This is a genomic window from Streptomyces sp. NPDC046759 (genome assembly GCF_040645475.1).
Lineage (GTDB): Bacteria > Actinomycetota > Actinomycetes > Streptomycetales > Streptomycetaceae > Streptomyces.
In genome coordinates this window covers 1-57283 of sequence record NZ_JBEYYJ010000010.1, presented here as the reverse complement: position 1 = coordinate 57283, position 57283 = coordinate 1, and the positions used below count along the sequence as shown (strand labels likewise).

49 protein-coding genes, 2 tRNA genes and 4 pseudogenes (1 of these 55 cut by a window edge) are annotated in these 57283 nt (G+C 70.6%); 30 read left to right on the top strand and 25 right to left on the bottom strand.

Features of this window, described 5'->3' with window-relative positions; all coding sequences use genetic code 11:
* The 3 genes in view from ABZ919_RS15870 to ABZ919_RS15860 are tightly spaced (at most 7 nt apart) and all read left to right on the top strand, a layout consistent with a single transcriptional unit that may run on beyond the window.
* Position 1 carries a 1-nt sliver of a glycosyltransferase gene (locus ABZ919_RS15870; protein ID WP_361247719.1) on the top strand. The gene continues 1130 nt to the left of window position 1, outside the view, so just 1 of its 1131 coding nucleotides falls inside the window; the start codon falls outside the window, past its left edge; only part of the stop codon is in view: it crosses the left edge, with 1 base visible at position 1.
* Positions 2-8: 7 nt separating this feature from the next.
* Complete coding sequence (locus ABZ919_RS15865; protein WP_361247717.1) at positions 9-677, top strand: lipopolysaccharide biosynthesis protein; 669 nt, start codon at positions 9-11, stop codon at positions 675-677.
* The gene (locus tag ABZ919_RS15860) at positions 674-1783 is read left to right on the top strand and encodes a GNAT family N-acetyltransferase (RefSeq protein WP_361247715.1); all 1110 of its coding nucleotides are present in this window, start codon (positions 674-676) and stop codon (positions 1781-1783) included. The genes ABZ919_RS15865 and ABZ919_RS15860 overlap by 4 nt, the downstream gene beginning before the upstream one ends.
* On the opposite strand, the gene ABZ919_RS15855 is transcribed toward ABZ919_RS15860, so the two are convergent.
* From ABZ919_RS15855 to ABZ919_RS15845, 3 genes are all read right to left on the bottom strand, one after another.
* Positions 1780-3069 carry a glycosyl hydrolase gene (locus tag ABZ919_RS15855; protein WP_361247713.1) on the bottom strand — a complete coding sequence of 430 codons (1290 nt, stop codon included), beginning with the start codon at positions 3067-3069 and terminating at the stop codon, positions 1780-1782. The genes ABZ919_RS15860 and ABZ919_RS15855 overlap by 4 nt on opposite strands.
* Positions 3070-3220: 151 nt before the next feature.
* On the bottom strand, positions 3221-3901 hold the full coding sequence (locus ABZ919_RS15850) for a hypothetical protein (RefSeq protein ID WP_361247711.1): 681 nt from the start codon (positions 3899-3901) through the stop codon (positions 3221-3223).
* Between the two features lie 224 nt (positions 3902-4125).
* The gene (locus ABZ919_RS15845; RefSeq protein ID WP_361247709.1) at positions 4126-6042 is read right to left on the bottom strand and encodes an AMP-dependent synthetase/ligase; all 1917 of its coding nucleotides are present in this window, start codon (positions 6040-6042) and stop codon (positions 4126-4128) included.
* 323 nt (positions 6043-6365) lie between these two features.
* On the opposite strand from ABZ919_RS15845, the gene ABZ919_RS15840 reads away from it, so the two are divergent.
* From ABZ919_RS15840 to ABZ919_RS15805, 8 genes are all read left to right on the top strand, one after another.
* A complete protein-coding gene (locus ABZ919_RS15840) occupies positions 6366-6968 on the top strand; it encodes a vitamin K epoxide reductase family protein (RefSeq protein ID WP_361247707.1) in 603 nt (200 codons plus the stop codon).
* 130 nt (positions 6969-7098) lie between these two features.
* Positions 7099-7596: a tyrosinase family oxidase copper chaperone gene (locus tag ABZ919_RS15835; RefSeq protein ID WP_361247705.1), complete on the top strand. Its 498-nt coding sequence runs from the start codon at positions 7099-7101 to the stop codon at positions 7594-7596.
* On the top strand, positions 7580-8446 hold the full coding sequence (locus ABZ919_RS15830; RefSeq protein ID WP_361247703.1) for a tyrosinase family protein: 867 nt from the start codon (positions 7580-7582) through the stop codon (positions 8444-8446). Before ABZ919_RS15835 ends, ABZ919_RS15830 begins: the two co-directional genes overlap by 17 nt.
* Positions 8447-8674: 228 nt before the next feature.
* A complete protein-coding gene (locus ABZ919_RS15825) occupies positions 8675-10087 on the top strand; it encodes a condensation domain-containing protein (protein ID WP_361247701.1) in 1413 nt (470 codons plus the stop codon).
* 249 nt (positions 10088-10336) lie between these two features.
* The gene (locus ABZ919_RS15820; RefSeq protein WP_361247699.1) at positions 10337-10576 is read left to right on the top strand and encodes a hypothetical protein; all 240 of its coding nucleotides are present in this window, start codon (positions 10337-10339) and stop codon (positions 10574-10576) included.
* A 99-nt stretch (positions 10577-10675) separates the two neighbouring features.
* Positions 10676-11014, top strand: coding sequence for a hypothetical protein (locus ABZ919_RS15815; protein ID WP_361247697.1), 339 nt, complete (start codon positions 10676-10678; stop codon positions 11012-11014).
* A 144-nt stretch (positions 11015-11158) separates the two neighbouring features.
* On the top strand, positions 11159-11398 hold the full coding sequence (locus ABZ919_RS15810; protein WP_361247695.1) for a hypothetical protein: 240 nt from the start codon (positions 11159-11161) through the stop codon (positions 11396-11398).
* Positions 11399-11674: 276 nt separating this feature from the next.
* Positions 11675-12028: a hypothetical protein gene (locus tag ABZ919_RS15805; RefSeq protein ID WP_361247694.1), complete on the top strand. Its 354-nt coding sequence runs from the start codon at positions 11675-11677 to the stop codon at positions 12026-12028.
* A gap of 137 nt (positions 12029-12165) precedes the next feature.
* On the opposite strand, the gene ABZ919_RS15800 is transcribed toward ABZ919_RS15805, so the two are convergent.
* From ABZ919_RS15800 to ABZ919_RS15790, 3 genes are all read right to left on the bottom strand, one after another.
* Positions 12166-12459 carry a hypothetical protein gene (locus ABZ919_RS15800; protein WP_361247692.1) on the bottom strand — a complete coding sequence of 98 codons (294 nt, stop codon included), beginning with the start codon at positions 12457-12459 and terminating at the stop codon, positions 12166-12168.
* 218 nt (positions 12460-12677) lie between these two features.
* A complete protein-coding gene (locus ABZ919_RS15795) occupies positions 12678-12971 on the bottom strand; it encodes a hypothetical protein (protein ID WP_361247690.1) in 294 nt (97 codons plus the stop codon).
* A 214-nt stretch (positions 12972-13185) separates the two neighbouring features.
* A complete protein-coding gene (locus ABZ919_RS15790) occupies positions 13186-13662 on the bottom strand; it encodes a hypothetical protein (protein ID WP_361247688.1) in 477 nt (158 codons plus the stop codon).
* Between the two features lie 502 nt (positions 13663-14164).
* Between ABZ919_RS15790 and ABZ919_RS15785 the strand changes: the two genes are divergently transcribed.
* Positions 14165-14935 carry a hypothetical protein gene (locus ABZ919_RS15785; protein ID WP_361247686.1) on the top strand — a complete coding sequence of 257 codons (771 nt, stop codon included), beginning with the start codon at positions 14165-14167 and terminating at the stop codon, positions 14933-14935.
* 72 nt (positions 14936-15007) lie between these two features.
* Complete coding sequence (locus tag ABZ919_RS15780; protein ID WP_361247684.1) at positions 15008-15289, top strand: hypothetical protein; 282 nt, start codon at positions 15008-15010, stop codon at positions 15287-15289.
* Positions 15290-15417: 128 nt separating this feature from the next.
* Here the strand turns inward: ABZ919_RS15780 and ABZ919_RS15775 are convergent, their stop codons facing one another.
* From ABZ919_RS15775 to ABZ919_RS15745, 7 genes are all read right to left on the bottom strand, one after another.
* Positions 15418-16521, bottom strand: a complete 1104-nt coding sequence (locus ABZ919_RS15775; protein ID WP_361247682.1) for a glycosyltransferase family 4 protein — start codon at positions 16519-16521, stop codon at positions 15418-15420.
* Entirely contained in the window at positions 16511-17206 is a 696-nt protein-coding gene (locus ABZ919_RS15770) for a sugar transferase (RefSeq protein WP_361247680.1), read from the bottom strand. The genes ABZ919_RS15775 and ABZ919_RS15770 overlap by 11 nt, the downstream gene beginning before the upstream one ends.
* A gap of 538 nt (positions 17207-17744) precedes the next feature.
* On the bottom strand, positions 17745-18413 hold the full coding sequence (locus tag ABZ919_RS15765) for a lipopolysaccharide biosynthesis protein (RefSeq protein WP_361247678.1): 669 nt from the start codon (positions 18411-18413) through the stop codon (positions 17745-17747).
* Positions 18414-18467: 54 nt separating this feature from the next.
* Positions 18468-20135, bottom strand: coding sequence for a lipid II flippase MurJ (locus ABZ919_RS15760; RefSeq protein ID WP_361247676.1), 1668 nt, complete (start codon positions 20133-20135; stop codon positions 18468-18470).
* Entirely contained in the window at positions 20132-21472 is a 1341-nt protein-coding gene (locus tag ABZ919_RS15755; protein ID WP_361247675.1) for an O-antigen ligase family protein, read from the bottom strand. Before ABZ919_RS15755 ends, ABZ919_RS15760 begins: the two co-directional genes overlap by 4 nt.
* Before the next feature lie 757 nt (positions 21473-22229).
* The gene (locus tag ABZ919_RS15750; protein ID WP_361247673.1) at positions 22230-23189 is read right to left on the bottom strand and encodes a D-2-hydroxyacid dehydrogenase family protein; all 960 of its coding nucleotides are present in this window, start codon (positions 23187-23189) and stop codon (positions 22230-22232) included.
* Between the two features lie 184 nt (positions 23190-23373).
* Complete coding sequence (locus tag ABZ919_RS15745) at positions 23374-25584, bottom strand: putative Ig domain-containing protein (protein ID WP_361247671.1); 2211 nt, start codon at positions 25582-25584, stop codon at positions 23374-23376.
* Between the two features lie 681 nt (positions 25585-26265).
* Here ABZ919_RS15745 and ABZ919_RS15740 point away from each other — a divergent pair.
* Positions 26266-26925 (top strand): NAD(P)H-dependent oxidoreductase, encoded by a 660-nt coding sequence (locus ABZ919_RS15740; RefSeq protein ID WP_361247669.1) that lies wholly within the window; start codon positions 26266-26268, stop codon positions 26923-26925.
* A gap of 74 nt (positions 26926-26999) precedes the next feature.
* Here the strand turns inward: ABZ919_RS15740 and ABZ919_RS15735 are convergent, their stop codons facing one another.
* Positions 27000-27377, bottom strand: a complete 378-nt coding sequence (locus ABZ919_RS15735; RefSeq protein WP_361247667.1) for an STAS domain-containing protein — start codon at positions 27375-27377, stop codon at positions 27000-27002.
* Between the two features lie 181 nt (positions 27378-27558).
* Positions 27559-27793, bottom strand: a pseudogene (locus tag ABZ919_RS15730) (methyltransferase domain-containing protein); the annotation flags it as partial.
* Positions 27794-28201: 408 nt separating this feature from the next.
* Here ABZ919_RS15730 and ABZ919_RS15725 point away from each other — a divergent pair.
* The gene (locus tag ABZ919_RS15725) at positions 28202-29296 is read left to right on the top strand and encodes a MerR family transcriptional regulator (RefSeq protein ID WP_361247665.1); all 1095 of its coding nucleotides are present in this window, start codon (positions 28202-28204) and stop codon (positions 29294-29296) included.
* Positions 29297-29466: 170 nt separating this feature from the next.
* Here ABZ919_RS15725 and ABZ919_RS15720 read toward each other — a convergent pair whose 3' ends face one another.
* Entirely contained in the window at positions 29467-30885 is a 1419-nt protein-coding gene (locus ABZ919_RS15720; protein ID WP_361247664.1) for a hypothetical protein, read from the bottom strand.
* Positions 30886-31193: 308 nt separating this feature from the next.
* Here ABZ919_RS15720 and ABZ919_RS15715 point away from each other — a divergent pair.
* Positions 31194-31366 (top strand): annotated as a pseudogene (locus ABZ919_RS15715) (IS256 family transposase); the annotation flags it as partial.
* A gap of 325 nt (positions 31367-31691) precedes the next feature.
* Here ABZ919_RS15715 and ABZ919_RS15710 read toward each other — a convergent pair.
* From ABZ919_RS15710 to ABZ919_RS15700, 3 genes are all read right to left on the bottom strand, one after another.
* Complete coding sequence (locus ABZ919_RS15710) at positions 31692-31859, bottom strand: zinc-binding dehydrogenase (RefSeq protein WP_361247662.1); 168 nt, start codon at positions 31857-31859, stop codon at positions 31692-31694.
* A gap of 40 nt (positions 31860-31899) precedes the next feature.
* The gene (locus tag ABZ919_RS15705) at positions 31900-32166 is read right to left on the bottom strand and encodes a hypothetical protein (RefSeq protein ID WP_361247660.1); all 267 of its coding nucleotides are present in this window, start codon (positions 32164-32166) and stop codon (positions 31900-31902) included.
* A gap of 258 nt (positions 32167-32424) precedes the next feature.
* Complete coding sequence (locus tag ABZ919_RS15700; RefSeq protein WP_361247658.1) at positions 32425-33000, bottom strand: CGNR zinc finger domain-containing protein; 576 nt, start codon at positions 32998-33000, stop codon at positions 32425-32427.
* An 81-nt stretch (positions 33001-33081) separates the two neighbouring features.
* Between ABZ919_RS15700 and ABZ919_RS15695 the strand changes: the two genes are divergently transcribed.
* Both ABZ919_RS15695 and ABZ919_RS15690 read left to right on the top strand, forming a co-directional pair.
* A complete protein-coding gene (locus ABZ919_RS15695) occupies positions 33082-34254 on the top strand; it encodes an epoxide hydrolase family protein (RefSeq protein WP_361247656.1) in 1173 nt (390 codons plus the stop codon).
* 514 nt (positions 34255-34768) lie between these two features.
* Positions 34769-36421 (top strand): hypothetical protein, encoded by a 1653-nt coding sequence (locus tag ABZ919_RS15690; protein ID WP_361247654.1) that lies wholly within the window; start codon positions 34769-34771, stop codon positions 36419-36421.
* A gap of 798 nt (positions 36422-37219) precedes the next feature.
* On the opposite strand, the gene ABZ919_RS15685 is transcribed toward ABZ919_RS15690, so the two are convergent.
* Complete coding sequence (locus tag ABZ919_RS15685; protein ID WP_361247652.1) at positions 37220-37942, bottom strand: hypothetical protein; 723 nt, start codon at positions 37940-37942, stop codon at positions 37220-37222.
* Positions 37943-38087: 145 nt separating this feature from the next.
* Positions 38088-38162, bottom strand: a tRNA-Trp gene (locus ABZ919_RS15680).
* 469 nt (positions 38163-38631) lie between these two features.
* On the opposite strand from ABZ919_RS15680, the gene ABZ919_RS15675 reads away from it, so the two are divergent.
* The 7 genes and pseudogenes from ABZ919_RS15675 to ABZ919_RS15645 form a co-directional block, all read left to right on the top strand.
* Entirely contained in the window at positions 38632-39240 is a 609-nt protein-coding gene (locus tag ABZ919_RS15675; protein WP_361247650.1) for a hypothetical protein, read from the top strand.
* Positions 39241-39907: 667 nt separating this feature from the next.
* Positions 39908-41473 carry a protein kinase gene (locus ABZ919_RS15670; protein WP_361247649.1) on the top strand — a complete coding sequence of 522 codons (1566 nt, stop codon included), beginning with the start codon at positions 39908-39910 and terminating at the stop codon, positions 41471-41473.
* A 726-nt stretch (positions 41474-42199) separates the two neighbouring features.
* Positions 42200-43147: a phosphotransferase gene (locus ABZ919_RS15665; protein WP_361247647.1), complete on the top strand. Its 948-nt coding sequence runs from the start codon at positions 42200-42202 to the stop codon at positions 43145-43147.
* Between the two features lie 726 nt (positions 43148-43873).
* A complete protein-coding gene (locus tag ABZ919_RS15660) occupies positions 43874-44419 on the top strand; it encodes a hypothetical protein (RefSeq protein WP_361247646.1) in 546 nt (181 codons plus the stop codon).
* 237 nt (positions 44420-44656) lie between these two features.
* Complete coding sequence (locus tag ABZ919_RS15655; RefSeq protein WP_361247644.1) at positions 44657-44863, top strand: hypothetical protein; 207 nt, start codon at positions 44657-44659, stop codon at positions 44861-44863.
* A gap of 212 nt (positions 44864-45075) precedes the next feature.
* A complete protein-coding gene (locus tag ABZ919_RS15650) occupies positions 45076-45597 on the top strand; it encodes a trypsin-like serine protease (protein WP_361248023.1) in 522 nt (173 codons plus the stop codon).
* A 15-nt stretch (positions 45598-45612) separates the two neighbouring features.
* Positions 45613-45732, top strand: a pseudogene (locus tag ABZ919_RS15645) (IS481 family transposase); the annotation flags it as partial.
* Positions 45733-45856: 124 nt separating this feature from the next.
* Here the strand turns inward: ABZ919_RS15645 and ABZ919_RS15640 are convergent.
* A complete protein-coding gene (locus tag ABZ919_RS15640) occupies positions 45857-46138 on the bottom strand; it encodes an STAS domain-containing protein (RefSeq protein WP_361248021.1) in 282 nt (93 codons plus the stop codon).
* A gap of 202 nt (positions 46139-46340) precedes the next feature.
* Here ABZ919_RS15640 and ABZ919_RS15635 point away from each other — a divergent pair, with 202 nt between their 5' ends.
* On the top strand, positions 46341-46820 hold the full coding sequence (locus tag ABZ919_RS15635) for an ATP-binding protein (protein WP_361247642.1): 480 nt from the start codon (positions 46341-46343) through the stop codon (positions 46818-46820).
* A gap of 143 nt (positions 46821-46963) precedes the next feature.
* Here ABZ919_RS15635 and ABZ919_RS15630 read toward each other — a convergent pair whose 3' ends face one another.
* From ABZ919_RS15630 to ABZ919_RS15620, 3 genes and pseudogenes are all read right to left on the bottom strand, one after another.
* The gene (locus ABZ919_RS15630; protein ID WP_361247640.1) at positions 46964-48052 is read right to left on the bottom strand and encodes a PP2C family protein-serine/threonine phosphatase; all 1089 of its coding nucleotides are present in this window, start codon (positions 48050-48052) and stop codon (positions 46964-46966) included.
* 240 nt (positions 48053-48292) lie between these two features.
* A pseudogene (locus tag ABZ919_RS15625) lies at positions 48293-48661 on the bottom strand (transposase); the annotation flags it as partial.
* Positions 48662-49147: 486 nt separating this feature from the next.
* Positions 49148-49223 (bottom strand) — tRNA-Arg (locus ABZ919_RS15620).
* A gap of 320 nt (positions 49224-49543) precedes the next feature.
* Here ABZ919_RS15620 and ABZ919_RS15615 point away from each other — a divergent pair.
* The 4 genes from ABZ919_RS15615 to ABZ919_RS15600 all read left to right on the top strand — a co-directional run bounded on the left by ABZ919_RS15615 (position 49544) and on the right by ABZ919_RS15600 (position 57148).
* Entirely contained in the window at positions 49544-51154 is a 1611-nt protein-coding gene (locus ABZ919_RS15615; protein WP_361247639.1) for a dynamin family protein, read from the top strand.
* 1119 nt (positions 51155-52273) lie between these two features.
* A complete protein-coding gene (locus ABZ919_RS15610) occupies positions 52274-54520 on the top strand; it encodes a YfjP family GTPase (RefSeq protein WP_361248019.1) in 2247 nt (748 codons plus the stop codon).
* Positions 54521-54998: 478 nt separating this feature from the next.
* Positions 54999-55463: a single-stranded DNA-binding protein gene (locus ABZ919_RS15605; RefSeq protein ID WP_361247637.1), complete on the top strand. Its 465-nt coding sequence runs from the start codon at positions 54999-55001 to the stop codon at positions 55461-55463.
* Between the two features lie 359 nt (positions 55464-55822).
* Positions 55823-57148 (top strand): Cys-Gln thioester bond-forming surface protein, encoded by a 1326-nt coding sequence (locus ABZ919_RS15600; RefSeq protein WP_361248017.1) that lies wholly within the window; start codon positions 55823-55825, stop codon positions 57146-57148.
* Positions 57149-57283 lie beyond the last annotated feature (135 nt).

Here is a 57283-nt window from a genome sequence, read left to right as displayed (position 1 = left end):
AGGTTCTCATGTCCGACAGCCCCCCGTCGCCCGTTCGACCGCCCCGCCGGGCTCCCGCGCGTGCATCCCGACTGGCGCTGTGGTGCGCGGTCCCGGCCGGTGTGCTCCTGGGTGCCGCTGCCGGTGTCGCGTACGCAGTGGTGACACCGGCCCAGTACACGGCCACGAGCTATGTCATCGCCGTACCGGCCGACAGGACGCAGTCCGACTCCGCGGCGACCATCGGCTTCGCCCAGGGCTACGGCCGTGCGCTGGTGCAGCTCGCCGAGCTGGGGCAGGCACAGGTGCGGGCGGGGGTACCGGTGCGGAAGCTGCACGACAGCGTCCGCGCCGCCACCTCGCCCGACGCGCCGATGATCGCGATCACGGCGACCTCCGGGCGCCCCGGCCAGGCCGCCGACCTCGCCAACGCCGTGTCGGACGCATTGACCGAGCAGGCCGACCGGACGAAGCGGGCCACCGGCATCGCGCTCGTGCACCTGTCCCGTGCCCTCAGGCCCGACGAGCCGTCGTCCGAGCCGCCGGCGCTGACCGCGCTCGTGGGTGCCGCGGCCGGAGGGCTGTTGGGCGGCCTGGTGCTGCTCGCCCGGCCGCGGGGAGCGGTGGCGGACGGCGCCGCGCGGCGGGCGCAGTTGCCCGGTCCGGCTCCCGCCGCCGACAGCCAGGAGGTCCGGTGACCGCCGGCCTCGGCCCCGCCGTGTCGGTGGAAGTGCGCACCGACGAGCAGGCCTTCGCCGACCTGGCGGGGGAGTGGGACAACCTGCACCGCGCCTGCCGGTCCGCGACGACCTTCCAGAGCCACGCCTGGCTGCACTCGTGGTGGCTGTCGTACGGAACGCCGGGCAGGCTCCGGCTGGTTCTGGTGCGTGCGGGCGGGGAACTGGTGGCTGCGGCACCGCTGATGCGCCTCCCCGGCCCGTTGCCGGCGCTCGCGCCGATCGGCGGCGACATCTCCGACTTCTGCGACGTGCTCCTGGACGAGACGGCGGCGGCGCAGGGCACGGCGGCACTGGCGGACGCCCTGGCCGACCTGGCTCGTACCGCCCTGATCGACTTTCGCGAGGTGCGGCCCGGCAGTGCGCTGGAACGGGTCTACCAGGCCTGGCGCGGCCCGCGCCGGCGCCTGACCGGCTCGGTCTGCCTGGAGATCCCCGCCCTGCCCATGGAGGAACTGGTCAAGCGGCTGCCCCGGGCACGCGCCCAGCGGGTGCGCAACAAGCAGAACAGGCTGAAGAAGCTCGGGATCGAGTGGCGCAGCGTGGATCACCGCGAGGCCGAGACCGCGCTGCGGCGGCTGCTGGAACTGCACCGGTTGCAGTGGGAGGGCAGGAAGGTGAATCCGGAGCATCTGCGGCCACGCTTCCTCGACCACCTGATCCGGTCCGTGGTTCCCCTGGTCCGGCGCGGTGAGGCCGTGGTGAAGGAGTTCGTGCTGGAGGACGAGGTCGTGGCCGTCGATCTGACCCTGGTGTCAGGGAAGCTGGCGGGGAAATACCTGTACGGAGTCCACCCGGTGCTGCGTGAGCGCAAGGTGGACGCGGTGACGATGATGCTGGGCGCGGCCGCCGACGACGCCGCCGCCGACGGGCTCGCGGTGCTGAGCCTGCTGCGCGGCAACGAACCGTACAAGTACCGCTGGCTTCCCGAGACGGTCGTCAACCAGCGCTTCCTGCTGGCCCGCCGGCGCACCGCGCCCCTGCTGGCCGCCGCCGTCTGCGGCGCCGCGGCCCGGCACTGCGGGAGGAGGGTCCTGCGCCGCACCGCCCCGGCCGGATCCGACTAGCGTGGGTTTCCCCTCGGCTTCTCCGCCGGTTTCTCCGCCCGTTTCTCCGCCGGTTTCTCTGTCGGTCCTGCCGCCGGTGTTTCCGCCGGGCCGCACGGGCAGGGGCGCGGTGGGGTCGGCGGTGCCGCCGGAACCGACGGCTGCGGTGTGGGACTCGACGGCTGCGGTGTGGGAGCCGGCGTGGACCCGCCGGACAGGTACGCCCGGTAGATGGCGGACGACCGCGGATTGGTGGAGCACAGCCACACGCCGTGCGGGCAGTAGTCGGTGACCGTCTGGTACAGCGGCTTGTGCTCGTCCAGCCACGCGAGCATGCGCAGCGTGTACGTCGCGTTGTCACCGTTGCGGAACAGGCCCCACTCGGGGTACGAGATCGGCTTGCCGTGCTTCTTCGCGAAGTCGACCTGGTACTGCAGGCCGAAGGGCTCGGACACCTGCTGGTCGAACGTGACTCCCGCCGGCTGGTCGTACGAGTCCATGCCGATGATGTCGACGACGTCGTCACCGGGGTAGCACTTCGGCCACGGAACCGCGTCCGCGCCCCGGTTCGGGGCGAAGTCGAACCTGAATTTCTGCCCGGGCACGGAGCGCATGACTTTGACGATGCGCCGCCAGTACGTCTTCCAGTCCTCCGGAGCGGGGCCGCAGCGGTGGGTGTAGGTGATGCCGTTCATCTCCCAGCCGAGCACGAGGATCGTGTCCGGCACCCCCAGGCCGACGAGATGCTGGGCCAGCACCCGGAAGTGCTGGTCGAACTCGCCCGCCGCGGCGCGCCGCAGCAGCTGTCTGACCTCCGTGTCGGGAAGGCGCGCTTCGTTGCGTTCCATCAGGGGCACGTTGAGCACGAAAAGCCGGTCGGCCTTGGCTCGCCGCCATGCCGCCCAGCTGTCGAGGAAGCCCGGCAGGCCCTCGATGTTGCTCCACAGGTCCCCCGGCAGGTACGTGCGCCCCACACGCACCTCGGAGCCGTCGAGCCATGCGCTGAACTGCTTCATCAGCTCCACACCGGGGGGCCCGTAGTCGAGGTAGGCGCCGAACGCGGGCCGGTCGGCCGCCCCCAGGGAGCCCGTCCCGTTCGGGGGGCAGCCGGAAGGCGTCGTGCCGGCGGGCGGCGCCTGCACGGACACGGCCGGCGTGGACTGCGCCGTCGATGCGCAGGGCCGCGCGGCCAGACCCGTCGGGGCGTCACCCCTGAGGACGGGGCTGGGAATGAAGGCCGCCGCCACGCACACCCCGGCGGCGATGAAGGCCACTCGCCTCAGGGACCGGCGGCACTCGGACGTCATTCCTACTCCTTTGGTGCGGCTATGTCCCAGTCACTGGGTCATAGCCATATATACGCTCATTGCACCAACTGAGTCGGGTGGCTCGGCGCCGATCGGCCACAAGGATGACCGGCGGGTGCCGGGCGTGAGCCGCCGTCCGGCACCCGGAGTCCTACCGACGGGCCGAGGTCCGGCCTCGCCGGTACAGGACGGCTCCGGCGGCCAGCAGTACCCCGCTGGCGGCCGTGGCGGCGAGGGTGCCCTCGGCGCCCGTCTTCGCCATCGCGGGCGGCGCGGGCGGCGCGGGCGGCTGCGACGGCTTCGCGGGCGGCGTCTTGGACGGGGCGGGCGTCACCGGCGGGGCGGACTTGTGGGGCGGCGGCGTCGGGGTGGGCGTGGGCGTGTCCTCGCCGTGGCAGCTGCAGGAGGAGTGCTCGTCGCCGCCGTAGCTCTGGTCGCTCGACTCGTCGTCGTAGCCGTAGCCCTGTTCACCGCCCTTCGTCCAGTCGGCCTTCGCCTCACGGGCCTTCGTCTCACGGGCCTTCGTCTCACCGGCCTTCGCCTTACCGGCCTTCGCCTCACCGGCCTTCGTCGTGCGGCTGCCGGAGGCCGGGGCCGTGAGCCCCGTCAATGTGCGCGCCTGGTGCACGGCGGCATCCGCGCCGGGGATCACCTTCAGGGCACTCGTCTCGGCCGGGGAGTCCTTTTGCGCCGTGTCGTCCGACAGCGCGGTGTGGGAGTCGGCCCCTGTCGCCTGCGGACCGGAGTCCGCGAACGCCCATGTGCCGGACAGAGTCAGGGCACTGGTCGCGGCGGCTGCCACGACCAGTCCCTTGGTCAAGGTCTGTCGCACTCTCGTTGTCTTTCTCTCAGGCGGGAAGGGGTAACCGGCGGCGGTCGTCGGTGCGACCTTCTCGATGCCGGTTTCCGCAGGGCCGTCGCAGGGACCGTGCTGCCGCACGTCCACACCCGCCACGGCCCGCGGACTGTGAACGAACGATGGAGGCCCGAGGAAACCGAGAGTGCTGGATCGCCCGGGAATTCACCCGAATGCCAGCCCGCGGGCCTGCGGGCTCATCAGCCGTACAGCGCCTCGATCTGCTGCGCGTACGCGGTCGCCACCGCCTGCCGCTTGACCTTCAGGGACGGCGTCAGCAGCCCGTTCTCCTCGCTGAACTCGCCCTCGACCAGCGCGAAGGCGCGGATCGACTCGGCGCGTGAGACGGCCTCGTTGGCGTAGTCCACGGCTAGCTGCACGTCGGCGCGCATCCGCGGGTCCCGGACCACCTGCGCCATCGGGGTGTCCGGGGCCATCCCACGCACCGCCAGCCAGTGGGCGACCGCCTCGGGGTCCAGCGTGACGAGGGCGGCGACGAAGGGACGCCTGTCGCCGACGACGAGGCACTGGCCGACGGGCGGGCGGCTGCGCAGCCGGTCCTCCAGGAGGGCCGGGGAGACGTTCTTGCCGCCGGAGGTGATGAGGAGGTCCTTCTTGCGGCCGGTGATGGTGAGGTAGCCGTCGGCGTCGAAGGAGCCGAGGTCGCCGGTGGCCAACCAGCCGTCGGCCAGCACCGCGTCCGTCGCCGCCGGGTTGTCCCAGTACGCCCCGAACACCACCCCGCCCTTGACGAGGACCTCACCGTCGTCGGCGATGCGCACCGCGGTGCCGGGCACCGGCAGGCCGACCGTGCCCGGGCGCGGCTCCAGCGGCGGGACGATGGTGGCGGCGGCCGTGGTCTCGGTCAGGCCGTACCCCTCGTAGACGACGATGCCGGCCGCGAGGAAGAACAGGCTGAGGTTGCGGTCGAGCGGGGAGCCGCCGCTGATGGCGTAGCGCATCCGGCCGCCGAGCTCCTTGCGGACGCGCCGGTAGACCAGCAGGTCGTACAGTGCCCAGGCGGCGTACAGACCGATCCCCGGGCCCTTGCCCGTGCCGAGGAACTTCTTCAGGTACGCCTCGGCGAAGCGCACCCCCACCCGGTCGGCGCGGTCGAAGGACGCACCCCGGCCGATCCGCTCGGCGGTGGCGCGCCCGGTGTCGTGGATCTTCTCGAAGAGGTACGGCACACCGACCAGGAAGGTGGGGCGGAACTCCTTCAGCATCGGCCGCAGTTCGTCCGGCTTGACGCTCGCGCAGTGACCCAGCTCGATCCGGGCCAGCAGACAGGCGATCTGCAGGGTGCGGCCGAGGACGTGCGCGAGCGGCAGGAAGAGGAGGGTGGAGGCGGTCTGCCCGGTGACCGCCTCGAAGACCGGGTGGAGCAGCTCGACCGTGTTGGCGGCCTCGGCGTGGAGGTTGGCGTGGGTGAGAACGCAGCCCTTGGGACGTCCGGTGGTGCCGGAGGTGTAGCAGATCGTGGCCACCGAGTCGGGCGTCAGGGCCGTGCGGCGCCGGGTGACCTCCTCGTCGGGGACGTCCCGTCCGAGGGCGACGAGTTCGGGCAGCGCCCGGGCGTCGAGCTGCCACAGGCGCGGGGGCCGGGGGTGGCCGGCCGTGCCGGTGGTGACCGTTGCGGCGTTCTCGGCCGTCTCGGTGACGACGAAACGGGCACCGGAGTCGCGGACGATCCACTCGACCTGCTCGGCGGAGGAGGTGGCGTAGACGGGGACGCTCTGGCCGCCCGCGGCCCAGATCGCGAAGTCCAGGACCGTCCACTCGTAGCGGGTGCGGGACATCACGGCGACGCGGCCTCCGGGTTCCAGACCGGCCGCGATCAGCCCCTTGGCGACGTCGGCGACCTCGCGGGCGAAGGCGGCGGCGGTCACCGGGCACCAGTGGCCGCCCTCCCGGCGGCGCATGACCACGGCGCCGGGCGCCTCCTCCGCGTTGGTGAACGGGATGCCGGCGATGGCGCCGCCGGCGCCACGGGGCGCCAGCGGGGCGGTGCGGACCTCGCGCACCGTGCCGGTCTCGTCCCTGACCAGCTCGGTCCGCGCACGAGCCGCAAGGTCGGCGCGCTGCCGAGCCCGTTTCAGATCCCTGCGTACGCCCATGACGGCTCCCGGTCGCGGCGCGGCTGACGTGCTGAGGTACGGACCCACGTGGACTTACTGGAGGGTCAACTTACTCACCCGTAGGCGCTGGTCAATAGGCAATGGTCAACAGGCGGTGGGCAATGGGCAATGAGCGACGGTCAATAGGCAACGGTCAATAGGCAACGGTCAACGGGTGTCGGTCCGTGGGACCGAGCGCGGATCGAGGGGCGGATCGAGGGCCGTGGCGGAGCGTCCCCCGATCGTGTGGCGCGCCGGCCGCGCTCCACCGGTCGGGTGAGCGGGCGCCGGGCCCTCCCGCACGGTGCCGATAGGGTCACGCGGTGACCTCAACCCCCCAGGTGCCCCGGGCGGCGGGCGGCAGCCGTGGTTTCGCGCTCCTCCTGGTCCTCACGGGCGCGGGCGGGCTGCTGGCCTCCTGGGTCATCACCCTCGACGAGTTCAAGCTGCTGAAGAACCCGAACTTCACGCCCGGGTGCAGCCTGAACCCGGTGGTGTCCTGCGGCAGCGTCATGAAGAGCGCACAGGCCTCGGTCTTCGGCTTCCCCAATCCGATGCTCGGCCTGGTGGCCTACGGCGTCGTGATCTGCGTGGGCATGAGCCTGCTGGCCGGCGCCGCCTTTCCCCGCTGGTACTGGCTGACCTTCGACGCGGGCTGTCTGTTCGGGGTCGGGTTCGTGTCCTGGCTGCAGTTCGAGTCGCTGTACCGGATCGACGCGCTGTGCCTGTGGTGCTGTCTGGCCTGGGCCGCCACCATCCTGATGTTCTGGTACGTGACCTCGTTCGCCGTGCGGCACCGGTTCCTGCCCGCGCCGGCTGCGCTGCAGGCCTTCTTCGCGGAGTTCACCTGGGTGCTGCCACTCGTGCACATCGGCGTCGTCGGCATGCTGATCCTGACCCGCTGGTGGGACTTCTGGACCGGCTGAGCACTCCCGCGCCCGTCCGCTCCGGAGCCGGCGCACCGCGCCGCTGTCACCGATCCGGCCGCACGGCGGTGACCGGGAGGGCCGCTCGACGGTTACCGCTTCGGACACCTGACCGGACGAGGAGGCAACGATGGTTCCAGATGTCGGCGGAGCGCCGGTGGGCGGGCAGCGCGGAACACCGGCCGCGAGCACGGAGCCGCCCGGGGAGAGCACACGCAGAAACGTGACGCGCAGGCTGCTCGCCTCGGCCGTCGCCGTCGCGCTCGCCCCTGCGGCCGCGGCCTGCGAGCGGCCCCCGAGCACCCCTGACGACGGGCGGCGGGCCGGCGCCTTCGACGAGACCTACCGCGGACGCCACATCCGCGGCGTTCCGGTCCGCACCGGCCTCCGGGCCGCCGGCGACCAGTGGGAGATCACGATCGACGGCCGCCGACTGCACCTGATGCGCCGCGCCGACGGCACCTGGCTGAGCATGGTCGACCACTACAGCTCCTACGCGACCCCACTCGCCGCGGCCCGCGCAGCGGTCGACGAGCTGAGTCCCGGAGAGCAACTGCGTGATGTGGCACCGGGACCGATGGGCGGGGCGCCGATGCACGGGGAGGGCGGGCATGACGTACACGCGTAAGAACGTCGGCAAGCTGACCCGCAACGAGCGGCGGCGGCTGGTGAACGCCCTGCTGGAGGTCAAACGGCGCGGCGAGTACGACGAGTTCGTGCGGATGCACATGAAGTACAACGCCCCCGACGGCGAAAGCGGGCTGCGCACCGCCCACATGGCACCCTCCTTCCTGCCCTGGCACCGCAAGCTCCTGCTGGAGCTGGAGCGGGCTCTGCGCCGGGTGGACGCGTCGGTGACGGTGCCGTACTGGGACTGGACCCGCGACCGCACGGCCACCTCCCTGCCGTGGACCGACGACCTGTTGGGCGGCAACGGGCGGCGCTCGGACCGGCAGGTGATGACCGGCCCGTTCGCCTACCGGGCGGGCCACTGGAAGATCACCGAGAACGTGACCGACGTGCACTACCTCACCCGCGATCTGGGCCACCACAGCAGCCCCATCGAGCTGCCGACCGCCCGTGATCTGGAGGCGGCGCTGGCCGACCCCGTCTATGACGCGGCGCCCTGGAACTCGACGGTCACCAAGGGGTTCCGCAACAAACTGGAGGGGTGGGGGACGGGCCGGGGCAGCGTCTCCTGGCACAACCACAACCGGGTGCACCGCTGGATCGGCGGGGTGATGGTGGGAGGAGCCTCCCCCAACGACCCCGTCTTCTGGCTGCACCACGCCTTCGTCGACCTGCAGTGGACCCGCTGGCAGAAGCGGCACCCCGACCACCGCTATCTCCCGGCCGAGCCGCCCGGCCCGCGCGACTCCCAGCACGGCAGGATCGTGGCCCGGCACGAGCTACTGCCGCCGTGGGACGTGACGCCGGACGAACTGGAGGACGTGAGCAGCATCTACCGGTACGAGTGAGGCAGTTCCGGAACCGGAGCGCCAAGGCGTCGTCGTCGTCCTGCCGTTGACCGGACGACGGAGCCGGGAGGAGGCGACGGCGGACGGAGCGGGACCGATCACCGTCGCCTCTCGCTCCGCCGTTCGATGCCTCACACGTCCCGCTGAAAAACCGGCGACACGGCAACCGCCGCTCGCGCACGGCTTCCCCGTGATCAAGTCTGAGTCTTCTGCGAAGGAGACGCCCCCGTGCGAATTTCTGACATTCAGCGCTGCGAAGTCCGGCCCGGACGCCTCGTGGAGTGGACGTACAGTCCGGCGACGATCGCGGCCGCGGCAGCGCTGCCCCCGGACCCCCGGCCGCCGGCGTACATCCAGGAGTCGCACATCAGAACCGCGCGCTCGGTGCGCGAGGACGGACTGTTCGTGCCGACCTGGATCGGCACGGCGTTCGATCTGCCGGGCCGAGCCGATCTCGACGCGCTGGAAGAGGCGTTGCGCGGCTGGACGCTGCGGCACGAGACGCTGCGCAGCGGCTTCCGGTGGGCCGGCGACGACATGCACCGGTTCACGCTCGGCGAGGCCGACGTGTCCCTGCACCGCGAGGTGGTCGGTGACTTCGCCGACGCGGACACGCTGGTCCGCTACCTGCAGGACCGATTCGACGTCGCGGCGGACGCGCTCGGCTGGCCCAACTTCATCTACGCGGCCGTCGTCCGGGACGATTCCACCAGCGTGTACCTGGCGTTCGACCACACCAACGTCGACGCCTACTCCGTGCACCGCATCCCGGACGAGATCCATGAGTTGTACCAGGTGGGGGTCACGGGGCGGCCCCCGTCCGGTACGTCCGTGGGCAGTTACGTCGACTTCTGCGAGCAGGAACGCACGAACGCGGACGACATCGACGGCACCCATGCGATCGTCGCCCGCTGGCGGGAGTTCATCGCCCGGTGCGGCGGCAAGCTGCCGGACTTCCCCCTCGATCTCGGTCTGCGGCCCGATGACGCACTGCCCACCCAGAAGCTGCTGCGCGAACGGCTCGTCGGCGCGGACGCCGCCGCCGCGTTCGAGGCCTACTGTCGGCCGTACGGCGGCAGCATGGTGGGTGTGCTGGCCGCGACCAGTCTGATCGTGCACCAGCTCGGCGGGCAGCCGGTCTACCGTACGGTGGTGCCGTTCCACACCCGGGTGAAATCCGCGTGGTCGGACTCCGTGGGCTGGTACGTCGGCGGCGCACCCATCGAGGTGCCCGCGGGACGGGACTTCGACGGTGCGCTCGCCGCGGTCCGCGCCGAGTTGCAGGCCAACCGGTCGCTGGCGCGCATTCCGCTGGCCCGGGTGTTGCGCCTGCTCGGCACGGACTTCCGCCCGACCTCGCCCGACCTGTACTCGATCGTGTCGTACGTGGACACCCGTGCCATCCGCGGCTCGGCCCGCTGGAGCGAGCAGAAGGCGTACGGTCTGATCCGGGTCTCGTACGGCGACCAGGTGTGCGTCTGGGTCAACCGGCTGCACGAGGGACTGTGGTTGGCCTGCCGCTACCCGGACACCGACGTCGCGTACAAGAACATGCGGCGGTACATCGAGGGATTGCGGGACCTCGTGGTGTCCGTGCCGGCGGACCATCGTCACCGGGCCGTTGAGCCGACCTTCTCGTAATACCGGGGCACCGTGCGCGTCCGGTCCGCCGACAACTTTCCTGTGTGCCATTCGCGTTGACGCCTTCTATGGCAACCCGCACAACAGGCACGCCAGTTGTCGGCGTCCGGCAATTCCCGTACGCCCATGTCCCCTTTTGGGACACGGATATCCGCCAAAGTGGAATAGCGCACATCGCTACTGCTAGTGTTCATCTAGTCACGGTAGGCAATCAGCCTCGACGTCGAGCAATGAAGAACCGAGGGTTCCATGCGCAAGCTTCAGCAGGTCGTGATCGCAGCAGTGGCGGCAGCCGGCGGCCTCTCCGCCATCGGCGCCGGTGCCGGTACCGCCTACGCTCATGGCGTGGAGGTCAACGACCTCTACCGCCCATACCAGGAGTGCAGCCCGCAGACGGTGGCCGAGAACGACATCCCGGTCGGCGTGCTCGGATTCGCCCAGACCCTGGACACCACCTGCGGCCAGTTCAACAACGCTTTCAACGGCTGAGGTCGACGGCGTTCACGCGCGACGCCGTCCGCGGAACCCTTCGGGTCCTTCCTGGAGGGTTCCTCCAGGGGCGCCTTTCACATAAGGAAATCGCAGCACATGTTCTGTAAGAAGAAGATCGCGGCTGTCTCGGGGCTCATCGGCGGCCTGGTCGTGACCTGCGCCGGCGTCGCCCAGGCGCACCCCGCGGGGGTTCAGGGCGGCTGCACGCGCGACCTCCTGGGCAATGTCACCTGTGTTCAGCGGATCGAAGGTGAGATCCCCGAGGGGGGCTCCCTCCCCCACCAGGAGAACTGCATGCCCACACAGCCGCTCTCGGTGCCCGCCGCCCTGGGGAACGGGGCGATGCGGATCGGGCCCCAGGTGACGTGTTCCCCCACGACCTCCGGTGTGCCCGACAAGGCCGACGGAAAGATGGAATTGCCCGGTCTGCTCTGAAGTCCCGGGTTGAACAAACGGCTATCTCATGCGGTGTGCCGACACGACGCGTGCAGAAGATCCCAAATCGCTGCGGATTGTGTGTATATGCTCACGGTACGTAGTCAAGCCAGGGCTTTCCGCCCGGGTAAGAAAGGGTCAAACATGCGTAAGTTTCAGCGTGCCGCTGTCGTAGCGGCGGCGGTTGCGGGGCTGTCCGTTCTCGGTGTCGGCGTCAGCTTCGCCGGTGGTGAGCACGAGGAGCAGCCTTCGCAGCAGCTCACCGCTGTGGCCAACTCGTCCGCCAACGCCGTGGCCACGTGGGGCGATTACAACGCGCACCCGGGTCACAAGGACAAGGACAAGGGTGAGGAGGGTTACGGTCAGTCTGGCGACGACCAGTAACCAACGCGATATGCGCATCGTATGACCGGGGCGTCCCTGTTCGGACTCAACTCGACTCGTTCGACGGTGCGCTGAGCCATAGCCATGCCACGACAGCCCGGATGCGCGGCAGAACCCCTCGGGGTGCGCGTCCGGGCTGCGGCAGTGCCGTCGCCCACCGACGATCCGTCCAGGCGCCGGCCCTCGCTTCCGGATTCTTCAAGGCCCGGGCGCACGCCGGTCGACGGCGCAGGCGCCCGGGCCTTGATGCACCCCCATGCAAAAGGAAGGCAGCACATGTTCACTCGACAGAGGATCGCGACGATTTCCGGGCTCGTCGGAAGTCTCGCCGTGATCTGCACCGGCGCCGCGCACGCCGAGGGCCCCAAGGGCGAATGCCGGAGCACCGACACGGGCGACATCGTCTGTATCCGCAAGACCGACATCCGCACCGACGACCACGGCAAGCAGGTCATCAAACAGGCACAGGACTGCTTGACGGCGGACCGGTCGCGCATGGTGTTTCCGGACGACGAGCTGCTGGACGGCGGTTCCGCGAAGACCGGGACGGTGGTGGACTGCTCCAACGACCTGAAGCTGCCCAAGGGCTTCAAGAGGCCTGAGTTCAAGAAGCCGCACATCGACTTCTGAGGCACGAACGGAGAATGCCGGACCGGGGATGGATCCCGGTCCGGCATTCGGCTTGCCGGGGGCAGACGTGAATTCCGGTGACATGGCTGTCCCCGGTGTCCGGCCTGCGGCCGGGACACCGGGGACAGCGCGCCGGCCTACTTGCCGACGCTGTTGTTGCAGCCCATGGTCGAGCCGAGGGTGGACTGCTGGGCGCCGGGGTTGCCTTCACCGTTCAGCAGGTTGCCACCCAGGCCGTTCAGGATGCCGACCTCGCCGAGGACGTCGGCGTTGAGGTCGTGGGACCTGCAGGTGCTGCTCTGCAGGATGCTGACGCGGTCGTCGTTGCCGCCCTTGCCCCAGCCCTGTCCCGCGTGGGCAGCGCCGGCGCTCATGACTCCGACGCTCCCGAGGGCGGCGACCAGGACGGCGGCCTTGCGGAGCTTGTGCATATCTTCTCCGGTGGAGTGAAGTGGATGCGATCCGTGAGAGATCGACTTCGTACGGTTATGGAGGCTAATACGAAATATGCGGATGCAACCAGCGACGCGCCGAATTCAGAATTCTTGTCACTCCGAATGCCCACCGGCCTCAAAAAGGGTCCCGGCACCGGGCCTGAGGCTCGGTGCCGGGATCATTTCCTGCCCTGGCCGCCTACGCGGCCGTGTGACTAGAAGGCGCTGTTGTTGCAGCCCATGGTCGAACCGATGTGGGTGGCCTGGGCACCCGGGTCGCCCTCGCCGTTGAGCCCGTTGCCCAGCAGGCCGTTGAGCAGGCCGACCTCACCGAGGACGTCCAGGTTCAGGTCGTGCGACCGGCAGTTGGAGCTCTGCAGGACGCTGAAGCGGTCCTTCTTGCCTTCATCCTTGCCGCCGTCCTGGCCGCCGGCGTGGGCGGTGCCGCCCACGAGCCCGATGCTGCCGAGGGCGGCGATGACGACGGCGGCCTTGCGAAGCTTGCGCATGTCTTCTCCGGTGGAGTGAAGAGGTGTGTGCGGTCCGTGACGGATCGCGTTCTTACAGTTACGGGAGATTAATAGGAAATAACCCAAAGTGGACATCGACGCGCCGAGTTCATGATCCGGCGGCAAAAGCACCCAAAAGCCGTACCGCATAGGAACGGGCCCTTCGGGAGTGCTCCCCGAAGGGCCCGATCCGGGCGCCGGTGTCCGGTGGTGCCTAGTGCGCCCTGGCCTGCGCGAGGGCGTTCGACTGGGTGTTGGCCTGGCCGCACTCGATGCCGTGGGTCTCGGACGCGGCGAGCAGCGCGACCGGGACGGCCGCGTTGAGCAGGGACTGCGGGCTGCACTCCTGCGACGGACGGAAGAGGTTGTTCTGGCCCGCCACGGTGTCGTGTCCCGCCTGCGGGGCGGCCTGAGGAGAGATCTGCGGGTTGATCTGCGGGCTCAACTGCGGGTTCAGCTGCGGGGTGACCTCGGCACCCCGCTGCGGGGCCTGCTGCGCGGCCGGCGAGCCGTAGGTCTGCGCGTTGGCCTGAGCGGAGGTCGCCGAGGCCGCCTGGGCGTCCGGCTGCGAAACAGGAAGCGGAGCACCGCTGTTGTATGCGGGAGCGGCGGCCGAGCTCGGGCCCGCGCCGACGGCGGACAGACCGCCGGCTGCTGCGACGACGAGCGCGACCCTGTGAAGCTTGCGCATGAAACCCTCGGCCCTTCATTGACCTGTGCACGGAACGTTGTGGAAATGCTGCTGCTGGAGCAGGTGTTGCTGTTCTTGCCGCCCTGTACGGCTGCGACGGGGCCATCGCCCTGGCCCAGTGGGGAACGAGGAATCGGTGAAACGGATACGGGATGCCCGGTCGCGGTCACCCGTTTGACCCAGGCCCGGTGTGCCTCGACAGCACGTTCTCAGCCCCTCTGCAATCCTCGTACGGCGCGCCCGGCGGTCCCCGGCAAATGGGTGACGCGCTTTCGGCGGCCGTGACCGGGGCGGGGGAAAGTTCGTTGCCAGCTGAGAGAGGGCAGCGATCATGGATCACGGGAGGGGCAAGGGAATTCGCTGCCGGCTCCGGCGTAAGTCCGCGTGCCGCCCATTGAGTCAGCCCTGAAACGGCGCAGTACGAACATCGCACCGGGCGCACGCGAGACCGCACCGAATACAACGGATTTCCCTGTTCAGGTATTGAAGGGCCGAGGGTTCCATGCGCAAGCTTCACAAGGCCGCTCTCGTCGCAGCAGCGGCCGGCGGTCTGTCCGCCATCGGCGGCGGCGTCAGCCAGGCCGCCGACTATCCCGCGGGGTACAGCGGTGCCGCTCCAGCGTCGGCTCCCGATTACCCCGCACCGCAGTACGCGGCGCCGCAGTACCCGCCGCCGCAGTACTCGGCTCCCCAGTACCCGCCGCCGCAGTACGCCGCGCCCCAGTACGCCGCGCCGCAGTACCCGGCTCCCCAGTACGCCGCGCCGCAGTACGCGCCGTCCCAGCCGAGCGGGCCGCAGGCCACGGCGGCAGCCCATTCGACGGGCGTCGCGCAGGTTTCCGCCCCGCAGCCGTACGCCCAGCCGGTGATGCAGGCTCCGCCGTCGCCGCCGCAGCAGCCGACCGGCTACGCCACCGCCTCGGCCACGTCGAACGGCCTCGCGCAGGCTTCCAACTCGCCGTACGCGTCCCAGCAGGCCGCCCCGCAGCAGGCCGCGCCCCAGCAGTCGGCGCCGCAGGTCATGCCGCAGGTCAGCCCGCAGTCGGCGCCGCAGGTGATGCCGCAGGTCGCCCCGCAGGTCGCCGTACCCCAGACCTTCGCCCCGGAGGCTCCGCCGCGGGTCGCCCCGCAGGTCAACCCCCAGGTGAACCCCCAGGTGAACCCCCTCGTCAACCCGCTGGTCGCGCCGGGCGAACCGCAGGTGGCCCCGCTCGGCCTCGGGCAGGTCGCGGCGCCTCCCGTCGGTCAGCTCGGCCTGCCCCGCATCGGCTGATCGCGCGCCGCGATTCCCGCCGTCCCCCCCGATCTGCTGCAGATCGCATCCAGCTCGACCAACGGAGAAGTAATGCGCACGTTCCACAAGGCCGTTCTCGTCGGCGCCGCCGTCCTCGGCGGCGTCGGCTCCCTCGGCATCAACACCGCCTTCGCACACGGCGACCGGGGCCACGACGACTTCGACGTCACGCAGGGCATCGAGTGCCGCTCACACGACATGAACATCGATGTGCTCGGCAGCGTCGGCGCCGTCAACGGCCTGGCAGGCAACCTGCTGAACGGCGAAGGCGCCCCGGGTGCGCAGCAGAGCCACCTCGGTTCGGACATGGGGTGCAACAGCCGGGCACTCTGACCGCCCGCGGCGCACGCAGGTGAAGCCGGGCCCTCCCCACGTGGTCATGGGGAGGGCCCGGCTTTTTGCTGCCTGTCGTCGTGGCGTCGTCCGGTGCGCCGTCCGTCCGGTGGCGCCGTCGGCATCCGTCATTGGCCGTACGCGTACCGCAGTATCACGCGCTGCCGCTCCGGGGTGTTCTCGGCGAACAGCCGGGCCAGCCTCCGGCCGGACTTCTCGCCCGGACCGTGCGTCAGCACGGCGACGGCCGCCGCCGCCAGATCCCGCGGTGTGCCGACCAGACCGGGCAGGCCCAGGGACTCCAGGGCCGGGATGCGCCGCGCCACCACCGGCCGGCCCAGCCCCACCGCCTCCAGGAGCGTCATCGGCGCTCCCTCCCACAGCGCGGTGTGCGCGTAGACGTCCACCTGGCCGAGCAGCCGCTGCAGGGAGCTGTGGTCCAGCCATCCGGTGACCGTCACACCGGCCCGCTCCAGCCGGTCACGGTGCACGGAATCCCCACCGCCGAGCCAGAACCAGTTGCTCGACGGCATCAGCCGCCGCCCTTCGGCCGCCGCCTCCGCGAAGAAGGCGGGGTCCTTCTGCGCGCACAGCCTGCCGACGGCGGCGACGGTCCGCGGCGGCAGGCCGGTGCCTTCGCCGGTGCGTGCCTGGGACTGTGGCCCCGGCCGCGGCGTGTCGGCCGCCGCCTCCTGACGGGGCACGAGGTTGGGCACGTGGACGGCCCGCTGGCGCTTGCGCAGCGAGCGGGCGAGTTCGACCTCACGGGGGCTGACACCCGCCACGGTGCCCGTACGCCGGGACAGCACACGCTCGACCGCCTGCACCGCTGCCGCCGCGTACCGCGCGAGGTCGCCGCGCTCCATCGCGTAGCAGTGCGGGGTGTAGACGATGCGGTCCGTCGGTACGGCGGGGGCGAGGCGCACATAGCCTCCCGCCAGCGAGGAGTGGGCGTGGACCACGTCCGGTCGCACCTCTCGGAACAGCCGTCCCACGGCGCGGACGCGTGCGAGGTGGCCGGGCGGCAGGCGCCACACGCCCTCGAAGAGCGCATCCGTGTCGGCGACCTGGCAGCCGACGCGCTCGGACATCAGCAGCAGGTGACGCACCTCCGGAACGGATCGCACATAGTCGCGGACCGCCGTCTGCACCCCGCCGCCCCAGGCTTCCGCGACATGGAGAACGGCGGGCCGCCCGTCGTCCCGCGCCGCGCCGCCCGGATCACCGCGCATTGCTGGTTCTGAGGACGGCGGGCAGGGTGCGCAGGAGGATCAGCAGGTCCAGCTGCAGGCTCCAGTGGTCGACGTACCGCAGGTCGAGCCGGATCGCCTCCTCCGCCGTGGTGCTCGAGCGGCCCGAAACCTGCCAGAGCCCCGTCATGCCCGGCTTGACGGACAGGCGTCTGGCCCGGTGCTCCGGATGCAGCAGCTGGTTCTCGGGGCGCACGTTGGGGCGCGGTCCCACCAGCGACATGTCGCCCCGCAGCACGTTGATCAGCTGGGGGAGTTCGTCCAGAGAGGACTTGCGCAGGAATCGGCCGACCGGCGTGATGCGCGGATCGTGCCGTGGTTTGGTGCAGATCGACATCACGCTGCCGTCGGCCAGCAGCAGGTCCGCCAGATCGACGGTCGCATTGTGGTACATGGTGCGGAACTTCAGCACGGTGAACGATCGTTGCCCCACGCCGTCCCGGGCCTGCCGGTAGATGACGGGCCCCGCACTGCTGACGGCCACCGTGAGAGCGATGAGGGCCATCAAAGGCAGAAAGACGATCAGCAGAAGCGCGGAGAGCACGACGTCGAGCGTGCGCTTGGCGCGGGCGCCGGCACGGCCGGCGCGTGTGTCGCCGATGAGCGGAGGCGGTGACGTCACCGCCGAGGCCTCGGCCCCGCCCAGCGCCTGAGCTACTCCTACCAAAGGACTACTCCTCCCGAATTAGAAGCAAATAATGTGACAGGTGCATCAGAAATGTAGGAGCGGCCGACGCCGCGGATCGGCTGCGACATACCGTGGCCCGTTCCGTCGCCGGGGCAAGAACACCCGTACGACGCATCGCGGGCCACCCTCGGCCCTGATGTCCTTGCGAACGCCGGGAGTTCGGGCCGCTCGGACCCGGCAGGCTCCTGCCGGTGCCCTGGACTCAGCCGACGGGCCGTCCCGGCTCACGCCCGACGGGCCCGTCACGTCGGCGCCGGTCCCCGCAGCGGCGGCCGACCAGCCCGTCACGTCCGGGCAGGTCCCTTCCCGGAGCTGCCGCCCGGTGACGGCGCCCGCTCGTGCGCGGTACGGCGGCAGCGCAGCATGCTCAGGACCCGGTGCTCACCGGACGCCAGGCGTGACCCTGGAACGGGCCGCCGACGGGTACGCCCGGTGCAGCAGCGCCCACTCCTCGCTCAGCCGGCGAACACGCGCTCGCCGGTGCGGACATCCAGCGACAGCCTGCCGCCGGACACGCTCATCCCAACTGTTCCTGTACCTCGTCGGCGTGGGCCGGAGCCGGCACCGACGCCCCGGCCGTACCGTCGTACGCCGTGCGCCGCGGCCGGACCAGCAGCGCCAGGCCGCCCAGCAGGCCGCCGGCGGCGGCACCCACGAGCGTGGTCAGGCTGCGGGACGCGGACGACGGCCGGGTGGGCTTCAGGGCGGGGGAGAGACGGACGAGCCTGACGCCGGTGTCCCGGACGGCGCGGTCGGCGTACGCGGTCAGCGAACCCGTCACCGTGTTGGCGATGTCGGCGGCGAGTCCGGCGTGCGGGGAGGTCGCCGAGATGGAGACCATCGGCGCGTCGGGGGAGGTCGCGGACCGCACGCTCTTGCGCAGTGACGCGACGGGAACACCCGCCCGCAGCTCCGCGTCCCCGAGCACGGCGGGCTGCGTGACCAGGCGGCCGTACGCCTGCGCGAAGCCCAGTGCCGCCCGGGAGTCGACGAGCTGCTGCCTGTCCGGTACGGCCATGACGTAGCTGGTGGCGGTGTACTGCGGTGTCTGCACGGTGCCGTAGGCACCTCCGGCCACGGCGCCGAGCAGCGCGCCGGCCGGCAGCAGCAGCTGCGCGGGCAGCCGCTTGACGCGGGCGGGTGCCTTGCCGGGCAGTCCAGCGGATCGTGGGACGGTGTCGGTCATCAGGGGCTCACTTCCGGGTCGGATCGCAGAGGACTTCCGTGTGGTTCTGGCCGGTCAGGGGCGGGACTCCGGTCCCGGGCGGCGGGCGCGGAACGCCGCGGAACGGATCAGGGACCGTGCTCCCGCGGTGTCGAGGACCCAGCACAGCAGCAGGAAGACGGCGGCCGTGCCCGCACCGCCCACGGCGACGGACGCCAGGGGCGCGGTGAACGGCCGTGCGCAGACGAACCCGGCTCCCGTCGCGCACCCGGCCGCCGCCAGCGGCCCGGCGAGTTGGGTGACGACGTGGCGGACGGACACGGGCACGCTGTGCGAGCCCAGACCGCGCAGCAGGATCAGCGCGGCGAGGGTGATTCCGGCCGCGTTGCCCGCGGCGATGCCGCAGGCGCCCCAGTGCGGCGCGCTCCAGGCGTCGATGCCGGCGGTGGCGGCCATGCCCACGGCCATCGCACCGACCGGGTACCAGGTGGCGCGCCCCGCCGAGAAGTACGACCGCAGGAGCGCGCCCACCAGCGTGTGGCCGAGCAGCCCGACCGTGTACACACGCAGGATGGCGGCGGTCGCCCCGGTGTCCTTGGCGGTGAACGCGCCGCGCTGGAAGAGGAGATGGACGATCTGCGGCGCACAGGCCACGATCGCGGCGGCGCCCAGCAGCGCGATGCAGGACACCAGCACCAGGTCCCGCTCGATGCGTTCCCGGGCCCGCCGCATGTCGCCCTGGGCGATGGCCTGGGCCACCAGCGGGTAGGTCACGACGGCCAGGGTCAGCGCCAGCACCATCGGGTACTGCCCGACCTTCTGGGCGTAGGTGAGGTGCGAGATGGCGCCGCTGGGCAGCGCGGACGCGAAGTAGCGCTCGACGAGCACCTGTGAGTGGCGGCACAGCGAGAACAGCAGCACCGCGGCCACCAGGGAGAACGTCAGCGGCCGGCCGCCCTCGGCGGCGTTCCCGGAGGCGGGCCGGCGGGGCCCGACGGCGAGTGTGCGCCGCAGGGCGAGAGCCTGCACGGTGGCCATGGCGCATCCGCCGAGCGCGACCCCGAGTGCGGCCGACCGCACTCCCCAGCGCCCCCCGAGGACGGCCATCGTGGCGATGACGGCGCTGTTGGAGGCGAGGGAGATCGTCGCGGGGGCGAGGTAGGAACGGTGTGCGCGCAGTGCCGCGCTGCAGTACCCGGCCAGCCCGAAGGTCAGCACACAGGTCGCGGTCATGCGGGTGCAGTCGACGGCGAGGGAGGGATCGGGCAGGCCGGGTGCGAGGACGGAGACCAGCAGCGGCGCCCCGGCGACGAACACCGCGGCCAGCGCGGCGAGGCCGAGGCCGAGCCGGGGCAGCGAGGAGGCGATCAGTGTCCGCACCGGGTCCGGTGACAGGACGCCGCGCGCCCGCCGGGCCAGCGCCACGGTGAAAACGGGGACCAGCACGATCACCGTCCCGTCCTCGTTCAGCAGCGTTCCGGCCAGCTCGGGCAGCGTCCAGGCCACCAGCAGCGCGTCGGTCTTCCCGCTCGCCCCGAAGAAGTGGGCCAGGAACTGGTCCCTGACGAGTCCGAGCACCGCCCCGGCGATGGACAGCGCGGTGGTGAGCAGCGTCGCCCTGGCCAGGAAGCGGCCCGAGGGCGCCGACATGGGCTCCGTTTCCGCGCCGGGCGGCGTGACCTCGGTCGGCGTCGAGGTCGGGTCCCGTACGTCACCGGGAAGCGGCGTCGGCGCGGGCTTCATCGCGGGCCCGCTTCCGACGGCGTGGCCGTCCCGGCGTGAGCGCCGAAGCCCACTGCGCACCAGGCCGCCAGCCCGAACTCAACGGCGACGAGCACCGTGATGGCGCCGCCGGTGTCCGCGTACAGGAAGTCCACGAGGTGCCACAGCAGCAGGCCGCACGCGATGAGCGCGCAGTCCCGGCCGTGCCGTGCCCCGCGTGTGCGCAGCAGTCCGCCCAGCGCGCACACCAGCAGGGCCAGCCAGCTGCCCACCACCGTCACCATGCCGAGCAGGCCCTGTTCGCTGAGGACCTCCAGGTACATGTCGTGCGGCGACAGGAAGGGTTCGCGGTAGTAGCCGTGGCCCGCACCACCGGTGTCGGAGGCCGAGTTCACCGAGAGCGGGGCATGGCCGTCCCGGTATTCCGGGAACCCCCGCAGCCCCACGCCCGTCACCGGCCTGTCCCGCCACATGTCGACCGCGGCCGCCCACAGCGAGTAACGGTCGAGGACCGACTGGTCGGGAGCGTCGGCGACCTGCGTGATGCTGTCCAGGCGCTGCTGCAGCATGGTCGTGCCCACGCCGAACCCGCCCACCAGCACCACGGCCGCCGCGACCGCCGCCGCGAACGCCTTGACCGCTCGCCGCACCCCGGCCAGCAACAGCTGTGCTCCGCAGGTCGCGGCCGTGGCGATCCAGGAACCCCGGCTGAAGGACACCGTGAGGGGGAGGAGCAGCGCGAGCGCGACCACCGTCGCCGCGATCCGCTGCCGCCGTGTAGGTGCCCCGAGCGCGAGACCGGTGGCGGCCACGACACCGGACGCGACGACGGTGGCCATCCCCATCACCTCGGTCGGCCCGAACGTGCCCACGGCCCGGACGAACGTACCGGCGTACAGGGCGCCCGTGCCGGTCAGGTACTGGTGCACCCCGATCGCGCCCTCCCACACCGCGAGGGCGATCAGCGACCAGGCCACCAGCCGCACGTCGCGCCGGTCGCGCAGCAGCACCAGAATCGCCACCGGCACCAGTACGAAGATCTGCAGGTAGCGGATGAGTCCCACGAGGCCGTCGCCCGCATGGGGCGCGCCCGTCGCCGCGACGGCGACGCCGATCACGGGCAGCCCGAACACGACGGCGGCCGTCCGCGTCAGCGGACGCCGGGCCTGGCGCACGGTGCGTACGACGGCCCAGAGGACCACCAGCCCGGAGGCCGCGTCGGCGGGCGTGACACGGCCGTCCGACAGAGGCGGCAGCCCGATCAGGGCGATCAGCACCAGGACGGGCAGCACGGGAGCGGCCCGGCGCAGAGCCGGCTGGAACGCCCACGAAGACGCGGTGGCGAACGTCGTGCCCATCGGCACTCAGCCCCGCGCCGGCCGTGCGGAGAGCAAGCGGTGCGTTTCCGTCGTCATGTGGTGTTCTCCCTGCACTCCGTCGGGCGTGCGGATACGTACGGATGCCGATAGGAATGTTCGCCGCTGAAATCCCGGCTCATCGAAGGACGCGCATGTACGTGCCCGCGCGGAAGGTGCGGGACTGGGTGGTGGAGGTCCTTTTGGCCCTGACGCACTCGGACGCGCGCAGCTTCAGCGTGGTGACCACCGCGGTTTCCGGCTGTGCGCCGGACGGAGTGAGGCTTTCTTGAGCGGTCCCGTCGCCGGCACCGCTCTCGCCGGCCGCCTCGGACGGCCGGCTTCCGCCACCGGGAACCCCTTTTCGGGTGCGGGAGGGAAGGGGTCCTTCATGAGGACGTCCGCGGGGAAAGGAGGCATTTCCGCGGCACGCCGACAGCCCTGTTCCGGCCACCATCGGCGCCACGATGCGGCTCGTCGTCCTCATGCACCGGACCTCCTCCGCCTTGCCGCCGCCCCGGCCGAATGGCCGCACGTTCTTGGGCGGCGATCAGGGGCAGTAGATCACGTCAGGTGGGAAAGCAGCCGTTACATCCGATTTTGAACGCAAAGTGTCGAATCAATGGGAATTTCATACTTTACGACGGCGGTTCACGCGGTCTTCCGACGGCACCCGGACAGCGCCGTACCCACCCCACGGACACCGGGGGAGGGTACGGCGCTCCGCTGCCTGCGCCCGCAGGGCGGGCCTCGCCTGGGCTCAGCCCAGCAGCCGCACCGGGGATCCGGCCAGATAGGCCTGGATGTCCTCCACCGCCTGGCGGTAGTACGTCGTGTAGTTGGCGTGGGAGACGTAACCGAGGTGGGGTGTGGCCAGGAGGCGCGGGGCGGTGCGCATCGGGTGGCCGGCGGGCAGCGGCTCGACGTCGAAGACGTCCACGCCCGCACCCGCGATCCGGCCCTCGTGCAGCGCGGCCAGCAGGGCGTCCTGGTCGACGACGGTCGCGCGGGAGGTGTTGATCAGGTAGGCGGTCGGCTTCATCAGGGCGAGCTCGGCGGCGCCGACGAGTCCCCGGGTGCTCTCGCGGCCGGGGACGTGAACGGAGACGAAGTCGCTGGTCGCGAGCAACTCCTCCTTCGGGGCGGCCAGTTCCGCTCCCGCCTCCCCGGCCCGCTCCTTGGTGAGGTTCGGTGTCCAGGCGCTGACCCGCATGCCGAAGGCGAGCCCGACCCGGGCCACCCGGCCGCCGATCCGGCCGAACCCGAGCAGGCCCAGCCGACGGCCGTGCAGATCGGCGCCCACGGTGGACTGCCAGGGGCCGTCGGTGCGCAGCGCGGTGCTCTCCTCGACGATCCCACGGGCCAGACCGAGCAGCAGCGCCCACGTCAGCTCGACCGGCGGAGTGCCCGAGCTCTCCGTACCGCACACGGTGACGCCCCGGGCCTCGGCCGCGGCGTAGTCGATGACGGAGTTGCGCATGCCGGAGGCGATGAGCAGCCTCAGCCGGGGCAGGCGGGCGATCAAGGAACCGGGGAAGGCGACGCGTTCGCGCAGCGTGACCACGATGTCGAAGCCGGCGAGCGCCGAGGCGAGGGCGTCCTCGCCGTCCAGGTGCTCCCGCAGCGTGACGACCTCCACCTCGTCCCCGATCACCGACCAGTCGGCCAACTCGGTGGCCACGCCCTGGAAGTCGTCCAGCACCGCACAGCGAAGTCGCACGTCGTCTCTCCTCACGAGCACCTGTCACCTCTCATGGACAGGGACAAGTGTCATCGCTCGCTCGGAGGACCGACGACCCGGCTCCTGCTGCCCGTGGCTGTGGGCAGCAGGAGCCGGGCGGCCCAGTGAGCTGGGCAGACCGCGATGGCGAGGCGTACGCCGCGGTGACGGCCGGCCGGCGGGGTCAGCTGAGTGTCAGAGCGGTGTCGTCGACGACGAACGAGGTCTGGAGGGAACGGTCCTCGCTGCCGGTGAAGCTGAGGGTGACGGTCTGTCCGGCGAAGGACGAGAGGTCGAAGGCCTTCTGGCTGTAGCCGGTGGCGGCGTTGAGGTTGGAGTAGGTGGCCACAGTGGTGCCGCTCGCCTTGACGGAGAGTGTGTCGTAGGCGGTGGAGCTCGTGGTCTCGGCGGTGTCGATGTGCAGGTAGAGGCTGAGCGTGGCCTTGCAGCCGGCGGGGATGGTGACGGACTGCGAGAGGGTGTCGGTGTGGGTGGTGCCGTAGCCGTCGAGCCATGCGTTCCACGTGCCGCTGTGCGGGGGCTCGCCCTGTGAGCCGTACTGTCCGATGACGCCCGAGCCGGCGGACCACACGGTGTTGCCGGACTCGAAGCCCGGGTTGCCGAGCTTCTGGCCGGTGCCGGTGCAGGTTCCGCCGCCGGCTGGGTTGACCGTCCAGGTGAAGGCGGTGGCGCCGGAGGCGCTCGTGTCGTCGGTGGCGGTGACGGTCACGTGGTACGTGCCGGCGGTGGTGGGCGTGCCAGTGACCAGGCCGGTGCCGGAGGCGAGGGTCAGGCCGGGCGGCAGCCCGGTCGCGCCGTAGGTGAGCTTGGCGGACGAGGAGGAGTCGGCCGCCGTGATCTGCAGGCTCGCCGCGGTGCCGACGGTCCCGGTCTGGTCGCCGGGGTTGGTGACCGTGACGGTGTTGCCACCGGGCTGTCCGCTGCCGATCGGCAGGCCGCCGGCCGGTGCGTACATCGCCACGTCGAAGGTGCTGCCGCTGGGGGCGTGGGCGACGGGGATCACGGTGACGGCGTTGCCGCCGGACAGGACCGACGTCGATATGTAGTCGCCGAACATGCGGCCCTGCGTGGTGTTCGGCAGCCAGGCCAGCGTCATGGGACCGGCGAGCTGGGCCGGCGTCGTCCACGTGGCACCGCCGTCGGTGGAGGAGACGTAGCCCGCGTCGAGCCGGCAGGTGGTGTCCGTGCAGGAGGCGTTCGGGTAGTAGTAGTACGTCAGCGCGATGCGGGCGGTGCCGCCGGAGCTTCCGGGGTCCACGCCGATGCCGGGTACGAAGTGGTCGGCGGTGCCGGTGGCCGCGTCGATCGGCACGCGGGCCGGTGAGCTCCACGAGGTGCCGTTCGTCGAGGTCGACATGATGATGTCGTTGCTGGAGCAGTTGGTGCGGAAGCGGCAGTCGGACCAGACCACGTAGACCCGGCCGGAGGCGTCGATCTCCGCGGACGGCAGGGGGCCTTCGCGCAGGGTGTCCAGCCGTGACATGTCGGCGGCGTCGTCCTCCAGACCCGCGACCGGGTGGTGCGAGACCGTGGCGATCTGAACGCTGGCGCCCCAACTGGTCCCGCCGTCGGCGGAGATGAACGCCCGTTCGCTGTCCTCGCTGGCCGAGGAGAACGGGACGACGACGGTGCCGTTGGGCTGGACGACCGGCTGGCCGCCGAGCCCGCTGGGGCGGTCGGCGGGGCTCTGCTGCGCACCCCAGGTCGCGCCGCCGTCGGTCGAGGTCTTCATGTGCTCGGCGTCGCCTGCGTTGGCGTCGTCGTATTCGGTGTAGCAGCGGCCGTAGTAGGGGCTCAACGGGTGGTTGTCGCAGGCCGTCCAGTTCTTGTCGTCGAAGGTTCCGGTGGCGAGGGTGACCGGGGCGCCCCAGGTGTGGCCGCCGTCCGTGGAGCGGCTCAGGTCGACATCCACGCTGTTTCCGGAGCGGATGCCCAGCCAGGAGACCATCCACACACCGTCCTTGGCGTCGTAGGCCACGGAGGCGTCGCTTGCGGCGGTGTACGGTCCGCCGGTGTTCGTGGTGGAACCGGGCAGGAAGCCGTGCGTCCAGGTCTGGCCGTTGTCGGTGGAGGTCGCCCAGCCGATGTTGGACGCTCCGCCGCCGGAGACCCGGCCGACCTGGAATGCGGCGACGACGGTGCTGCCGAAGCTGTAGGTGTCCGGCTCGACTTCGGTGGCGTGCTGGGCCTGCGAGTCGGCGTAGGGGTCGCTGCTGACCTGGGTGAACGTGGGAGCGATGGCGTGCGGTGCCGCCGAGGCGGCGGGGGAGGGCGAGGGGGCGGCGAGGGCCGGGGTGGCGAACGCCGTCGCGGCGGTCAGTGCGCCGATGAGCAGGGAGATTCTTCCCCTTGACGGTCTTGCCGGTCTGGACATGCTTCTCCTGGCGGTATGGGTGCTGCTGACGACCGGACGGCGGGACTGGCACCGCCACCGCCGCCGGGTGAGGGCAGCAGGACCGGGGGATCGGGCACGGCGCCCCTGCGTCAGGCGGCGCCGGACATCTCGTGGGGGTCTTGCGACGGACTGGCGAATGCGGCAGCGTTGCCGGTCTGCACGTGACGCCGACGCCGCAACCTTGATCAGGTCGCGGGCGCACTCCGACTGGCGCGGCATACCCGTCGGTTGATCGCCCTGTCCTCACCGCCGGCCGGCGTCGCCGGCTTCGCTCTCGCCTCCGCGCCGCTCCGAGCCGTCGAGCTGATCCGGCACGCGCTGCGGGGACATGTGGTGACTGTGCGTATTCGGCCGGGTGTGAAGCGTGGCACTGAACATCCCTTCAGGCAGCCGGGGGGTGTCCGGCGGTGGGGGTGAAGGACGTTCGCGCGAGGTGCACGCGTGATTGCACACGGGAGTGTGGACCTGTACATGACACCATGCAAGGGGGCGGCGCCAAGTCGTTCGGCGGCCGCGCGGCGCCGGAGCGGGCCGAGTCACCGTCCTGACCGGCTCCGGCCTGTCGGTTCCCGCCCTGTCGCACGGTGTCCGCCGAGGAACCACACTGGTCGGTGGGGCGCCCTCTTCGGAGGGGCTTGCCTGCGACGGAAGGACGGACCCATGCCCACGGACACGCTTCCCGGCCCGCTGCGATTCCTGGTCTTCGGCGCAGCCCTGCGGGCCGATTCGACCAATGCGCGCCTCGCGTCCCTCGTGGCCCGGCTCCTCTCCGACACCGGTGCCACTGTCGACCTCGCCCACGTCCGCGAGTTCGACATGCCCTTGTACGACGGTGACGTGGAGGCCGGCGAAGGGCTGCCGCGCGGTGCACTCGCCCTGCGCGACCGGCTTGAGCGGAGCGACGCCTTCGTCATTTCCTCGCCGGAGTACAACGCCTCCGTGCCGGGAGTGCTGAAGAACGCGATCGACTGGGTCTCGCGTGTCCGGCCGCAGCCGTTCAAGACCAAGCACGCGCTGCTCGTCTCCGCCTCGCCGTCGCTGATCGGCGGGAACCGCGGGTTGTGGGCTCTGCGGATTCCCCTGGAACATCTGGGGACCCGCGTCTACCCGGACATGTTCAGCTTGGCCAACAGCTACCAGGCCTTCGCCGAAGACGGAACACTGGCCGACCCAGGACTGCAGCAACGTCTCACCGAGACTGTGGCGGGGTTCGTCAGCCTCGTCGAAGCGGACGTGCGCTACGTCTGCCTCGAACGCCGTTGGTACGAGTTCCTGGGCGACCGTACCGAGGCGGCCATCACCCAGCGGGCCGAGAAGTGACGCCGCAACGCCGCCAGTTCACATGGAGCGGACGGGCGGTGCCTCACGCGCGGGGTCCCCGCAACCGAGGTTCGCTACGACGCGGTCGCGTCCTCGACCGAGTCCCGGACAGCGAGCACGGAGTCGGCCCCGGTCAGTTCGAGCAGTCTCAGAAGCTGAGGCGCCGACTCGGCCACACGCAGCGCGGTCATGGTGTGGACGCGAATCAGCAGGTTCAAGAAGGTTGAATCCGCAAAGGTGAGCTGGGAGGCGTCCAGGACGACCTTGGAGTACTTCTCCGACGCGTCTTCCAGTGCCTCAACCAAGGGCGCGATGTTCTGCATGTCGTAGGCGCCGTGCGGGACGATCACCCACGCACCGTCCCACTCGTACTGGAGAACCCCAGCCGGCTGTGGAACCGGCCTTCTGACCTGCTCGTTCCGCTGTTCGCTGTCCCCGTCCGCTGGGCTCACGCTCCCAGTATGGCGGCCTGGCGGGACGACCTGAAGCCTCAGAAGGGCGGAGGCCGAGCTCTGCCGCGTCGAGGGCGACCGGGTCGCGGGCGCTCCGCCCACCGGCCTGAGGAAAGGCCGTCGCGGAGCCTGCCCACCGCGCTGCCCGGCCTCCGGCCCGACTCCGGAGTGGAAGCCGGCCGGCGAGAAGGCAGGCGAATTCAGGCAGGTAGTACGGGTGAGCCAGAACCGCTCACGCCGGCCTGTGGCACTGGCGTCGTACGTAACACCACCACACGACGGGCCACACGCCGCATCTCGCGCAGCCCGGCGACCGGGTCCGGCCAGTGATGAACGGTGCTGACCGCCATCGCGGCGTCGAAGGACTGGTCCTCGACCGGGAGGCTCTCCGCACTGGCGGCCACGCACGGCGCCGCGCGGCGCCAGGCTTGTGGTGCGGTGGTGGACGGAGGACCCGTCTCCTTGCCGCTCCCGCCCGGCGCCGTCGTTCCCGGTCCGTCCCGGCCCGCGGACCGGCTCGCAACGGGATCGATCCCGCAGTGATCGCGTCTGGTCACTACACCGGTGGGCCGAGCCGGGATTCGCCGGATGGGTTGAGCACTGGGCAGCCGGCAAGCCCTGGTTTGACGCTGCGTGACAGAGGCGCGAGCGGCCGGGCCGGACCCGGTGCTCCCCGGGCCGCGTGCTCGCAGTGGCGCACCCGCTCCACGGGGGCTCTGCCACGATGCGTTCGTGTCCGCCATCGTTGATGTCAGTCATGGTCGGGTTCCGGTTCCGGAACCGAGGTTGACCCTCGACCTTGTGCAGGGCTCAGAGTTCCAGGTGTGGAGAGCGAGATGCGCAGCATCGGTGAGATGGCCCGGGACAGCGGACTGGGCGTGAGCGCCCTGCGGTTCTACGACCGTACGGGTGTGCTGGTCCCAGCCTGGGTGGACCCGGTCAGTGGCTATCGCTGGTACAGCCCGGCCCAGCTCGAGGAGGCACGACTGCTGGCCCGGTTGCGCCGGGCCGGCATGCCGCTGGCGGACATCCGACTCGTCCTGGCCGGCTGGTCGAGTGCAGACAAAGACCTGGTGATGGAACTGCTGCGGGCGCACTTGCGCCGTCTCGAGCTGGAACTGTCCGATGCGCGCACTGAGTTCTCCACGCTCCAGGAACTGCTCGCACACAGGGAGAACACCTTGACTTCCCATGGAACCACCACCGTCCGGCTGACCGCCTCGGCTCCTGAGCTGGCGGCCGCATTGGACGCGGTCCGTTTCGCGACCAGCACCGATCCGGAGCTGCCGATGCTGGGCGGCGTCCTGTTCGACATCGAAGGGGCGGCGCTTCACGTCGTAGCCACCGACCGGTACCGGATGGCTGTCGCGCAAGCCGGTGCCACCGGGGGCGGCGGACCCGCTGTGCAGGTCATCGTGCCTGCCCCACTCGTCGACGCGATGCGGGCGTTGCTGAACGGCGGAGGACCTGTACGGCTCGCTGTGGAGGGTGACCGAGTGACACTGGAAGCGGAGGACGGTCAGGCGTCGGGCCGGCGCCTTGACCATGACTTCCCCGATTACCGTCGCCTCGTCCGCTTGCCGGCCGGGAACCGCGCCCTCGTCGATGCGACGGTTTTCCGGAAGGCGGTGGCAAGCGGTCCCGTCCGCACGGGCGAGGTGCGCCGTCAGGACGGTGCGTCCTGCGAGCTCAGCGTGTTGAAGGTGGCACACGACGGCACCGTGGTCGTCTGCGACGACGGTGACGACGACCCCGGTCAGGTAGCCGTCAACCGCGCGTTCCTGCTGGACGCGCTCGCTGCCGGAGACCGAGATCAACTGGTCCTCGAATTCGGCGACCCCACGGCGCCCATCGCGATTCGCCGGCCCGATGACGAGGAGACGTTCTCGATACTGATGCCGGTGCGTCTGGAACACTGACGGTCCTGACCGTCACCGGCTGCGGGGGCCGGCACGACGAAGTTGCCCCCGTGGGGCACACCCTCTGAAACGAATACTCCGCTGCTGTACCCCCCATCGCTGGGCGCCGGCCCGCCCGAGGGGAATCCCCGGGCGGGCCGCCGATGTGGTAGCGGGAGGTCTGGTGACCCTCAGCTCACGGTGTACGCGTTGTACACCGTGGTCGTCGAACTGTCGCCGTGGGTGTCGGTGACCGTCGAGCGCAGCCCGACGCGGCCGGAGCCCGGATTGTGGACGGCGATGGTCCAGTTGCCGCCGGACAGCTTCGCGGTGGTGGCGTGCCAGGTGGCACCGCCGTCGGTGGTGTACCAGGCACGCACGGACTTCACGCTGTCCGACAGCTGGCTCACTGTGCTGTCGCCCGTGCCGTTGCGCTGCATGCCGAGGACGACGGTCGTGGTCGACCCAGGGGCCGCCTGGTTCCTGGTGTTCAGGGCGTCGGGCCAGAACCGGGTGATGTAGTCCCGGATCTGGTCGTTCTTGCTGGGGTCCGCGTAGAAGTGCAGCGTGAGGCTGGAGGTGGTCGACAGTGAACCGGACGGCAGGCTGCGCCGGCCGACTTCACTGATGGTGTACCAGCCCGCGTCGGGGATCCGCGGATGCGCGTCGATGCCGTCCGAGTGGGCGTAGGTGTGCGAGTAGAGCGTCTTGCCCGCGTGGGTCAGCATCACGGTGCCGGTGGCAAGCGTCCCGCCGTCAGGGAGGGTCGGGTCGGCGAACGGGTTGATGGACCCGAAGTACAGCTGGTGGTACCAGGTGTTGGGCAGCCGCCCGCCGGGCCCCCAGACGGCGTGACCGAGGGTCAGCGAGGCCGTCTTGCCGGCGGCGTAGTTGTGGAACCCGTCGAAGACGAAGTCGTGGCTCTGCTGGCCCACCTGCCATTGGCCGGGTGGGAGGTGGGCGGTGAATGAGTTGGGCAGCTCCCGTTGGAACATGAGCGAGTTCGTGGACATCGGGCAGCTGTCGCCGCCCGTCGTCTGGTAGTTGAACGAGAACATGGCCTGTCCGCTGTCCGGGCCCGAACGGGCGGACACCTTGAGGGCGGTCAGCCCGGATCGCGTGAGCGTCGAGGACATCCCGGACGGCACGCCGCCCGTATGCGTGGCGGACGCCAGCCAGAAGTCCCCACCGGTCGCCGATTGCGGCTGGTACGTGGTGCCGTAGGACAGCTCGTACGCCTTGCTGCTCGTCGGGATGACGTACAGGTCACCCGCCGGCGCCGACGTGCCCATGTCGGCGGGGCCGTTGTCGGAGGTGCAGACGTACGCGCTGACCGTGTGGTCGTATCCGTTGCCGGGGTTCGGGCTGAGCGCGACATCGACCGGGCGGCCCTGCCGGGCGTCGAACGTGGTCTTCGTGGACCCGGAGACCGTCACACTGTGACCGCCGACGGTGGCACGCTCGTCTCCGGCATCGCCGAAGGACGTGACGAGCTCGTAGCTGCCGTCGGGCAGCGACGTCGCCTTGTTGCTCTCGATGACGCGGAAGTCGAACGTTTTCGGGTTGAAGACCTCCACTTGGGCGTAGACCGGTTTGCCACTCCGGTCCAACGTCGTGACGGTGAGTGACCCGGTGCCTGTGGCCGACGCCGTTGAGGCGCCGGCCAGGAGAAGTGACGCGAGTACGGTGACGACACTCGCGGCTGCTGTGGTTCGCCGCATCAAACCCCCCATAGGTACGCGACAAAAACGAGTCACCGTAGCGCACGGGGGACACGTCGCCATCACCGGCCTCCCACCGGTGAGCGCCGAGGCCGCTCCCCGGCTCGTACCGCGCACCTGCGCCGGCGCCGGCGCCAAGCATGAGCCGACCGTCGCACTGACGGCAGGTGAGTGGTTCTTCGCTCGGCACGGCGCGCACCGAGGGCGCTGGCAGCCGGTCCGGCGCCCTTGCGATGGTCTTCAAGCTCATCGAGCCCGCCGGAACCGCCGGGGGGCCGTGAACGCGCCCCACCTCGTCACCCTGGTACGCGTGGGAGCCCGTTTCGAATGCGGGCGCATTGTGGAACGTCCGCAGCCTTCGGCGGCGTGAACGCCTCGGTCGGTCACGTCCGTTGGCAGGCGGAGCTGTCACGTCCCTGCCGCCGTCCCGTTGTCAGTCCCCTCTGCTAGCTTGCCTGTCGGAGTGAGACCGGTCAGAGAACCTTCGAGGTCCGCGGTCAAGGGGGGTGGGCACAAAGGTCGCCGGGAGCCACCTCGGGACTATGGTGCAGGCCACAGAACCCACCCCCCTCATCACCTGCCGACACGAATTCCAAGTCTGTTGGCGGGGGCACCTGTATCCGCCGCCCCCTTGAGTGCGAAGCCCGCCACCCATCGAGGCGGACCACTGACCTGGTGGTTGGGGGCGCGCGCGATCACAGGCTGAGGAGCACACGGCCGAAGGGCCCGCCCTCGATGAGGTGGCGCTGTGCCTCGGCGGCCTGCTCAAGGGGGAAGACGCGGTCGACGAGTGGGGTGATCTCCTTACGGGCGACCAGGTCCAGGAGCTTGGCGTTGGCTTGTTCACCTGCTCCTGGGTGCACAGGGCGAACAGGAAGCCGTGCACATGGGCCGCCTTCCAGATCAGGTCCGTGACGTTGATGTCGGCCTGCATGCCGGCGGAGTAGCCGATGCTGATGAGGGTGCCCCCTGGACGAGCGCGCCCAGAGCCTCCCCGATGATCGGCCCGGCCATACCGTCGAGGACGACGTCGACGCCCTTGCCGTCGGTGAGCCGGGCGACTGTGTCGCGCAGCGATGCGCGGCTGAGGTCGATGACCTCGTATCCGGCCGTCCGGCTCTGCTCTGCCTTGGCCGTGGAGGTGGCGGTGGTGATGGTGAAGCGCTGCACCCAGATGCCGGGCGATCTCGACGCCGCCCTGACCCACCGCGCCGCCGCTTCCGGGGGCGAGTGCGGTCCCGCCCGGCTGGAAACCGGCCGGCCGGTGAGTGGAAAGTACAACCACCCATCGGTGGGCGCCCCCCGGCACGGCAACCAGGAGCGATCCTCCTCATTGCCCTGGGCATTGTTAGTGGTGCCGGCGGGGTGCACTCACCGCGACAGATCTGTCGCAGGCGTGGGGCCAACTTGGAGGTACCGAGGTGACGGTCACTGCGCCGATCCAGGGTTTGTCCGGTGGCTGGCGTTGAAGCGCGCCTTCTTCTGACGATTCCCGCACGTGTTCATGTCACACCATTTGCGCGTGCGGCTTTGACTGGTGTCGAAGAAGGCGGCTCGGCAGGTTGGTGATGCACACAAGGCCAATCTTCCGTCTCGTTCGCCTGCGATGATGCTGATCGCGTCGGCGGCGATCACGCTGAGGGCATCTTCCACGCAGGATGCCGAACCGAGCTGCCATCGCCGCTTACCCTCGGGCGTCAGGATGGCCGCGGCCCGACCCTGAGCGCTGCAGTCATTGATGACTTGGACAGCAGATGCAGGGAGAGCTTCCTGGATCGCGGCCGCTGTCGCGGCGGCGTGGATCGACTCCCTCAGTTCCCGAGCGAGGCCGAGCTGGGCAGCCGTGCAGGAGTCCACGGCGAGGCCGCTCACTGCCAGCCAGTCGACGAGTCGGTGCGGCGTGGGAATGCGCTCCACGGCGTTGCCGTGACGCTCCGACAGAGTTCCCGTGAAGCTGGTCGCCAGCACGTTGCCGAGGCGGAAGTCGGGGAATCCAGCACGCATGGAACCACCTTAGCCGGTTGCAGCGTGGTCGGAGAACTGCTAGAACCGCCTTAGCTGGTTCCGCGATGGCCAGGAGGTCTGATGCCCCCTCTACCCGGCGACGTGCAAGCATGTGAAGCCCACGCAACTGACGCTGACCTCGACGATCTGCGCGCGCGACTGGCCGCGGCGCGGCTACCGGAGGCCGAGACGGTCTGTCGCGCCGCGCCCGGCCCGCGCCGATGGGAACAGGGCGTTCCGCTGGCCGACCTCGTCGATGTCGTGAACTACTGGCGCACCGGGTACAAGTGGCGGTCATTCGAAGAGCGCCTCAACCGGATCGGCCAGTTCCGCACGACCATTGACGATCTGGGAATCCACTTCCTGCACCGTCGCTCCGCGCGCGCAGATGCCACTCCTCTGATCTTGACGCACGGCTGGCCGGACAGCATTGCTCGGTTCATCGATGTAGTGGACGAGCTGGCGGATCCGAAAGATGCGGACGCGCCGGCGTTCCACGTCGTGGTCCCGTCGCTGCCAGGCTTTGGTTACAGCGACAAGCCGGCCGCCACCGGGTGGGGAACCGAAAAGATCGCGGCCGCATGGGTGGAACTGATGGAAAGGCTCGGCTACAGCGAGTTCGCAGCCCATGGAGGCGACTGGGGAGGAAATATCACCACGGTGCTCGGCGGCAGGTTCCCGGCGCACGTTCTCGGCATCCACACGACGTTCGCGGAGGGACCGCCCGGGTTGACAGCGGACGGGCTGACGGCGGTCGAGCGCGAGTGGACCGAGGAAACCCGCGATTTCTGGCGCCACCGCGCGGCGTACGCGAAGCAGCAGGCGACCCGACCGCAGACCATCGGCTACTCGCTCGTCGACTCACCGGTCGGGCTTCTTGCCTGGATCCTCGACAAGTTCGCCGAGTGGTCAGACACCGAAGACAGCCCGTTCGAGACGATTTCCAGGGACCGCGTTCTTGATGACGTCACCCTGTATTGGCTGACGCGGACCGGCGCATCGGCGGCCCGCATTTACTACGAAAGCCACAACTCGCTGGACCCCGAACTTCGGGTCGACGTCCCGTCAGCAATCACCATGTACCCTCGCGACGTCGAGAAGTGTCCGCGCCCCTGGGCGCAGGAGCGGTACCGGCAGATCGTCCGATGGAAGGCGCCCGAAATCGGGGGCCATTTCCCGTCGCTGGAGGTTCCCGAGTACTTCGTCAAGGATCTGCAAGAGGGCCTCGCGGCAGTGCTGGCCGCCACCCGGTGAGCGCGGCTGGGTGCCGGCACTCGATCACCGCCTGATCCAGCTCAAGGCATTGCCCGACGGCTTCCGGAGCGAGCTCGTCGAGACGGCAGAACGTGGTCAGCAAGGGTGCGGCGAAGATGGCGTGAAGCATGTCGAGGTCTTTCGGATGCCGAGAAGATGCGGGCAGGCCTTGGGGGGCCGGCTCGGCATCTACGTGCCACTTCCGCGACAAGCTGTCGAGTGCTGGCGACGGCCCTACTCGTGCCGGCAGCGGTGCCGTCACTGCTGCGGTCCTTGGCCGCGAGAGAGTCGCTGACGTGGCCGTCGTACTGCTGGCGCACGCACCGTGACGGAGTAGCCCTGCTTCTGCGGACCCACCGCGCCCGCAGTCCCGCTGCCCGTCGCCCCCGGCACTCAGCCACCACCCGTCGCCCCCGGCACTCAGCCACCACGTACAACCTTCCGTCCGCATCGGCGGTCATCGCGGGTGGCCTCGGGGGTCTCCCGGGGTCCTGGACACGTAGAGGGAGCGGGCATGAGACCGATTCCGGCGCGGCTCGGAACCGCGGGTACGACGTGGGCGCGGCTGGGCGCCTGTGTCCTTCTCGCGGTGACGGGACTGACGGGGACGGCGGCCGGATCGGCGGTGGCGGCGTCCGGGTCGGCGGTGGCGGCGGCTCCGGCCGGCGCCCGTGTCACGCTGACGAGCCCGACGACCCAGCAGGCCTACCCGTACGACGCCCCGGGCGGCCCGATGTACGTCAGGGTGACCAACACGGGGACGACCACGATCGATTCCTACACGTTCACCCTCGACGGCACCTCCCTCCAGCGCGTCGCCGATGTCACGAAACCGTGCCCGCAGAAGGCGGACCACGTCTTGGTCTGCAAGGGGGAAGGGCCGCTGGTGCCCCGTGGCGACGAGTTCTTCCCTGTCCCTCTGACGCGGGCGAAGGGCGCGCTGGTCGGGGCCTCGGGCGAGCTCCGCATCACCGTCGAGTCGCACGGCGTCCAGCTCGCCTCGCGGACGGTCAAGGTGACCGTCCCCGACGAGGGCCTGGTCCCCGACCGGCTGGACCGCACCCCCGACGTCCGGAAGGTGAAGCCGGGGACCTCCATGAAGGTGACGGGCGGATTCACGAACTACGGTGCGAAGCCGCTGAACAGCACGCTCGTCGTCATGAGCTACGAGGGCCTGCGGCCCGACCAGGAGTTCAGCAACTGCGAGTACAACGCGTACGGCGACACCACACAGGGCGGCGGCCTGGCCCGCTGCGAGGTCAAGGGGCCGATCGACGTCAACGGTTCCTACGACCTCGACCTGGGCTCGCTGACCGCCGACACCGCCGTGATCAAGGGCCAGTTCAGGGTGGGGTACGGGGGCGACTACCAATGGGGGAGCGACCGGCCTCACCACCGCGGCACCGGCGGTGAGCTGAAGCTGACGCCGCGCCCTGCCTCCGCGCCCCCTGCCAGGCCACAGCCCACCGAGGCGACCTTCCGGTTCGACGTCGACAACACCGCGGACATCCAGGCCGTGGGGACCACCGTGCGGCAGAAGGGGACCGGAGCCCTGGTGAAGGCCACGGTCGGTGTGCGCAACAAGGGCCCCGCCGGGATGGCGGCGTGGACGGGCAGCGATCCGGGCGAGGACCCGCCGTACGAGATCCATGTCTCCCTCCCGGCCGGCACCGAGGCGGTGGCCACCCCCGAGCACTGCCACAAGTTCACCGACAGGAAGGGCACCCTCGTCGACTACCAGTGCTGGCAGGACGTCCAGGACCTCTGGATCGAACCCGGCCAGTACACGACCTGGTCCTTCGTCCTGCGGGTCATCGATCCGAAAGCCCTGAAGCCCGGCCGGATCAAGGTCGACTCCCTGAGCACCGACCCCGTCACGAGCAACAACAGCGCGGCGATCGTCGTCAAGGCCCCGGGCCAGGGCTCGGGCGGCAACGGCGGTACGGGCGACGGTGGTACGACGGGCTCCCAGGGCAGCGTCAGCGGCGGCGGCCCCGGCAGTGACGGTGGCAGCGGCACCGCCACGGCGGCCGGCGGCAGCACGCACGGGGGTATGGCCGACACCGGTACGAGCCCCCTGGTGCAACTGGCGGCCGGGGCGGCGGGCGTCGCCGTACTCCTCGGCGGAGGGCTGTTCCTCGGCTTCCGTCGCAGCAGGCGGGGCTGAGCCGCACCGAACCGCACCGCTGAGGGGCGGCGACGCCCTCCCCGCCCTGCCTGCACGGCCTGACGGTGGCTGGAGCACTTCTCCGCGTATTCACCGCGGCCACCGGCAGGAACCCGGTGACAGCCGGACAGCGTCGGACCCTCTCCGCGGTCATCGGGGGCGGTCCGGCGCTTCTCTGCGTGCGGCTGCGCCCGCCCTGACCGGCAAAAAGCCCTCCCGAGCGGGAGGGCTGTCAGCGGCGCCCCCGGCAGGACTCGAACCTGCGGCCAAGCGCTCAGAAGATGCGGGCACATGGTGGCGCGGCGGTCAGCCAACACGCCGCCGGCGCCGTGCCGGGCTGCTGAGTGCCGCGGGCGTTCGCTGTCGCTGCCGGCAGCGTTGTCGTCACTGCCGTCCGCGGAGACTGCGTCTGACCACCGCTTCAGGAGTTCATTCACAGCTACGTGCGTGCTGCCGCATTGCTCCTCCAAGGGCTCAAGGAAGTCCCCCTGCTACTGCGAAGGTTCCGCCGCGTAAGCCTATGTTGCCGTCATCTTCTGCCGTCAGGAGGCGCAAAACACTGGCATCCCCAAGTAGGCGTGAGCGGCCGTAGAGCTCTAGCACGGTGGACTGGAAGCTGTCCTTCGTCCCCCGGACGGCGTGGGACAGCCGCTGGAGGTACGCGGCTCGGTCCGGCTGGCATCCTGACGTCGCCTCGCCCGCCGCCCGGGACGCCGGCCGAAGTGCCGGCCGGGCACCCGGCCGCGCCGGGAGGCGCGACAGGGTGCCACGGATGATGCCCGGCAGGTCGGCCGGGCATCATCCGTGGTAGAGCACTCGTACGACCAACGTGTCCGGCGTAAGGGCGTCGAGATACTCGTTGAAGTAGCGGCGCAGCTCGGTGCCGGCGATGGCGAGCCAGCGCCCGTCGAGGGTCAGCAGGGCGTGCGTGGGGAGGGCCTCGTCTGCGGTCTCACGGACGTAGGCGTCGAGGTCGCCGCCCAGGTAGGCGGCCGGGTCGCCGCCCACCAGGTCCTTCAGTTCCGGGCGTTCCCTGAGTGCGGCCATGGCCGGCTGCCTGCTGAAGTCCTCCCGGGCGCGCGCCTGTGGGTATGCCTCGGGGTCGGCGACGTACCGCGCCCAGAAGTGGCTCATGGGACGCACGGGCGGGTACCCGGAGGCGAACTCCTGCCATTCCTCGAAGGCCCGCCGGGCCTTCGATGCCGCTCGGGCGCGCGGTGTTTCGAGGTCCAGCAGGCCGCGCGGCCCGCCGTCGCACAGGGAGGGCGGGACATCGCGCGGGTCCCCGGAGAGGGTCTCGGTCCCCCGGATCAGGCGCGGGTCGTCCTCGTGCCCCGGGACGACCGGGAATTCCCAGCCCCCGCCGTTGATGCACCAGTAGTCCCACCAGGTCTCGACGACCGGCTCACCGGGGGCGAACTCGCGGTTGTAGTCGTACGGTGCCATGGCCGCCCCGATCGCGCGGGGCACGTCCCCCGGCTCGCACCGGGGGACGCACACGGTCACTCGTTCTTTCGCCATGGCCCTTGCGGCCCTCTCCTTGGTTTCTGTCTCATGCCACCTGCGGTGACGCAATCGGGCAGCCAGCCGCCTCAGCCGCGCCGGAAGTCCCGCTGACGGGGCCATTCGGTGACCCTGGGACTGCGCCTCGCGTTGCTGGGGCGGACGAAGCCGGCCGGATTCGAACCGGCGTCCTCGCGATTTTGGAGACCGCGCGCGACTACCTCTGCGCTACGACTTCGCCAGGCTGGGATCCTAGTCGCGCCGACCACGCGCGAGGGGTACGGGCTCTCCGTCAGGCCCCCCAACACGCTTCCCAACTGTGGTGGTGGGGGCGCCTACGCGGCATTGCCCCTTCGGTTGTCGGTCATGGGGGCAAGCTACAGAATCACGCGTCAGACGGCCACCGCGTATCCGGTGGCCGGAGCCCTGAGCTTGGGAAGCAGCGGGCATCTGGGGGGCGATTCGGGCACTGACCTGGGCGAACGGTCATGGTGCGACCCCGTCGGGCCGTACTGCGTTCACCGTGATTCCCCGCTGTTCTCCGCTCGATCTGGTGCGCTTGTGGTGCGGATTGAGGCTATGCCGGTCGTGCCTGGGTTTGCTGGCTGCAGCTACCTGCGGTCTTGAAAGGGTTTCCGCACCAGTGGACCCTTTCAAGACAAACGCGCTTCGGCCGCTGAATGGGCCCGTGCGAAGGAGACAGTTGCGTGGACACCTTCTCGGTAACGCTGGTCTCGGCGTTAACCTCAGGCGCCATCTCCGTGGGTCTCGTGTGGCTGACCAGTCGGCAGCAACGGCGAGATAGCCATCGGACTCAACGCGAGACCCACAACATGTCGTACCTCAACCCCCTCAGGTGGCACACCGCTGAAGTACACCACCGGCTCTCCCTCTACGCCACATCTATGGACCGGCATGGCTCCTATCGACCTGCGCAGGTCCTCAACGAACCGCGGGAGATCGATGACCAAACTGAAGCCTGGTTCGCTGGAACAGGTATCGCGCTGGTTTCCAGCATCTGGATGACTGCCTGCCTGTTCGCCCAGATGACTCGCACCCGGCACGACATACCGTTCCTGCGCTTGCCGGGGAAGGACGACACAAGACTGGCTGCCCTGATCCTCAAGGTCCACGTAGCTTTCGCCGCCTGCGACGTCTACTACGCGACACAGTCCAGCATCGGCACCGACGTCATCCTCGAACCCGGGGGGCGACTCAGGAGCTACAGAGAATTTTGCGATCTTCTTTTGCAACCGGATCGCAGGGTGTGGGCCGATCCCCTCATCTGGTTCCATCTCGCCATCGCCAACGGCTAGCGTCGCCCCAACCTCCAGCGCGTCTTGGATGCCGTCCAAGAGCTGTCTGAGTTTCTCGACGAGAGCCTCGCCGGCGGCGCGTCGCTGCGAGCGCGCTGGTCCGCCGAACGCTAGAGCAGGTCGCGACGGCCGGTCCGTGACGACGGCTACAGACCCGGATTTTGGGAAGCTGAGGTGATTCAGGGCTCGCTGTGGTGATGACCTGCGGCGGAAGGTTATCGGCGTCTCGCGAGCCAGTTTCGTGGTTGCCCGCGGTACCCCGTGGTTCCCCGCAGGATTTGGCACGCGTATGGCACGCCCTCTTCGTCCCGAACTCGGCCGAGAGGCCATTGAGGTCCACCGGGCTGGTCAGTCGGCTGGCCAGTGATGATCAATCCGGTCCTCCAACGGCCTGCCCGTGACGACGGAATCGAGACCCACCACTTGGGAAGCTCGTGTCTCCTGGCCCCGGTCGCCTGCTGACCTGCGACCACGGCTGTCGGCTACCGGTCAGTGACCTGCCGGGGAAGCGGCTGACGGCGGAGGTCGGCGACGACGGCAGTTGTCCGGCTGGCAGCTTGCCTGACCTGCCGCAACGCGCCAGTCACGGGGGAGGTGGGGCCGTTTTCGTCGCTGCGCCGACTTGGTCCGGATATCTGAGACAGGCTGGGGGTACCCGCCTCGCAGCATGGCCCATGGCCGAGTCCGGTACGCGGTGACAGCAACGGAGAACCAGATGAAGGCCCGCCAATCAGCAGCCCCGCCGGCGCCAGCGCCGGTTCCAGCGGATGAGCAGCCCGCCGAAGTCCTCTCCGGCCGCTACCGGTTGGGCGCGAGAATCGGATCGGGAGGCATGGCCGACGTGTACGAGGGCGTTGACACGCGCCTTCGGCGGCCCGTGGCCGTCAAGGTGTTCCGGCCCGGCACGGACCCGCAGGCGGAGGACCGTCTCACCGCGGAGGCCGTCCTTCTGGCCCGCCTGCAGCACCCGGGACTGGTCACCGTCTACGACGCCGGCCGCCACGACGACCGCACCTACCTGGTCATGCAACTGATCAAGGGCACCACGCTGCGCAGCCTTTTGGCGTGTGGAGCGCTGTCGGAGCGGCGTGCGGTAGATGTGGGCGCCGCCCTCGCGCGGGTGCTGGCCTATGTCCACCGCGCCGGCGTCGTGCACCGAGACATCAAACCGTCGAACATCCTCCTCGACGAGGCCGGTGCTCCTCACCTGGCTGATTTCGGCATCGCGCGCCTGGCCAACGCCACCCGCCATACAGCACCGGATGTGCTGATAGGCACCGCCGCCTATCTGGCACCGGAGCAGGTTGAGGGCAGGCGGATCGGGCCGGCCGCCGACGTCTACGCGCTCGGCCTGCTCCTGCTGGAGTGCTTGAAAGGCGAACTCGAGTACCCGGGCACGCCGTTGGAAGCGGCAGTCGCCCGCCTACACCGCCCACCCGAAGTCCCCACCTGGCTCCCCTCGGAACTCGCGGCCCTGCTGCGGGCCATGACCGCCCAGGACCCAGAGGCCCGCCCGGACGCCGAGCAGTGCGCGCAAGCCCTCGCCTCCCAGCACGCCGGACCTGATCCGTACCCGCTGCCGCTCTCGGCGCCCTCCGAGGCGCGCCTTGCGACGCCGCTGGGCGCTCACCCCGGAACGGAAGAGCACATACGCTCTCAGGAGGCGGCAGTCACCCGGCGCAACCTCTCCGGCGGCACTCGCCACAGCCGCCGCCTGGCAGCGGGTACGGCCCTGGCCCTCTCCGTGGCCCTAGGCGCGACTCTTGCCGTCACATCGAGCACTGGCGGAAGCGACGACCGGCCAGCAGCTGCGCCCGCCGAAACCCCCTCGCACCCGCTCTCCGGTACGGCGACTGCCAAGAGCGGGCCCGGTGCCCTTCCACCCACCCGATCTCGCGGCGCTCAGCCCCCCTCCAGGGCATTCGGTGCGTCGCACCCTGCGGCTGCGGCAATCGGATCTCATGCCCAGCCCGTCTCCAGGACACTCGGCGCTTCTCATCCGGCGGCTTCCCCGAGCTCGAGCCGCAGCGCCTCTGCACCGCCCGCGAACTCGGGGCCCCCCGGATCGACGTCACCACCGTCACGACCCGCGCCGACCGCAGCCGGGGCCGCTGGCCCGAGCCGGACGACACCTGCGACGGCGCCAACCGCTGGCACGACGCCCCCATCACCAACGCCCTCGAAGGGCGGCGCCGCTACCGGCGCACCGCCCAGCCCAAGCCCGACGCATTAGAGGCCGAGGACCAAACCCGCCGTGCCGTTACATGCTCTAGGGGTACACCCGCTATAGGAGTTCGGTCCGGCGACCATACTCGCCCTGCTTGGAGCCCCCGTGCCAGCGTCGCTGGTTCCCTGGCAGGCCGTCGACGTACGGGGCCATTCGCCGTCGAGGTGCTGTTCGACCCTGTCAGCGAGCGCGGTGCGGAATGCGTCGATCTGTTCGGGGGTGCGCTGCCCCCGGTCCGGCTGGAGTACCAGTCGGTAGCGCTGAATCGCAGCTTCGGCTCTACGGGGGAACGCCCTGCTACGACAGGACCGCGAGGCCCCGGGCGCCTTCGCCGTGCGCCCTGGTCAAGGGCCGCCTCCCGCTCCGCCCACGATCCTGCAAGGTCGAGTTCGGCCTGCGTCCCGGGCGGGGCACGGCCGGATTGGCGGTAGGGGGCTGCGGCCGACGGACGCCGCAGTGCATGGTGCCCGTCGGCAGGTCCCCGCGCAGTGGCCGGACGCGGCCGTCGGCGGGCGACGGCCGCCAGTGTACGAAGGAACAGCCACTGTCGGCTCCGGATACGCAGGATCCGCCGGCACTGTTCCGCCCTATACGCGTGGCGGACCGCACGGCGCCCGGCAGCGCTCCGTCACCGGGTGTCGCGCGGGCGAGGGGCCTACCGTGGGAGATGGTCCCGGCGTCGGCCCCGCCGACCGGCCGGTCGTTCACGCCGGGGGCGGAAGGAGGCACGAGATGTCCGATGCGATACGGGACACCACGGCCCGGCGCGTACGACATTTCGTCGACGCCGGATATCCCGACGCCGGGCCCGTCGAGGCGGCGGTGGAGGGAGCCGTCTACCGTCTCGGGGACGGAACGGTGGCCAAGGTGTGGGAGCGCCGACGAGGATCCGAACTGCGGCGGATGCAGCGTTTCTACGCCGATGCCGCGGCGCACCTGCCGTTCGGCTCCCCGGAGATCCTCGCCGTCGAGGACATCGACGGTGTCCCGATGACCGTGGAGCGGGAGCTGACCGGCGAGCCCTTGGCGGGCAGGATCCGCACCGACGACCCGGACGAGGTGCTGCCCGAGGCGGTCGACTGCCTGGTCGGCGTGCTGCGCGCCCTCGCGGACGCCCATGACGTCGACGAGGTCAAGCACCTTCCTGTGCTGGACGAGGAACGCCCGCTGTGGGAAGGCCACACCACTTTCGGATCCGCCCTGGCGGACCTGGTGGACCGGCGGGTCAGCCGGTGCGCGGACCGGCTCTCCACGCATGTCCGCGACTTCGACGACACGCGCGCCCGGCTGCTTCGGAAGCTGCGCTCGCTGCCCCGTACCGACGAGGCGGTCGTCCACGGTGACATCTTCCCGGAGACCGTGCTGGTGGACGACGACCTGCGGCCGCTCGCCCTCGTGGACTACGGCTTCCTGTCCACAGGCGGGGACCCCCGGTTCGACGCCGCCGTGGCCGCGGCCATCTTCCCGGCGGGCACCGGGCACGCCCCGGAGATCACCCGGCAGCTCACCACGCGGTTCGCCGACGAGTTCGGCTACGCGGTCGACGACCTCCTGCTGTACCGGGCCGCCTATGCGATGGCCACGTGCGACGCCTTCGCACCGGGCGGCGGTGACGAGCACTTCGCCTGGTGCGTCACCGTGCTCGAGGACCCGGCCGTCGCCGAGTCCCTGCACCGGTGACGCACCGCGGGCAGCCGGGCAGCCGGGCAGCCGGGCAGCCGTGAAGTTCCGGTGACGGTGTGTGCGGTGCCCCACGATCCCGAGCGGATCCAGGGGCGCATGGCCCTGGGGGTCGAGCGGCCGTTCTCTCTGCCGACGACGCCCGAGGAGGCCACGAAGACAGCGGGTGGATCGTCGAACGGAAGGTCAGGGTTCCAAGCAGTCAGGCACTGCGCGCTTGGTACAAACAGCGGCTGGGGTATTAGGGCCGCTCGCCCGGGTGCGAGGCAAGGTGAGACTGGTCCCCGAGCGTCCCGAAAGAACTCCTGAGGCGGCGCTCATCTGGCCGTCATGGGCCCCTGCGGAGGCCCCTTGACCTAGTTTTGCTTCCCCCAGGTGTCCCCCATTCGAATCCTGGCGCCGCCACGCTTGTGGGAATCGGCCCCTGACCAGCACGTTTGGCCGGGGGTCGATCTCGTTTGGTTCGGTTGCGAGGCACCGTCATTCCCTTTCGTTCCCCGCTCGATCTGGCACGTTTGTGGCATGCCTCCAGGAACGGGCGGATTGGTCGATCCTGCGCAGCCGCGACGTCATGCCGGTCGTGCTGAGTCCACCCCTGCCACTTCAGGAGGAGGGGCAATCCGCGCCGCGGATGAGGCCGCTGTTGCTGCCTCCTACCAGGTTCGGCCCCGGCAACTGTTCTCAGGACCGATGCTGCCACGGCACCACACGGACATGCTGATGCTCATGGTCACTCGGGACACTCCCCTCCGTTCGCCGGCGCCCCGCTGGGCGGTCCGGGCCGCTCACCTCGTCGCGCCGGCCGCGCTGCCGACCGGCGTCTGGCGTCTGTTGCTGGCAAGCGGCAACCCGGCCGGATACACGGAGGCCGGCTACAAGGCCTTGGATGCCACCGGGTGGGGCGCGGCGTGCTTGATCGGCCTGAGCCTGTCCATCGAGGCACTCGCACTGCTCACGCTCGCCCTGGTCCGGCCGCGGGGCGAGGTGATCCCACACTTCGTTCCGAGGATCGGCGGTCGCAGAGTCCACCCGTCGGCTGTCACCCTGGTCGGCGGCATCTGCGCCGTCGTGCTGACCGCCCTGTGGAGTCCCTTTCTACTCTGGTGGGCCGTACCGCATCCCGACCTGACCCCGCTCGGCAACGCCGTCATCGGGTTCCTCTACCTGCCCCTGATCGCCTGGGGCCCCCTGCTCGGCGCCGTGACCCTCTCCTACCACCGCCGACATCGCACAGGCGGAGGCCCCGAGCACGAAGCAAGTGCTGACACCTGACTTCGGCGTTCGACCGAGACGATCGGCCGCTGAGACCGCCTGGCACGGCTGCGGTCGGCAGGAAACGTCTCATGAGACACATCAGAGTCTGGAGAAGGACGGCTACCGCGCCCTGCTCTTCACCCCGAGTCCCGTTCACGGCTCGGCGTTTCTTCAGTCCCGTCGGGGCGCCTTCCTGACCGGAGCCAGGCCGCCGGGAATCTGCCTGATGGCCTAGCCCTCGATGGCGAACTGGGCGTGTGGGCCGACGAGCAGCTGTCCTTCGAGGCGCTGCAGCGCCGTGCCGCTTCCAGCGGCCGGACAGCCGTACGACTCGCCGAGGAGCTGCCCGCGCACTTCATCGCCTTTGATGTCCTGCAAGCCGACGGGCAGGAGTTGCTCGGTGAGCCGTACGGACGTCGACGCGAGAGGCCGAAGCGCGTCTGTTCAGCGAGCCTGGGCTGATTACGCGGTGGACGCTGTGCCCCCAGACGAGTGACGTCCGGACTGCACAGGAGTGGCTGGCCTCGTGGACGCAGGTGCCAGGCGTTGAAGGGCTGGTGATCCGCGGGCGGGCCGGGCCGGCGGGCTGCCGGCGCGGAGGGTCACCCCTCCGGCCACCGCGCGGCACTGCCTGAGCGGCCGCCGCGACGGGTCCATCGACGCGGTCGTCGGGGCTGACAACCTGTGCCACACAGCGCCCGTCACCGGCCAACGCGCGCACGTCACCCGCACGCTGGCATACCCGGATCGCTCCGTGGACGCAGCGCTGCTCGTCCTGGCCGGCTCTGTCCGCGTGCCGCCCGCTCGGCTTCCCACCCGGAACATCATCCGTGCCGGCCACGGGCACGGCATTCGGCTGGGGACGAGACGGCTACGGTGGCGTAGCCCCCTGCCGGCGCTCTGAAGTGGCCCTCCGGTTCACCGATCCGCAGCGCTGTGTACGCGCCCAACGCGATCTCGGCATCGCGCCGCGCCCGCAGTGGCAGCTGTGCGCCCAGCCGACTCCCGGGGCCACACGGAATACCTGCACCGGCGACTCGGGCGGCCCCGTCCTGGCGACACCTGCGGCGACGACCATCACCGGCATCATCAGCTGGGGCCCCAGCTGCCGCGTCGACGACATCGGGGTGTACGTCAGCGTGGCACCACTGGTGCCGTGGATCGACCACGTGGCGCACACCCAACCGAGCGGGTGATCGCCGTCTCGCGGCGTCCTCACCTGCCACGGTCTCAACCGCCTGTCCTGCCCGGACCGCCCCACCGGCCAGATCATCCGCCACTACGAGCGCTCCAGCCCGGGCAAGTCGGTTTACGCCGTCGACGTAGGCCGGCAGGCGGCTCGACCGTACAGCCGAGCTCACGCAGCGTTTCCGCTGCCGTCTCAGGGCCCACCGTGCCCTGCTCAAGGCGCGGGACGCCTGCGGCGATCTCACTGGCCCTAACAGAAGTCGTTGATCATGTGACTAACGGTGGGACTAGGTACAGGACGCGTTGCACGGCCGGGCGGGGTTGGGCCAGGCGGAGCCAGCCGCCGGCCTCGGTGAGGGTGCGGTGGGCGGTGATCAGGATGTTGATGCCGCTGGAGTCCAAGAAGGTGACTTGCCCCAGGTCCACCACAACCTGGGGCCGGGGCGCGTCGGAGACGTCGAGGGCCTGCGCGAGGATGTCACCGGTCTGGTGGTCGATCTCCCCGGCGACGGTCAGCACGTGGATACCGTCGGTGACGGATGCGGCGATTGACAGTTCGCCCGCCGGTATCGCGTCTTAGGTGTCCGCCATTTCTTCCTCAGCCATGTCGGCGACCCTGGCACAGGCTTCCCCCTGCGGGTATCGCTGCCCTGAACGCACGGGGCGATGCCTGGGTGAGACGAAGGTCGCGTCACCGTCCCCGGTGCGGGTATATGTGCGTGGTGTGAATGGGGGGGTGAGGGTGGCCGCGATGGAATCAGTCCCTGTGGGGGAGGACGGCACCACGCCGGGTGAAAGGGTCATCCAGACCACGGTGGCCCTGGACGGGACCGGCAGGGTCATCGCCGAGGCCCGTCATCTGGCTGCCGATTTCCTCACTCGCGTCCAGGCCGAGCACGGCCTGCCGGTCTCGCAGCGCGCCATGGACCTGACCCAGCTGGTGGTGAGTGAACTGGTCACCAACGCCGTCAAGTACGCGCCGGGGCCGGTGCTGCTGGACCTGCGGATCGCCGGTGACACGGTCGAGGTCGTGGTGTGGGACTCCGACCCGGTGCTGCCCCTCGCCCGGACCGGGGATGCCAGCCGGGTGGGCCAGCACGGCCTGGAGATCGTCATGGCGGTCTGCCAGGGCTTCGAAGCGCAGCGGGAGCCGGTCGGCAAACGCATCACCGCCCGCATCGCCCTGCTGGACGACCCGGGCGGCGCGGTCACCGGGCGCCGCCCCCTTTAGGGCCCCGCACCCACCCCCTCACGCGTGGCTCTCTGCCGTGTTCTCAGCCCTCCTGCGTCCCAGAGCTGTCAGCCGTTGGAAGTGCACGCTTTCCGAGTCTGCTGATCGTCCAGCGAGGCTGATACCGGGACGTTCACCTGGGTTCACGTGACGACGCGGCCATGGTGGCGGTGCCGGTGGTTGTTGTCGAGCTGACGGTGAAGGGCGACAAGAGCGGCGTCATCGCTGAGACGTCCGTGGGTATGGGCGAGTAGATCGCGTTGGATCCGGTGGAGCAGCGCAGCGGGGTTGGCCCTGTTCCATTGGGCGGCCCGCGCCTGAAGCGGGTAGAAGTGGCCGTCGGCGTCGCGGGCTTCGATGACGCCGTCTGTGTAGAGCAGGAGTGTGTCTCCCGGCTCGAAGGCAGCCACGTCGACGATGTAGGCATCTGGACCGGCTCCCGTGATTCCCAGTGGTGGCGCGGGATGCAGGTTGGGGACTGTGAGGATGCTGGTCGGGCTGAGCAGCAGTGGAGGGGGATGGCCGCAGCTGATCATCCGGATGATGTGGTCTTCGTCGGGGAGCTCCAGCAGCAGCGCGGTCGCGAAGCGCTCGCCGGCTTCCGCGGTCGGCTCGAAGTCGGCCAGGTAACGGGTCACGCTCTGCTCCAGCGTGGCGGCCAGATCGGGAAGCGTGGCGTGCCGGTGGGCGGCCTCACGGAAAGCCCCGAGGAGCAGGGCGGCTTCACCGATGGCAGACAGGCCCTTGCCCCGGACGTCTCCGATCATGATGCGCACCCCGCCGGTGATGCGGGCAGCCGCGTACAGGTCACCGCCGATCTGCGCCTCGTCCTCGGCGGCCAAGTACCGGCAGGCGATCTGCAGAGGCCCCATACGCTCCGGCAGCGGCCACAGCAGGCCATGCTGCGCGGCCTCGGCAACCGACCGCACCTTGGCCAGCTGGCGCAGGCGTCGCTCACGCATCACGCAGAAGGCCACGCACAAAGCTGACAGCACGGCCAGGGCGAGGAGCTGGAACAGCACGTTGCGTGTGAACAGTGCGCCGAAGTGCCAGCCGATGTCTGCCTCTGCCGCTTCGGACAGGAGGCCGATCAGACCGGTGAGTAATGCGTCGGCGAACATGGCGGTGAGCGCGGGGGCGATCACCAGCAGCGGACCGAGATGCATGTCCTCGGGGGTCAGCTGGTCGACTGCGGTGATCACTACGATGAGACCGATCGGAACGAACAGCAACGCGCGCCTTGGCCCCCGCAGCTGCCGCACACCGGCCGAGCTGTGCCCAGCGTTCACATCTCCCACACTGCCACCGTCCGTGACCCTCGACGAGCGGTCGGCGCCGATCGTTGCCGTTCGTGCTTGAAGCTGTCAGCCGTTGGTGTGAGTCGGTCTTCTGGTGTCGCCCCGTGGCCACAGAGAGGCAGGGAGGTAGATCGGCGTAGGAACTTCAGCCGCGAGTCATGTCGCCGCGTCTGCAAGTTTCTCGACCCGGCGAGTGGAGACCCCGAGGAGGTAGGCGGTGGCGACCACCGAGATGAGGGCCTGTTCGGCCCGGCGGCGGCGTTCGAGGAGCCAGTGCGGGAAGCAGCTGCCCTGCCTCAGCTTGGGGACGGCGAGTTCGACGGTACCGGCGCGCGTGTCCCACTCACGCGGGCGATAGCCGTTGCGGTGGTTGACCCTCTCGTCGCTGACCTGCCCGTATTCGGCGTTGCAGAGGGCGTCGGCCTCGGCGGACATGAGAGCGTCGGCGAACGTCTTGACCATCGCGCGCAGCAGATCGGGACTCGCCGAAGCGAGATCGTCCTCGGCGAGGGCATGCAGGGGCAGACTCTCGGGTGCGGTCATCGTGCTGATCTCCTTCGAGCTTCGACACCTCGAAGATCAGCCGGTGGCCGTTCTCATATCCGGGACCTCACTCCGACGCCAAGCCAAACGCCCGGATCAGGTGGGAACCCGTACACCACTTCTCAGGGCAACCCTCATTCGGCCAGGCTTGAAGCCCTGCTCTCCCACCACCCTGCCAGCTCCCATCCCGTACGCCGTCGACCCACACACCGTTGAGCGGGCGTTTGTGGCGTCCAGGTGGAGCGCGCCGCCGTACGAAGGAGCAGGGGGCTTGGCCCGAGGAGATCTCTCCGTGCTGCCTGACGCCGCCCGAGCGCCTCGGAGGAACTTCGCCGCGTATTTGCCGCAGCCACCCGCAGAAGCCCGGTGACAGCCGGACAGCACCGGACCCTCCCCGCGACCACCGGGGGCGGTTCGGCGCTCTTCTGTGTGCGAACACACCGGCTCTGACCAGCAAAAAGCCCTCCCAAACGGGAGGGCTGTCAGTGGCGCCCCCGGCAGGACTCGAACCTGCGGCCAAGCGCTTAGAAGGCGCCTGCTCTATCCACTGAGCTACGGGGGCCTGGTGTGGCGGCTTCGTGTCGGGTGCCCTGATCCGGACGGTCCGTGACGTTGCCGGGGACAAGGATAGAGCTCCCCGATCCTTGACCCTGTCGCTTCCCCTCCGTGGCTCGATGTGGAGGTTCGGTGAAGCGGTCTGATAATCGCAGGCAGGTGCGATTCGTGCACCGTTTTTGGTCGTTCGACGCGCCGGGTGTTGTGCACTCGTTATGCCTGGACTGCGCCCGTGTCCCAATGGTTCCTTCCGTCCGTTCCATCCTCTCGGCGCACAGACATGTCTATATGCTTCAGAATTCCCCTAAAATTGGGCATTCTTCGCATGTGGTGACCTTGGACGTACGGCCTCAGCTGCTCGACACACTCTCCGCTCTGCGCGACCGTGTCGCCGCCACACGGTTTCCGCTGCCCCTGCCCGGGGCGGCACGCGCGCGTGCCAACCGCGACGAGCTCCTCGCGCAGCTCGACGACTATCTCGTGCCCCGCCTGCGGGAACCCGAGGCGCCCTTGCTGGCCGTCGTCGGCGGATCCACCGGCGCGGGCAAGTCGACGCTCGTCAACTCCCTCGTCGGGCGGCGCGTGAGCGAGGCGGGGGTGCTGCGGCCGACGACCCTGACACCGGTCCTCGTCTGCCATCCGGAGGATCATCACTGGTTCAGCGGCGTGCGTGTGCTGCCCCAGCTGACCCGGGTGTGGTCGGCCCACCAGGACCCCCTCGAGGATCTCCTGCACCCCGCCCGTGAGGATCCCGCGCGCGTGCTGCGCCTGGAGACCGCCGATACCCTTCCGCGCGGGCTCGCTCTCCTCGACGCGCCCGACATCGACTCGCTGGTCGCCGACAATCGCGTCCTCGCCGCCGAGCTGATCTGCGCCGCCGACGTCTGGATCATGGTCACGACGGCGACCCGCTACGCCGACGCCGTCCCCTGGCATCTGCTGCGCACCGCCAAGGAGTACGACGCCGCGCTGGTCACCGTCCTGGACCGGGTACCCCACCAGGTCGTCTCCGAGGTCTCCCGGCAGTACGCCGCCCTGCTCACCAAGGCGGGCCTCGGCGAGGTGCCCCGCTTCACCGTGCCCGAGCTGCCCGAGTCCGCCTGGGGCGCCGGTCTGCTGCCCGCCACCGCCGTCGCACCCCTGCGGAGCTGGCTCGTCCATCACGCCCAGGACACAGCCGCCCGGCAGCACGTCGTGGCCCGTACGGTCCATGGTCTCCTCGACTCGCTCAAATCACGCATGCCCGAACTGGCCGGCGCCGCCGCCGCCCAGTACGCTGCCGCCCTGCGGCTCACCTCCGTGGTGGACACCACCTACGACAACGAGCACGCGCGCGTGCGGGCCCGTCTGCAGTCCGGTGCCGTCCTGGCCGGGGACGCCCTCAAACGCTGGCGCGCCTACCCCCTCGACTGCACCGCCGGGGAACTCCTCGACGCGCTCGTGGAGAGCCTCGCGGCCGTACTGGTGTGCGCCGTCACCGCCGCCGACGAACGCATCGACGACGCCTGGCGCCAGGAGCCCGCCGCCGACGCCCCCGGCCTCGCCGGTCGAGAAGCCTCCTCGGAGAGCGCCGAGCACCGCATCGGGCTGGCCGTACGGCGCTGGCGGCGCGAGCTGGAGGAGTACGCCGAGGAGGAGGCGCGTGAACTGGAGCGCACGGTCGCGCCCGACGCCGAGGCGGTCGCCGCCCTGGTCGCCACCGCAGTCCTCGGCGGACGGCGGGCGCGCAACGCGGGTGAGGGACTCGCCGAACGCATCGGCGCCCACGGCGCGCTCCGGCTGCGCGACCGGGCCGGACGCCTGCTCATCGAGCACGTGGACCGGGTCCTGCACGCCGAGCGCGAGCGGCGCCTCGCCCCGCTCGACGCCCTGGAGGTCCATCCCGAACCCCAGGCCGAACTCATCGCCGCGCTGTCCGTACTGCAGAAGGAGAGGTGACCGGTGACCGCCGTCACTGACCACGACCACACGGACCACACAGGCCACAGGGACCACAACCACACCGGTTACACGGACCACACGGATCACACGGACTACACGGACCACACGGACCACACGGACCACACGGACCACACGGACCACGTTGACCATTTCCGCCAACCACCGCAGCAGTACGGCCAAAGAGATCATTCGGACCGCGTGGGGGACACCGACCACGGTGAGCACATCGGCCGTAGGGAGCGCAGCGGTTACATGGAGCACGGGCACGGGTACGGGTACGCGCGCGGGTCGGGGCAGGAACCGGGGGAGTGCGAGACGGGCGACGGTCCGGAGCGTCTGGGCACCGGCGAGTCCAGCGACGGTCCCGGCAGGCGCGACCGCGCGGAGGCCATCCAGCGGGATCGTACGCGGGACGGCGGCGGCGTCGGGCACGGGAGCCAGGCCGAGTACACAGGTGCTCCAGTGGCTCCCAGCGCCGGCCCTCCCGCTCCTCTCTCTGCCTACACCACCGCTTCCGCGGTCAGCCCCGCCGTCCGGGAGCCTGCCGACATGCCCGACGCCTTGACCGAGGACATGCCGGGGGAGGCGGCCCCCGACACCGCGTACGGGCGCCACGCGCGCGTGGGCGAGCCGCAGGTCGAAATCGGCCCCCGGTCCGCCTCGTTGCCGGGCCGTGGAAGAGACATCCGGAGCGCGGACCCGGAGCGCACGCGGCACGCGCGCGTGCGCGACGAGGACGTGGCACCGGAGGCCCGCGGCACGTCGGAAGCCCGCAGGACCGAGCAGACCGCCGGCGCGCGGGAGGCCCGCGAGGCCGAGGACACCCGCGGCCTGCGGGACACCCGCGGGGTCGAGGGGGCCGGCGGCATGCGGGAGGTCTATGGGGCGGAGCAGATCCGCGGGCGGGAGAGCCATGGGGCCGAGCAGATCCGCGGGAGGGAGCAGACTCGCGGACTCCGGGAGATCCATGAGGCTGAGGAGATCCATGGCATGTCGGGGGTCCGCGGGTCCGCGGAGGCCGGCGGCATGCGGCAGGCAGGTGGGGTCGCCGAGGCCGCTGGGGTCCGGGAGGCCGATGGAGCGGCCAAAGTCGGTGGGCCGCCCGAGGGCGGCGGCATGTGGCAGACGCGAGGGACTGACGCGACCGGCGACATGCGCGCAGTCCGCGGCCCCGAGGAGACTGGCGGATCCTCGCGGGCCGGCGGAGCTCAGGTGCCCCGCGAGAGCCGGGAGCCCGGCCCCGGCTGCGCGGCCGTGGAGGCGGGCGGAACCGGGGAGGTTCGCGCAACCGACGAGGGCGGTGGGGCCGGGGAACTCGGCAGTGCGAGGGGAGGGGGCCCGGCCCGGGAGCGCGGTGGGAGCGGCGGTGGGAGCCATGCCGCGTCCCTGCGGGAGAGGGGCGCCGACGCCGCCGTACAGCCTCCGCATCAGCGTTCGCCGTACCCGCCGTACCCCCCGTACCCGCCGTCGCGCCGACCGGCCATCACGCCCAGTACGCCCGCCACGCCCACTACACCCACCACCCCCGAGGGCCGCAAAAGCATCCTGACTCCTGGCAGTTCGGCCCCCGCCCCCACCCCCGCCGGCTCCGCGCCCGAGGCGACGCCCGGCCCCGCTCCCAGCCAGGACAACGATCCCGCCTCCTCCGGCGTGCCCTGGGACGACGGGTTGATCGCCCGGCGGATCACGGAGTCCGACACCGCCGAGCGTGTCTCGGCTCTGGAGATCACGAGCCGGAGCTCCAACGCCAGCCCGGCCCCCGTCCCGCTGGCGTACGACGGCTCCCTCCGCTCCCGGCTGGACGCGCTGCGCGAGCTGGTCGGGCTGTCCAGGACCCGGCTCGACAGCCATACCCTCGCCGAGGCGGGCCGAGTACTGGACGAGGCGGCGGCCCGGCGCAAGCTGTCCGGTCAGCACACAGTCGTTGCCATCGCGGGCGCGACCGGCAGCGGCAAGTCGCAGCTGTTCAACGCCCTCGCCGGAGTGGCCATTTCGGAGACCGGCGTACGACGCCCGACCACCGCGTCACCCATCGCGTGCAGCTGGAGCGACGGCGCGGCGGGCCTCATCGACCGGCTCGGCATCCCCGGCCGGCTGCGACGCCGCCCGGCGCACAACCCGGACAACGAGGCTCAGTTGCGGGGACTGGTCCTGGTCGACCTGCCAGATCACGACTCCGCTGCCGTGGAGCACCGCAAGCAGGTCGACCGGATCCTGAAACTGGTCGACGCGGTGGTCTGGGTGGTGGATCCGGAGAAGTACGCCGACGCCGTGCTGCACGAGCGCTACCTGCGGCCCATGGCCGGCCACGCCGAGGTCATGTTCGTCGTCCTCAACCAGGTCGACCGGCTGCCCGGTGAGGCGGCCGACCAGGTCCTGGACGACCTGCGCCGGCTCCTGGACGAGGACGGCATCGCCCTCGGCGAGCACGGCGAACCGGGCGCCACCGTGCTCGCGCTGTCCGCCCTCACCGGCGACGGTGTCGGCGAACTGCGGGAAGTGCTCGGTAAGTTCGTGGCCGAGCGCGGCGCGGCGGCCCGCCGGGTGTCGGCCGACGTGGACGCCGCCGCGGCCGGGCTGCGCACGGTGTACGCCACCGGTCGGCGGGTCGGTCTCAGCGAGGAGGCGCGCGAGGAGTTCGCCGCCCGGCTCGCGGACGCGGTGGGCGCCACCGCCGCGGGCGAGGCCGCCGAGCGCGCCTGGCTGCGCAACGCCAACCGCGCCTGCGGTACGCCGTGGTTGCGGCTGTGGCGCTGGTACCGGTGCCGCGGCGAGTCCAACACGGGCCGCATCCCGGTACGGACGGCGCCGCCCGACGAGGAGGCCACGGCCCGGCAGCGCGTGGAACAGGCGGTCCGTACGGTGTCCGACCGGGCCTCGGCCGGGCTGCCGACGCCCTGGGCGCAGGCGGTGCGGGAGGCGGCCGTACGCGGCGCGCAGGGGCTGCCCGAGGCACTGGACGACCTGGCGGCACGGGCCGGGCTGCCACCGGGCCGGCCGCCTCGGCCGGGCTGGTGGCCGGCGGCGGTGCTGGTCCAGGCGGCGATGACCCTGCTGCAGGTTGTGGGCGGTGTGTGGCTGGTCGGCCAGATCGCCGGTGTGATGGCGCCCAACCTCGGGGTGCCGGTTCTGCTGATGTTGTGCGGGATCATCGGCGGCCCGCTGGTGGAATGGGGCTGCCGGATGGCGGCCAGAGGCCCGGCCAGGCGCTACGGCCAGGACGCGGAACGGCGTCTGAGGGAGTCGGCGGCCAGCTGCGGCCGGGCCCGGGTGCTCGATCCGGTGGCGTCGGAGCTGCTGCGGTACCGGGAGGTACGGGAGCAGTACGGGCGCGTCGCGCGCAGTGGGGCCGGCGTCGGGTGAGAGCCGGCGCGGGTCAGGTGTGAGCGCGAGGGGCCCCGGGGCGATCCCGGGGCCCCTCGGAGGTTTTTCGGGGTGACCGGTGCGGCTCGGGGGCCGGGCCGCAGCCACGGGCGGGCGCAGGCGGGGAGGCGAGGAGGCGAGGAGGGGGCGGACGACGGTCTCTGGGGTGGGGACGGCGGCGTGGGGCGAAGATCGGCCGGGCGGGCGGTGGGGGCGAGGATCCCCCGGACGGGTGCCGGGGGCGAGGATCACCCGGGCGGGTGGCGGGGTTTTCCACAGGTGTGGTGGTCGTCCACAGCGCTCAGCGGGTCCGGCCCGGCGGAGGCAGTCTGGGTTCGCGGCGATCGCACGACGGGTCCGGCCGGAGGGACGGCGGACGGTGCGCGCGATCGGCGACACAGCACAGGCACAGCCGTACGGGACGGCCCGTACGCGTCCGCCCGCCGGGAAGGGCCGGGCGGTGGAGGGGAGCGAGAACATGAACGAGACCATGGTCTGCGTAGTGGGCAACGTGGCGACCCAGCCGGTCTACAGGGAACCGGCGTCAGGCCCGTCGACCCGGTTCCGGCTGGCGGTGACCCAGCGCTACTGGGATCGGGAGAAGAGTGCCTGGACGGACGGGCACACCAACTTCTTCACGGTGTGGGCCGGCCGGCAGCTCGCGGTCAACGTGGCCGCGTGCGTGGAGGTCGGCCAGCCGGTCGTCGTACAGGGCCGGCTGAAGGTGCGCACCGAGGTCCGTGAAGGGCAGCAGCAGTGGTCCTCGGCGGACATCGACGCCGTGGCGATCGGTCATGACCTCGCGCGCGGTACGGCTGCCTTCCAGCGCACGGCCAAACCGGAGACACCGCCGACGGCGGCCCGACCGGAGCCGAACTGGGAGACACCACAGCCCACCGGAACGCCGGGCGGGGCGGACACGCCTCAACATGCAGAGGTGTAGGCAGCGGTGACATGAGACCGGCGATCTGACGGAGGAACAGGGCCGGGTCCAGGCAAGCCGGTTGACGAACACCCGGTACGAACCGATCGATTTATCGATATGCCCAGCTCGCGGACGGTCCCGGCGATAACGATTGCGGATCGGATCGCCCATCGGATCATCCGACCGGCAGGAGAGACTGCGCCTGATCCATAGGATGCCGGGCGTGCCCCTAGGGGCTGCTGATTCTGCTGGTGGGACCGTCCCCCACGTCCAACGGGTCCTGCTCGAAGGGGAATTCTGTGCTTGCTGCGTTCTACGGTTTCCGCCGTTCCGCCGGAGCGGCCCGACTGGCCGCCGTCACGACGGTGACCGGCCTCATGGCGGCCGGCGTGCTGTCCGGCGCAGGTACGGCCGTGGCCGACGGGGCACCGCAGACACAGGGCGGGGCGACGTCCACGATCGAGGGTCTCAAGACGTACGGCGAGGCCGTGATCCACGAGGTCGGCGGCGACCAGCGTGTCGAGGCGGGTCTGTTCGAGATGTCCGTCGACGGCGGCGGCACCCTCCAGACGTACTGCATCGACCTGAACAACCCCACCCAGCGCGACGCCCACTATGAGGAGACCTCCTGGAGCGGCACCTCGCTGGGCGCCAACAAGGACGCCGGCAGGATCGGCTGGATCCTGCAGAACTCCTACCCCCAGGTCAACGACCTTGCCGCGCTCGCCCATCGGGCGGGCGTCGGCACCCTGACCGAGCAGGACGCTGCGGCCGGCACCCAGGTGGCCATCTGGCGCTACTCCGACCACGCGAAGGTCGACGCCGTCGACCCGCAGGCCGAGAAGCTCGCCGACTACCTGGACAAGAGCGCCCGGAACATCGGTGAGCCCCACGCCTCCCTCACCCTGGACCCGCCGGCGCTCTCCGGCCGCCCGGGAGACGTGCTCGGTCCGGTCACCGTGCACACCAACGCGACCGGGGTCACGGTGACCCCGCCGGCGGACGCGGCCACCAGCGGGGTGCGGATCACCGACAGGACCGGCAAGGTCATCACATCCGCACAGAACGGAAGCCGGCTGTACTTCGACATCCCCGAGGACGCCTCCAACGGCTCGGCGGAGCTGACCGTGCAGGCGTCGACCACGGTGCCGGTCGGCCGAGCCTTCGCCTCGGACAGCCACAGCCAGACCCAGATCCTGGCCGGCTCTAGCGAATCCACGGTCTCGGCCACCGCGACCGCGGCCTGGGCGGCCGGAGGTGCCATACCGGCGGTCTCGGCCGGGAAGAACTGCGCCAAGAGCGGCCTGGACATCTTCGCGGCCAACAAGGGCGACGAGCCCTTCACCTTCGAGCTGATGGGCATCGAGCACACCATTCCCGCGGGCGCCACCCGCACGGTGACCGTCCCGCTCCAGGAGGACCAGGCCTACGACTTCACGATCACCGGCCCGCACGGCTTCAGCCACCGCTTCACCGGCGTCCTCGACTGCAAGACACAGGGCGCGATCACCACCCAGACGGCCCAGGTCCGCAACGAGCCCAGCCCCGCCTCGGTGGGCGGCACCACCGCCCCCGGCACCAACCTCGCCGAGACCGGCGGCTCCGCCATCAGCCCGCTGATCGCCGGAGTGGCCATCGGCCTGGTCGTCATCGGTGGCGCGGTCCTGGTCCTGCTGCGCCAGCGGGAAGAGCAGAATTCCTGACCCGACGCGGTGTTTCCGGCCGGTGGACCGGATGCATGTCCGCACGGCGCTGCACGAGACCTTCGAGGCGCTGGGCATGTCCACGAAGCTGGTGTGCCTCTTCTCCACGGCCGACCCGGAGGGCGGCGTCCACGT

Bases quoted from the DNA above. Each gene is read 5' to 3' on its own strand.
- ABZ919_RS15865 (WP_361247717.1), top strand. From the start codon at position 9: ATGTCCGACAGCCCCCCGTCGCCCGTTCGACCGCCCCGCCGGGCTCCC.
- ABZ919_RS15855 (WP_361247713.1), bottom strand. From the start codon at position 3,069: ATGACGTCCGAGTGCCGCCGGTCCCTGAGGCGAGTGGCCTTCATCGCC.
- ABZ919_RS15845 (WP_361247709.1), bottom strand. From the start codon at position 6,042: ATGGGCGTACGCAGGGATCTGAAACGGGCTCGGCAGCGCGCCGACCTT.
- ABZ919_RS15835 (WP_361247705.1), top strand. From the start codon at position 7,099: ATGGTTCCAGATGTCGGCGGAGCGCCGGTGGGCGGGCAGCGCGGAACA.
- ABZ919_RS15830 (WP_361247703.1), top strand. From the start codon at position 7,580: ATGACGTACACGCGTAAGAACGTCGGCAAGCTGACCCGCAACGAGCGG.
- ABZ919_RS15820 (WP_361247699.1), top strand. From the start codon at position 10,337: ATGCGCAAGCTTCAGCAGGTCGTGATCGCAGCAGTGGCGGCAGCCGGC.
- ABZ919_RS15815 (WP_361247697.1), top strand. From the start codon at position 10,676: ATGTTCTGTAAGAAGAAGATCGCGGCTGTCTCGGGGCTCATCGGCGGC.
- ABZ919_RS15810 (WP_361247695.1), top strand. From the start codon at position 11,159: ATGCGTAAGTTTCAGCGTGCCGCTGTCGTAGCGGCGGCGGTTGCGGGG.
- ABZ919_RS15805 (WP_361247694.1), top strand. From the start codon at position 11,675: ATGTTCACTCGACAGAGGATCGCGACGATTTCCGGGCTCGTCGGAAGT.
- ABZ919_RS15800 (WP_361247692.1), bottom strand. From the start codon at position 12,459: ATGCACAAGCTCCGCAAGGCCGCCGTCCTGGTCGCCGCCCTCGGGAGC.
- ABZ919_RS15795 (WP_361247690.1), bottom strand. From the start codon at position 12,971: ATGCGCAAGCTTCGCAAGGCCGCCGTCGTCATCGCCGCCCTCGGCAGC.
- ABZ919_RS15790 (WP_361247688.1), bottom strand. From the start codon at position 13,662: ATGCGCAAGCTTCACAGGGTCGCGCTCGTCGTCGCAGCAGCCGGCGGT.
- ABZ919_RS15785 (WP_361247686.1), top strand. From the start codon at position 14,165: ATGCGCAAGCTTCACAAGGCCGCTCTCGTCGCAGCAGCGGCCGGCGGT.
- ABZ919_RS15780 (WP_361247684.1), top strand. From the start codon at position 15,008: ATGCGCACGTTCCACAAGGCCGTTCTCGTCGGCGCCGCCGTCCTCGGC.
- ABZ919_RS15775 (WP_361247682.1), bottom strand. From the start codon at position 16,521: ATGCGCGGTGATCCGGGCGGCGCGGCGCGGGACGACGGGCGGCCCGCC.
- ABZ919_RS15765 (WP_361247678.1), bottom strand. From the start codon at position 18,413: ATGACCGACACCGTCCCACGATCCGCTGGACTGCCCGGCAAGGCACCC.
- ABZ919_RS15760 (WP_361247676.1), bottom strand. From the start codon at position 20,135: ATGAAGCCCGCGCCGACGCCGCTTCCCGGTGACGTACGGGACCCGACC.
- ABZ919_RS15755 (WP_361247675.1), bottom strand. From the start codon at position 21,472: ATGGGCACGACGTTCGCCACCGCGTCTTCGTGGGCGTTCCAGCCGGCT.
- ABZ919_RS15745 (WP_361247671.1), bottom strand. From the start codon at position 25,584: ATGTCCAGACCGGCAAGACCGTCAAGGGGAAGAATCTCCCTGCTCATC.
- ABZ919_RS15740 (WP_361247669.1), top strand. From the start codon at position 26,266: ATGCCCACGGACACGCTTCCCGGCCCGCTGCGATTCCTGGTCTTCGGC.
- ABZ919_RS15700 (WP_361247658.1), bottom strand. From the start codon at position 33,000: ATGCGTGCTGGATTCCCCGACTTCCGCCTCGGCAACGTGCTGGCGACC.
- ABZ919_RS15695 (WP_361247656.1), top strand. From the start codon at position 33,082: ATGCCCCCTCTACCCGGCGACGTGCAAGCATGTGAAGCCCACGCAACT.
- ABZ919_RS15690 (WP_361247654.1), top strand. From the start codon at position 34,769: ATGAGACCGATTCCGGCGCGGCTCGGAACCGCGGGTACGACGTGGGCG.
- ABZ919_RS15685 (WP_361247652.1), bottom strand. From the start codon at position 37,942: ATGGCGAAAGAACGAGTGACCGTGTGCGTCCCCCGGTGCGAGCCGGGG.
- ABZ919_RS15670 (WP_361247649.1), top strand. From the start codon at position 39,908: ATGGCCCATGGCCGAGTCCGGTACGCGGTGACAGCAACGGAGAACCAG.
- ABZ919_RS15665 (WP_361247647.1), top strand. From the start codon at position 42,200: ATGTCCGATGCGATACGGGACACCACGGCCCGGCGCGTACGACATTTC.
- ABZ919_RS15660 (WP_361247646.1), top strand. From the start codon at position 43,874: ATGGTCACTCGGGACACTCCCCTCCGTTCGCCGGCGCCCCGCTGGGCG.
- ABZ919_RS15635 (WP_361247642.1), top strand. From the start codon at position 46,341: ATGGAATCAGTCCCTGTGGGGGAGGACGGCACCACGCCGGGTGAAAGG.
- ABZ919_RS15610 (WP_361248019.1), top strand. From the start codon at position 52,274: ATGTGGCAGACGCGAGGGACTGACGCGACCGGCGACATGCGCGCAGTC.
- ABZ919_RS15605 (WP_361247637.1), top strand. From the start codon at position 54,999: ATGAACGAGACCATGGTCTGCGTAGTGGGCAACGTGGCGACCCAGCCG.
- ABZ919_RS15600 (WP_361248017.1), top strand. From the start codon at position 55,823: ATGGCGGCCGGCGTGCTGTCCGGCGCAGGTACGGCCGTGGCCGACGGG.